The 49487-nt window shown below is 67.4% G+C and carries 48 protein-coding genes; 18 read left to right on the forward strand and 30 right to left on the reverse strand.

What is annotated here, in order from left to right:
- The 4 genes from R2601_RS14165 to R2601_RS14180 form a co-directional block, all read right to left on the reverse strand.
- Positions 1-954 (reverse strand): type VI secretion system Vgr family protein (locus R2601_RS14165; RefSeq protein WP_007799512.1); only part of this gene is annotated, 954 nt, incomplete at its 3' end.
- Positions 955-1051: 97 nt separating this feature from the next.
- A complete protein-coding gene (locus tag R2601_RS14170) occupies positions 1052-3466 on the reverse strand; it encodes an ImcF-related family protein (protein WP_083793934.1) in 2415 nt (804 codons plus the stop codon).
- Positions 3467-3469: 3 nt separating this feature from the next.
- Positions 3470-4348, reverse strand: coding sequence for a M15 family metallopeptidase (locus R2601_RS14175; protein WP_007799515.1), 879 nt, complete (start codon positions 4346-4348; stop codon positions 3470-3472).
- Positions 4349-4351: 3 nt separating this feature from the next.
- On the reverse strand, positions 4352-5065 hold the full coding sequence (locus R2601_RS14180) for a PP2C family protein-serine/threonine phosphatase (RefSeq protein WP_224886882.1): 714 nt from the start codon (positions 5063-5065) through the stop codon (positions 4352-4354).
- Between the two features lie 189 nt (positions 5066-5254).
- On the opposite strand from R2601_RS14180, the gene R2601_RS27365 reads away from it, so the two are divergent.
- The 3 genes from R2601_RS27365 (at position 5255) to R2601_RS14195 (ending at position 6863) form a co-directional block, all read left to right on the forward strand.
- Positions 5255-6028, forward strand: a complete 774-nt coding sequence (locus tag R2601_RS27365) for an OmpA family protein (protein ID WP_224886883.1) — start codon at positions 5255-5257, stop codon at positions 6026-6028.
- 71 nt (positions 6029-6099) lie between these two features.
- Entirely contained in the window at positions 6100-6522 is a 423-nt protein-coding gene (locus tag R2601_RS14190) for a DUF6484 domain-containing protein (protein WP_007799521.1), read from the forward strand.
- Positions 6522-6863: a hypothetical protein gene (locus R2601_RS14195; RefSeq protein ID WP_007799523.1), complete on the forward strand. Its 342-nt coding sequence runs from the start codon at positions 6522-6524 to the stop codon at positions 6861-6863. The genes R2601_RS14190 and R2601_RS14195 overlap by 1 nt, the downstream gene beginning before the upstream one ends.
- A 13-nt stretch (positions 6864-6876) precedes the next feature.
- On the opposite strand, the gene R2601_RS14200 is transcribed toward R2601_RS14195, so the two are convergent.
- The 5 genes from R2601_RS14200 to R2601_RS14220 form a co-directional block, all read right to left on the reverse strand.
- Entirely contained in the window at positions 6877-7836 is a 960-nt protein-coding gene (locus R2601_RS14200) for a hypothetical protein (protein ID WP_007799525.1), read from the reverse strand.
- A gap of 30 nt (positions 7837-7866) precedes the next feature.
- The gene (locus R2601_RS25530) at positions 7867-8934 is read right to left on the reverse strand and encodes a DUF4150 domain-containing protein (protein WP_007799527.1); all 1068 of its coding nucleotides are present in this window, start codon (positions 8932-8934) and stop codon (positions 7867-7869) included.
- Positions 8931-9962, reverse strand: coding sequence for a 3-oxoacyl-ACP synthase (locus R2601_RS14210; RefSeq protein WP_007799529.1), 1032 nt, complete (start codon positions 9960-9962; stop codon positions 8931-8933). The genes R2601_RS25530 and R2601_RS14210 overlap by 4 nt, the downstream gene beginning before the upstream one ends.
- Entirely contained in the window at positions 9959-11017 is a 1059-nt protein-coding gene (locus tag R2601_RS14215; RefSeq protein WP_007799531.1) for a DUF2169 family type VI secretion system accessory protein, read from the reverse strand. The genes R2601_RS14210 and R2601_RS14215 overlap by 4 nt, the downstream gene beginning before the upstream one ends.
- A 206-nt stretch (positions 11018-11223) precedes the next feature.
- The gene (locus tag R2601_RS14220; RefSeq protein ID WP_007799532.1) at positions 11224-12306 is read right to left on the reverse strand and encodes an OmpA family protein; all 1083 of its coding nucleotides are present in this window, start codon (positions 12304-12306) and stop codon (positions 11224-11226) included.
- A gap of 209 nt (positions 12307-12515) precedes the next feature.
- Between R2601_RS14220 and R2601_RS14225 the strand changes: the two genes are divergently transcribed.
- On the forward strand, positions 12516-13991 hold the full coding sequence (locus R2601_RS14225; RefSeq protein WP_007799534.1) for a caspase family protein: 1476 nt from the start codon (positions 12516-12518) through the stop codon (positions 13989-13991).
- A gap of 10 nt (positions 13992-14001) precedes the next feature.
- On the opposite strand, the gene R2601_RS14230 is transcribed toward R2601_RS14225, so the two are convergent.
- The 8 genes from R2601_RS14230 to R2601_RS14265 form a co-directional block, all read right to left on the reverse strand.
- Entirely contained in the window at positions 14002-14748 is a 747-nt protein-coding gene (locus R2601_RS14230; protein WP_007799537.1) for a siderophore-interacting protein, read from the reverse strand.
- Between the two features lie 35 nt (positions 14749-14783).
- Complete coding sequence (locus R2601_RS14235; protein ID WP_007799539.1) at positions 14784-15326, reverse strand: PadR family transcriptional regulator; 543 nt, start codon at positions 15324-15326, stop codon at positions 14784-14786.
- 236 nt (positions 15327-15562) lie between these two features.
- Entirely contained in the window at positions 15563-15862 is a 300-nt protein-coding gene (locus R2601_RS14240; RefSeq protein ID WP_007799540.1) for a hypothetical protein, read from the reverse strand.
- A 157-nt stretch (positions 15863-16019) separates the two neighbouring features.
- Positions 16020-17291 (reverse strand): TRAP transporter large permease, encoded by a 1272-nt coding sequence (locus R2601_RS14245; protein WP_007799542.1) that lies wholly within the window; start codon positions 17289-17291, stop codon positions 16020-16022.
- Positions 17292-17301: 10 nt separating this feature from the next.
- Positions 17302-17793 carry a TRAP transporter small permease gene (locus R2601_RS14250; protein WP_007799544.1) on the reverse strand — a complete coding sequence of 164 codons (492 nt, stop codon included), beginning with the start codon at positions 17791-17793 and terminating at the stop codon, positions 17302-17304.
- Between the two features lie 59 nt (positions 17794-17852).
- Positions 17853-18827 carry a C4-dicarboxylate TRAP transporter substrate-binding protein gene (locus R2601_RS14255; protein WP_007799546.1) on the reverse strand — a complete coding sequence of 325 codons (975 nt, stop codon included), beginning with the start codon at positions 18825-18827 and terminating at the stop codon, positions 17853-17855.
- Between the two features lie 14 nt (positions 18828-18841).
- Entirely contained in the window at positions 18842-19582 is a 741-nt protein-coding gene (locus tag R2601_RS14260; RefSeq protein ID WP_040544747.1) for a FadR/GntR family transcriptional regulator, read from the reverse strand.
- 100 nt (positions 19583-19682) lie between these two features.
- Positions 19683-20570 carry a GntR family transcriptional regulator gene (locus R2601_RS14265; RefSeq protein WP_007799550.1) on the reverse strand — a complete coding sequence of 296 codons (888 nt, stop codon included), beginning with the start codon at positions 20568-20570 and terminating at the stop codon, positions 19683-19685.
- A gap of 126 nt (positions 20571-20696) precedes the next feature.
- On the opposite strand from R2601_RS14265, the gene R2601_RS14270 reads away from it, so the two are divergent.
- From R2601_RS14270 to R2601_RS14280, 3 genes are read left to right on the forward strand one after another with little or no spacing between them, the layout of a single operon-like run.
- Complete coding sequence (locus R2601_RS14270) at positions 20697-21701, forward strand: zinc-binding alcohol dehydrogenase family protein (protein ID WP_007799553.1); 1005 nt, start codon at positions 20697-20699, stop codon at positions 21699-21701.
- The gene (locus R2601_RS14275; RefSeq protein WP_007799555.1) at positions 21698-22804 is read left to right on the forward strand and encodes a mannitol dehydrogenase family protein; all 1107 of its coding nucleotides are present in this window, start codon (positions 21698-21700) and stop codon (positions 22802-22804) included. The genes R2601_RS14270 and R2601_RS14275 overlap by 4 nt, the downstream gene beginning before the upstream one ends.
- A gap of 1 nt (position 22805) precedes the next feature.
- Entirely contained in the window at positions 22806-24302 is a 1497-nt protein-coding gene (locus tag R2601_RS14280) for a UxaA family hydrolase (RefSeq protein ID WP_007799556.1), read from the forward strand.
- 375 nt (positions 24303-24677) lie between these two features.
- On the opposite strand, the gene R2601_RS14285 is transcribed toward R2601_RS14280, so the two are convergent.
- Complete coding sequence (locus R2601_RS14285; protein ID WP_007799557.1) at positions 24678-25856, reverse strand: phosphoglycerate kinase; 1179 nt, start codon at positions 25854-25856, stop codon at positions 24678-24680.
- 136 nt (positions 25857-25992) lie between these two features.
- Here R2601_RS14285 and R2601_RS14290 point away from each other — a divergent pair, with 136 nt between their 5' ends.
- The gene (locus R2601_RS14290) at positions 25993-26499 is read left to right on the forward strand and encodes a peptidylprolyl isomerase (RefSeq protein WP_007799559.1); all 507 of its coding nucleotides are present in this window, start codon (positions 25993-25995) and stop codon (positions 26497-26499) included.
- Positions 26492-27043 (forward strand): peptidylprolyl isomerase, encoded by a 552-nt coding sequence (locus tag R2601_RS14295; RefSeq protein ID WP_007799560.1) that lies wholly within the window; start codon positions 26492-26494, stop codon positions 27041-27043. The genes R2601_RS14290 and R2601_RS14295 overlap by 8 nt, the downstream gene beginning before the upstream one ends.
- Positions 27044-27201: 158 nt before the next feature.
- Here the strand turns inward: R2601_RS14295 and R2601_RS14300 are convergent, their stop codons facing one another.
- Positions 27202-28074, reverse strand: coding sequence for a GNAT family N-acetyltransferase (locus R2601_RS14300; protein ID WP_007799562.1), 873 nt, complete (start codon positions 28072-28074; stop codon positions 27202-27204).
- A gap of 47 nt (positions 28075-28121) precedes the next feature.
- On the opposite strand from R2601_RS14300, the gene R2601_RS27010 reads away from it, so the two are divergent.
- Positions 28122-28274 carry a hypothetical protein gene (locus tag R2601_RS27010; RefSeq protein WP_007799564.1) on the forward strand — a complete coding sequence of 51 codons (153 nt, stop codon included), beginning with the start codon at positions 28122-28124 and terminating at the stop codon, positions 28272-28274.
- A gap of 76 nt (positions 28275-28350) precedes the next feature.
- Here R2601_RS27010 and tyrS read toward each other — a convergent pair whose 3' ends face one another.
- A complete protein-coding gene (gene tyrS, locus R2601_RS14305) occupies positions 28351-29604 on the reverse strand; it encodes a tyrosine--tRNA ligase (RefSeq protein WP_007799565.1) in 1254 nt (417 codons plus the stop codon).
- A gap of 97 nt (positions 29605-29701) precedes the next feature.
- Between tyrS and R2601_RS14310 the strand changes: the two genes are divergently transcribed.
- Entirely contained in the window at positions 29702-30757 is a 1056-nt protein-coding gene (locus R2601_RS14310) for an anhydro-N-acetylmuramic acid kinase (RefSeq protein WP_050768457.1), read from the forward strand.
- A gap of 254 nt (positions 30758-31011) precedes the next feature.
- Positions 31012-32838 (forward strand): ABC-F family ATP-binding cassette domain-containing protein, encoded by a 1827-nt coding sequence (locus R2601_RS14315; protein WP_007799570.1) that lies wholly within the window; start codon positions 31012-31014, stop codon positions 32836-32838.
- A gap of 22 nt (positions 32839-32860) precedes the next feature.
- Here the strand turns inward: R2601_RS14315 and R2601_RS14320 are convergent, their stop codons facing one another.
- Complete coding sequence (locus R2601_RS14320; protein ID WP_040544749.1) at positions 32861-33940, reverse strand: AbrB family protein; 1080 nt, start codon at positions 33938-33940, stop codon at positions 32861-32863.
- A 90-nt stretch (positions 33941-34030) separates the two neighbouring features.
- On the opposite strand from R2601_RS14320, the gene R2601_RS14325 reads away from it, so the two are divergent.
- Positions 34031-35137, forward strand: a complete 1107-nt coding sequence (locus R2601_RS14325) for an acetoin utilization protein AcuC (RefSeq protein WP_007799574.1) — start codon at positions 34031-34033, stop codon at positions 35135-35137.
- A gap of 3 nt (positions 35138-35140) precedes the next feature.
- Here R2601_RS14325 and R2601_RS14330 read toward each other — a convergent pair whose 3' ends face one another.
- From R2601_RS14330 to glmU, 3 genes are all read right to left on the reverse strand, one after another.
- Positions 35141-35815, reverse strand: coding sequence for a DNA alkylation repair protein (locus R2601_RS14330; protein ID WP_007799576.1), 675 nt, complete (start codon positions 35813-35815; stop codon positions 35141-35143).
- Positions 35816-35979: 164 nt separating this feature from the next.
- Positions 35980-37797 (reverse strand): glutamine--fructose-6-phosphate transaminase (isomerizing), encoded by a 1818-nt coding sequence (gene glmS, locus R2601_RS14335; protein WP_007799578.1) that lies wholly within the window; start codon positions 37795-37797, stop codon positions 35980-35982.
- 5 nt (positions 37798-37802) lie between these two features.
- Positions 37803-39152, reverse strand: coding sequence for a bifunctional UDP-N-acetylglucosamine diphosphorylase/glucosamine-1-phosphate N-acetyltransferase GlmU (gene glmU / locus R2601_RS14340; RefSeq protein ID WP_007799580.1), 1350 nt, complete (start codon positions 39150-39152; stop codon positions 37803-37805).
- A gap of 111 nt (positions 39153-39263) precedes the next feature.
- Here glmU and R2601_RS14345 point away from each other — a divergent pair, with 111 nt between their 5' ends.
- The 4 genes from R2601_RS14345 (at position 39264) to R2601_RS14360 (ending at position 43312) form a co-directional block, all read left to right on the forward strand.
- Complete coding sequence (locus tag R2601_RS14345; protein ID WP_007799582.1) at positions 39264-39926, forward strand: HAD-IA family hydrolase; 663 nt, start codon at positions 39264-39266, stop codon at positions 39924-39926.
- Positions 39927-40073: 147 nt separating this feature from the next.
- Positions 40074-41267 carry a DegT/DnrJ/EryC1/StrS family aminotransferase gene (locus R2601_RS14350; protein WP_040545391.1) on the forward strand — a complete coding sequence of 398 codons (1194 nt, stop codon included), beginning with the start codon at positions 40074-40076 and terminating at the stop codon, positions 41265-41267.
- An 81-nt stretch (positions 41268-41348) separates the two neighbouring features.
- Positions 41349-42326, forward strand: a complete 978-nt coding sequence (locus tag R2601_RS14355) for an XdhC family protein (RefSeq protein WP_007799586.1) — start codon at positions 41349-41351, stop codon at positions 42324-42326.
- Positions 42323-43312, forward strand: a complete 990-nt coding sequence (locus R2601_RS14360; protein WP_007799589.1) for a molybdopterin-binding protein — start codon at positions 42323-42325, stop codon at positions 43310-43312. Before R2601_RS14355 ends, R2601_RS14360 begins: the two co-directional genes overlap by 4 nt.
- 180 nt (positions 43313-43492) lie before the next feature.
- On the opposite strand, the gene infC is transcribed toward R2601_RS14360, so the two are convergent.
- Positions 43493-44104 (reverse strand): translation initiation factor IF-3, encoded by a 612-nt coding sequence (gene infC / locus R2601_RS14365; protein WP_311135713.1) that lies wholly within the window; start codon positions 44102-44104, stop codon positions 43493-43495.
- 378 nt (positions 44105-44482) lie between these two features.
- Here infC and R2601_RS14370 point away from each other — a divergent pair, with 378 nt between their 5' ends.
- Complete coding sequence (locus R2601_RS14370) at positions 44483-45049, forward strand: hypothetical protein (protein ID WP_144266911.1); 567 nt, start codon at positions 44483-44485, stop codon at positions 45047-45049.
- Positions 45050-45202: 153 nt separating this feature from the next.
- On the opposite strand, the gene R2601_RS14375 is transcribed toward R2601_RS14370, so the two are convergent.
- The 5 genes from R2601_RS14375 to R2601_RS14395 all read right to left on the reverse strand — a co-directional run bounded on the left by R2601_RS14375 (position 45203) and on the right by R2601_RS14395 (position 49397).
- Positions 45203-46072 (reverse strand): ferredoxin--NADP reductase, encoded by an 870-nt coding sequence (locus R2601_RS14375; protein WP_040545394.1) that lies wholly within the window; start codon positions 46070-46072, stop codon positions 45203-45205.
- 107 nt (positions 46073-46179) lie between these two features.
- Positions 46180-46563: a DUF934 domain-containing protein gene (locus R2601_RS14380; RefSeq protein ID WP_007799597.1), complete on the reverse strand. Its 384-nt coding sequence runs from the start codon at positions 46561-46563 to the stop codon at positions 46180-46182.
- Positions 46560-47351 (reverse strand): phosphoadenylyl-sulfate reductase, encoded by a 792-nt coding sequence (locus R2601_RS14385; RefSeq protein ID WP_007799598.1) that lies wholly within the window; start codon positions 47349-47351, stop codon positions 46560-46562. Before R2601_RS14385 ends, R2601_RS14380 begins: the two co-directional genes overlap by 4 nt.
- Positions 47352-47355: 4 nt before the next feature.
- Positions 47356-49029 carry a nitrite/sulfite reductase gene (locus R2601_RS14390; protein ID WP_007799600.1) on the reverse strand — a complete coding sequence of 558 codons (1674 nt, stop codon included), beginning with the start codon at positions 49027-49029 and terminating at the stop codon, positions 47356-47358.
- Positions 49030-49097: 68 nt separating this feature from the next.
- Complete coding sequence (locus R2601_RS14395; RefSeq protein ID WP_007799602.1) at positions 49098-49397, reverse strand: DUF2849 domain-containing protein; 300 nt, start codon at positions 49395-49397, stop codon at positions 49098-49100.
- Positions 49398-49487: the final 90 nt, after the last annotated feature.

Raw genomic sequence — 49487 nt, forward strand, 5'->3', positions numbered from 1 at the left:
CCGCGGGAAGTCGATGAAATCGAAGCTGTTGCCGGACCAGAGCAGGCTCGCCGTGCTGTCGGCGTCCATCTCGAAATGGCTGCCCTGATCGGCCTCGAGGCGGATATCGGTGAGCCGCTGACCGCCGCCGATCTCTGTGTAGACGCCGGGATAATCGTAGCGCTCCATCTCGCTTTCACTGTGCTTCTTGGGATCCGAGAGCTTGGTGCTGAGATCGGCGGAGGGCTTTTCGAAATCGTAATCGGTCTGGGTATGGGTGCCGGTCACCACGGTGGCCTGCCGCCGCCAGCTGGTGATCACGCCGGGGCCGCGCTGCGCGTCGGTTGTGTCGGGCTCGAAGCGCAACACCGGCAGATCGGCCTGCGGCATGAGATCGTCGAGCCTGTCGGCGATGATCAGCGTGTGCCGCAACTCGTCGAATTCGTGAAAGTAGAAGATCCCCTCATGCTCCATCAGGCGCTGCAGGAAATCCAGCGTGCTCTCGCCGTATTGTACGCAGTATATCCGGGGATCGTAGCTGCCGCTCAGTCGCAGCTCGTAATCCGAGAAACCGTTCTCGTCGAGGATCTGGCTGATGATCTCGGGCACCGTCATCTCCTGGAAGATGCGGTTGTCGCTGGCTTTCGAGAGCAGCCAGAGCGCTGGGCGCAGCACCAGTCGGTAGCCGTAGACGACGTCGAAGGCATCGCTCTCCGTGCCGAGAAAGGCGAACTGGTCGACGATGCCGCTGAAGTGGCGGATCTGGGTGTCGTCGAGCGTGTTCGTGTGGGCCGCGACGTTGCAGACCTGACCGAGCAGCTCGCTGGCCGGGATGTCGGGATCCTCGCTGATCGCAATCACCTCGTAGCGGAAGCAGCTGCTGATCGCATCGTGCCCGCTCATCCGCGAGAAGGTCAGGTCGCCGGCGCCGCCGATATTGATCGGGGTCGTCAGTTCGGCAATTCGGTCGGTCATATCGCGCGTCCCCTCTATCGGGAATGGTCGGATCAAAATAACAAGCTGTAATCACTGTTGACTATACAGGGATTCCCGACCTCGTGGGTTGTAAACTTCACAAGCTCGCGGGGCAGTCGAAGGCTCGCAGGACCGGTCGGATCGACACCGGGTTGAGCGGCGCCGGAAATCCGAGCTCCAGAAACACCCGCCCCTCGCTGTTGCGCAGGTCGAGAAGGGCGCGCGCGCCGTCATCGCGCAGCCGCAGCCTTGTGCCGTCGATCAGGCGGTAGAGCCCCCAAGGGCCGGTCTCGATCAGACGCGCCGCGTCGGTGCTTTCGCGAAACGCCACCTCGACCCCGGCCTCGGGGCGGGGGCCCGGCCAGTCGAGCGTCGCGGGCGCGCCGCTGGCGCGCACCGGGGCGGCGCTGCCTCCGATCGCCACGAGGGTCTGGCCGCGCTCGGCCAGTGCCGCAAGCGTCAGGCTGTGCGAGAGCCGGCCGTCGGCGGTGAACAGCGCCTGCGAGATCTGTGCCGCGCGCTCGAGGAACTCGGCGCTTTCCGGCTGCATCCCGGCAAAGCGCGCCTCGGGCTTCCAGCGCCACGGGCTTTCGCCGGTCTCGAGCATCGGCTGGGCATAGGTCGCGAGGAAGGTGGTCAGCGTGCCCTGCGGGCCAAGCAGGGAGGCGAGCTCGGCAAGGCTCGCATCGGCCCCATTCTGGAACGGGTAGCGCCCGCTCACGGTGTTGCGACAGAGCGGGAAGACCTGCTGCTGCCATTGCCGCGCAATGGGATATTGCGCCGCGTCCTCGGCAGCGGGGCGGGCGGATTGCGCCAGCACGTCCTCGGCGATCTGCACTACGATGCGTGGCGCGCTTTTCAGCGCCGCGATGGAGCGCGAGCGGTCCTGAAAGGTCATCAGCCGCCGGCTGGCGCGGCGGGCGTCGATATCGACCGCGCCGAGTGCCACGTTGAGGGTCGAAAAGAGCCGCGCGATTTCGGCCATGCGGCCCTGTTCGACATACTGGATCATCGGCCCGAACTCTCGCGCGAGCAGGAGTTGCTGCTCGTGGCTGCGGCTGCGGTCATTGCCGCCGCTCTGCTCCCAGACATCGCGCAGCAGGCGGGTGAGGGGGTTCTCTGCCTGCGCCAGCTGTCCAGAGACCATGATGGCGGTTTCGCGGTCGGCGAAGGGCTGCACACGCAGATCTGCCAGCCAGTCCTTCCACGCCGCCGCCGTCTCGCGGTGCAGCCGATCGAGCAGCAGGTCGGGCGAGCTGTTCTCGGGCGGCAGCGCCACGCCGGTGATGTCGGGCGCCACGGCGCGGGCCTTCTGCACCGCGAGGCCCACGCCGGTGCTGCGCGCCGCCTGCCAGCCCTGGGTCGTGAAAAGGCCGGGGATGCCCTGCGAGATTGGCGCACCGGAGCGGCGCAGCAGCACTGTCTCGACCCCGGGCACCGCCTTGGGGGCGACCCAGTCGGGCAGGGCGCGCATCTCGTCCGAGCGCAGAAGCTCGAGCCAGGCGCGCGCGGGTTCCGGCACCTCGGCGGCAAACTCGCGCGCCTGGTCCATGATCTGGGTGTCCTGCGGTTGCAGCGCCAACGGCCCCTCGAGCGGCGCCACATGCCGCGCCAGACCGTCGAGCCCGACCGAAGCGCCGTGATCCTCGAGCCAGCCGGCAAGGTAGCCGGGCTGCCAGCCCTGATCGCCGGTCAGCACCGACCAGGCGCGCAGCGTGTCGTAAAGCGCCAGCCCGTCGCCCTCGGTGGCAAGGAACTGCTCTAACCCGCGCGCCAGCTCCGGCGGCACCTGACGGCGCGCAGCCTCGGCATAGGCGGCCTCGGCGCGGGTCTCGCTGTCGACAACGGGCAGCCTTACCACGCGGCGCAGCGGCGCGCGCTGCTCGACCTGCACGACCCGGTCGGCGGCGGCGCGCAGCGCGTCGAGACGGCGCACCAGTTCAGCCCCCTCCTGCGGGCGGTCGAGCCCGATATTGAGCGCCTCGGCCTCGAAATCCGCGCCGATCTGGCGCTGGAAATGGTACTCGAGTACCCCGGCATAAGCGGCCAGACCGCCGACCAGCAGCAACGCGAAGGCCGCTGCCTTCCAGCCCCAGCCGCCGCCGTGGCGGCGCTGCGGCCCGGCGCGCAGGGTCTCGGCCCGCTCCAGCATCTCGCCAAGAAACGCCTCGAGATCGTCCATGTCGTTGCGCCGGGCGGTGTCGCGAAATTCGCGGATCCGGGCCATCGGGATGTCTCGCCCCTCGAAGAGCGTACGCCGGGCCAGCACCGACCAGGTGCCCAAGGTGATGCCCTTGAGCTGGCGTGCGCGCTGGTCGATCAGCATCGCCAGCGCATAGCGGGCGGGCTTGATCGCAACCGGCGCGACGCGGGCCCGTTGCGCGGCTGTTTCGAACCCGTCGAGGAGCGGCGCGGCCTCGTCGATGATGCGGCGCTCGCCATGTCTGGCGTCGAGCCCCTCGATGAAGCGGAGCACCGGCCCGGCGGTCTGTCTGAGCGGGGACGGTGCCATCTGTCAGAGCAGGCCCTCGGCCTGCCATTTGCGCAGGGTCTCGACCCCGACCTCGAAATGCATCGAGTCCTCGCGCCGGTACCCCGCGCCCCAGTACCAGCCTTCCTCGTTGAAGAGCTCGGCCAGCAGCAGCAGGCCGAACTGGGTGCCGCCATCGGCAAAGCCGTCGAGCTGGCCCTGCAGCTTGAGGTCGATCGCGGTGCCCCAGCTGTGGTTCGAGACCGAGCTTCGTGAGCCGCGGATCAGCCGGGCGCAGATCGCGCCCGCGGTGCCGAGCGCGGCGTAGATGTCGGGCTCCTGCGCCTCGAGCTTGTCGACGATGCGCTGCAGACTGTCGAGCGCCGGGCGGATCATGGTGACCCGGATCGGACCGACCTGCCGGGTCTCCATCAGTGCCTTGAGCTTGGGCTGGGTCACCGCCTGGCAGGTGGTCGAATAGGTGCTGCGCGGGTGACCGAGGATCTCCAGCATCACGCGGTTGCCGGGCTGGGTGATGCCCATGTTGAAGCGCGACTTGGCGGTGCGCATCTCCTCGGTCATCTCCTCGGTCCCGGGCAGATCCTCGGCGGCGCCGATGACCTCTGCCGCGCCGGGCACGACCTCGGGCACGGCAAGTGCGGGGCTCGCGGCGGGGGCGCGGCTGGCGGCGAGGGCGATCTCCTCCTCGAGCCGCTCGGTCTCGGCCTCGGCGTCGCGCAGCTCCGAGCGCAGCGTGTCGAGCCCGCTGCGCAGCTGCGAGATCTCGGCCTCGGCGCGCTCGAGCCGCAACTCGGTGCGGCCGTCGGCGGTCTGCAGAAGGGCGCCGACCACGGCAAAGCAGATCGCCGCAACGATCAACCCGATGGCAATGATGATGGGGCCGATGAAGGCGCCGTCCCGCATCGCTCAGCCCTCCGAGGCGAAGACGCAGATCACCGAGACATTGTCCGGTGCGCCGGCCTCGATGCAGGCGCGCACCAGCTCGGCGCAGATCTCGCGCGGGGGGGCGTCAAGATGCATGAGGTTGGCGATGGTCTGGTCGGCGAGCCCGGCGGTAAGCCCGTCGCTGCAGAGCAGGATCCGGTCGCCGGGCACCAGCGGCACGGCGGTGTCGTCGACCTCGAGATCGGGCTCTGCGCCCACGGCGCGGGTGACCACGTGGCGTTGCGGGTGGCGGTTGCGGTCGCCGTCCTTCAGAAGGCCCTGATCGACCATCTCTTGCACCACGGTGTGATCGCGGGTCAGAAGCCGCAGCTGCCCGGCACGCATCAGGTAGGCGCGGCAATCGCCGGCCCAGGCAATATGGGCGGTGGAGTTCTGGATCAGCATGACCACGGCGGTGGCGCCCATCTGGCCGATCCCGGGGCTCTGGGCCTTTGCGTGGATGGCGCGGTTGGCCTGCTGCAGGCGGGCGCGGATGGTCGGGACGGGCGGGGCGAAATCGCTCACCAGCGTGACCTGGTCGATCACCATGTCCGAGGCCATCGCGCCGTGGCCGTAGCCGCCCATGCCATCGGCCACCGCCCAGAGAAGGCCCGCGGGATCGGTGAGGATGCTGTCCTCGTTCTCTTCGCGGACACAGCCCGTATGGGTGAGGCCAGCCCCTTGGAAGCTGGGCACCGGCAAAGGTCTCAGGACAGGATTTCGGGTCTGGGGCGTGGACATGCGCGCCTCGATCAATGCCGGTGGGGCTCGGCGTCAATGCGGGTTTACCTGCCCCGCCTTTCCCCCGAAAATAGCTGTATTCAAACAATCGCCATGCTACTCTTTTTTCAGCATTCGAAAAACCTTTTTCCAAGGGAGGTGAATATGCTTTTGAGAACGACTTTGTTTTCCATGTCCTGTCTCTGCACGCTGGCGATGCCGGCGCTCGCGCAGGATGAGCTTTCCGTCGACGAACTGACCGAGATCTTCCAGCGCCAGAAGCAGGTCTTCGAAGAGGCCGAGACCAGCGGCCTCGGCCAGACCCGCGGTCTCAAGCTGATCACCGTGCAGGATGTCACCGCCGAGAGTGCGGCGCCCGAAGTGGCCGCGACGGAGCCGGCGGCTCCTTCTGCGCCCGAGCTGCAGCAGACCGCGCCGCAGGTGGCGACCACCGCGCCGGAGCTTGCCGCACCGTCGGGCAGCGGGCAGGGCGTGTCGATCTCCGCCTCGAGCGACAGCGCCCCGCAGCGCCCCGCCGATCCCAACAGGCCGCTTCTGGCGGCGGCCAGCGACGCGCCGATGGTGTTCGGCCAGCTCGCGCCCGAGCTGCAGGTCAACCTGCATATCGAGTTCGGCTTCGACAGCGCCGCGATCTCGGACGACCAGAAGCCCAAGCTGCAGACGGTCTGCATGGCGCTGATGGCGGCCGATGTCGGCAAGATTCGCATCGTCGGCCACACAGATTCCGCCGGTTCCGATGCCTATAACGAGACGCTCTCGGTGCTTCGCGCCAAGGAAGTCGCGCGCAACCTGATCGAGGAATGCGGCCTGCCGCCGTCGCGGCTCGAGACCGTGGGCATGGGCGAGCGCTTCCCGTTCAACGAGGCCAACCCGCGCGCCGACGAGAACCGCCGCGTCGAGTTCCAGGCGCTGAGCTGAGGATTTCGCGCGGGCGGGGCATCGACCGCCGCCCGCGTCACCACACCGGAGCCGACAGGGAGGTCGGACAGATGCAGGTATCGGAGCGCATTCAGGGCGTGATCATCGGGCTGCTGCTCGGCTTCGAGGACGGCCTGCCGCTGGTGGTCTTCGCCGGCAATCCCGAAGACCGGGCGGTGCCGGCGCGCAGCCTTGCCCATCTTGGACCCGACGATGTCGGATCCGAGGTGGCGCTGCTCTACGAGGATGGCGACAGCGCGCGTCCACTGATCGTCGGCAAGATCGTCGAGCCGCGCCTGCGCGAGGACGCGCCCGAAGTTGTACGGGACGGCGAGCGGGTGAAGATCACCGCCAACGAGCGCATCGAACTGCGCTGCGGCAAATCCTCCATCGTGATGGAGAAGGACGGCCACATCACCATCCGGGGCACCTATCTTGTCAGCCATGCTTCGGCCTCGAACCGCATCCGCGGCGGATCGGTGAACCTGAACTGATGCCCGCACCGGTCCTGCCCGAAATGCTGCGTCAGCACGCCGAGCAGGCCGCGTTCCTGTGGGCGGTCTACGATCACGCGCTGCTCAACCCCGACGACAATCCCGACATGGATGCCGAGCGCATCGAGCGGCTGCTCGAACGGCTCGAGGCGCATATCGACGGGCTGAGGGTGGCGGGCTCCGAAGGGCTGAAGGTCGCCGAGGAGCGCTATATCGAGTACCCGGAGGCGGGCGAGCTCTTCGTGGTGCGGATGCTGCAGCCAAGCGCCGCCGGCCTGACCGTGGCGGCGCTTGATCTCGACAAGGTGCGCGCCTTCCTGCTGGGCTCGCTGCCGGCGTGAGGCCGGTCTGTGATCAGGCGAGATCGGCGATCTCGGTCAGCCGCCAGCGCCCATCCTTGAGCCGGAAGATGCCCTCCAGATCCGTGGCCCAGAGCACCGAGCCCGTGACCTTGAGATGGGTGAGATGCTCGGGCTCGCGCTCACAGCCGGTCTCAACCGGCGCAAGCTCGCCATCCTCCAGAGTGAACAGGCAAGGGCCCTCGTGGTCGGGATCGAGCCCGGCGCCGATATAGCGCGTACCGCCATGCCGCGCGGTCAGGTGCAGCGCCGGGTTGTCGTCCTGAAACAGCTGCTCGAAGCCCTCGTCGATGGTGCCGCGATAGATCCCGGCGACGGGATCGTCGCCGCACAGCACCGCCGCGCCGTCCTCGTCGAAGCCATGTACCAGCCGCGCGCCGGTCTCGAGCCACTGCTCGTCGGTGGCGCCGTCCTTCAGGCGGATGACCCGCCCCAGCGCGCCGCAGAAATAGCTCTCCTGTCCGACCGGGAATGCGCGGTACATGTCCGGAAATCGCCGGGCGTGGTCGTACATCCGAGGGCTGGTGCGGCGGGTATAGCTCTCGGCGGTCTCGCCGCCCTGCCGTGGCGGCAGCTCGGGGCGCGGCTCGGGCACCAACAGCGGCACCCACTCCTCGCGTGGGACATCGTAGTACCAGATGTTGGAGGCATTGCCGCAGACATAGTAGCGATCGCCGATCAGCGTCACGTCGAAGGGCACCATGCCCTCGACCGGCAGCGGCAGCGGCACCGCGATCTCCATCTCGCGCGAGGAGGCATAGAGCTGCCCGGCGGCGACGATCCACGCCGCATGGCTCTTGGGGTTCACCGTCATCGCCAGCACCTGCCCGCCATGCGGCGTGCGATAGCTGTGATGAGCCGTCGGGTCGAACTCCACGAAATGAAAGACCCAGTCCTCGTCCTCGGAATCATCGATGGCGAGAACCAGCGTGTCGGTGACGGGCAGGGCGTACATGGGCGGTCTCCATCCGGGCGGGTGCCCGGCTCAGGTCAGCGAGGAATGGCGGGTCGGCATCAGGTTCTGGTTCAGCTTGCCATCGCGGCTCAGCCGTTCCTTGGCGTTGTCGAAGCGTTCGTTCGATTTGCGGGTGTTGGCCTTGCAGGTGGGCTGCGGATCCTTGGCGCAGGCATTCTCGAACTGCTTCTCGACGCATTCCTTCCCAGCCTCGGCGCATTCCGTGTCGACCACCGCCGACTGGTAGGCGGCGCAGTTGGTCAGCGCCTGCTTTGCGATATCGACGGCGTCGCCGATCGGGCGGGCGTTGTTGCCGAAACTGGCGTCAAAGAAATAGTGCATGTAGCCGTGGCCGCGCCCGGTGCTGAGCGACTTGACCTTCTTGTCGGCGGCGTATTCGTCGGCCTTCTTGGCGATCTTCTTTCCGGTGTCGCTCTGTCGCTCGGCCTGCGACTTGCCGCTCGACTTGCCGCCGACGCAGATCGCGCAGGCATCGTCGATGGGCGGGAAGCTCTCGTGGGCGGGCTTCGACTCGTCGCGGGTGCCGTCCCGGAGATATTCGTCCGGAATGATGTGGTGGGCCTCGCCGCCGCGCTCGTTGCACTTGTCCTTGATCTCGCCGTAGCTGCCCACCAGGCAATTGTCGGTGTCGCGAAAGCCCGGCATCCCCGGCTTGCCGACGATCAGCCAGGGCGCATCGTTGCCGGTGTTGCTCTGGTGGTTGGTGGTGGCGAGGTCGGTGAAGCGCACCACGCCCTTGCCCTCGGCCTTGACGTCCATCGACCACTTCTGGGCATAGGCCTTGCCCATGTTCTTCGAGGTGATGATGCCCTTCTTCGGCGCGCAGCCGGCCTCGTCGCCCGAGATCTTGGAGTATTTCGAGCTGTTTTCCTGGCTGATCTCCTTGCCGCCGATCTTCACCGTGCCGGTGCCGGAGGTGAGGTCGCTGTCCATGCCGAAATTGGGGTAGGGGATCGGAACGCCCGGCGGTGTGGCCGGGGTCTGCGGCGGCGTGAAGCAGGTGTCGGGGAAGGCGGCGATGATCTTGCAGCCCTGCGCCTTGGCCGAGATTTCCAGGCAGTTCGCGAAGACCGTCATGCCGCTGCCCTCGCCACAAGTGCGCCACAGGCACCGTCATCTCCAGAGGCCTCGATCAGCACCGGGCCCTGCGGTCCGTAGCGCTTTTCGGCCGCTGCCAGCGCCCAGCCCAGCATCAGGGGCACCACTGCCGCGCCGATATTGCCGAGGCTCGCACCCACCGCCCAGATTGGCTGCACCGCGCTGCGCGCGCGCTGGGTGCGCATCATCGCCAGCGCGGTCTGGCGGAACCAGAAGCTTTCGCCCGGCAGGTCGCCGATCTTGAGCACGATGTCGGAATGCGCGAGCCCCGCCTCGGCGAAGGCGTCGGTATAGGCGCGCACCATGCCGTCGCCGCGCAGCGGCAGGTCGAACCCGTCGCTGTCCTTGCCATTGTAGATCGGCGCCGGCTCGCGCGAGAGGCCGAGCCCGGTGATCGCCAGTCCGCCCGGATGGCGGGCCGAACACAGCACCGCCGCCGCCGCCTCGCCGGGGATGAAGCCGTCGGGGGTGGTGGGGGTGAGCAGCCGCGACTGCGAGCGGTACTGGCCGACCGCGGGCGCGCTGAGGTAGCTGTCGACGCCGAGGATCATCACGTAGTCCGAGCCGTCCGACAGCATCCGCCGCGCGGTCTGCAGAGCCACGAAGCCCGAGGGACGGCCATGCGGAACCAGCCGCACGCGCTGGCGGTCGGACAGGCGCACGATCTCCGCGATCATCCGCACGAAGGCGGCACCGTCGTTGACCAGTCGGCCCTGCCGGCTGTCCTCGGCGAGGCAGAGGATCAGGTCGGTCGTGTCCGCGGCCTCTGGCACGCGCTCGAAGACCTCGCAGATCGCCGCCGCGCACATGTGGGCCAGCCGCTTGGTGCCCATCCAGTTGCGCGGCATCGGCACAGGCGCGCCGACCAGCCACTCGCCGCCACCACGCGGGAATCGGGTCTCCTGGAAGCCGTCGAGCCGGGCACGCAGCGCGGCGCAGGAGGAGGGCGCGTCGAGCCCGACCGCCGTCACCATGCCCGAGGTCAGGATCTGCAGCGCGCCGCTCATTCGGAGGCCTCCGCGCCATCGCCGGAGCCCACGGCGCGGATATAGCGACGGCCCTCGCGCTTGGCGCGCGCCATGGCCTCGGTGGGCGGGCCGACCCAGGCCTCGGAAAACTCGAGGAAACCGCGCCGCATCGGCAGATCGACGCGCCAGACCAGCGCGAACTTGCGCGCATCGGTGTCGAACAGCACGGTGTCGGGCAGCACCTCGCGGTCGAGCGCTGGCCGGGCGCCACGAAAGATCGTGAGCGGCAGCTCGCAGTCGATGAGCCGGAAGGACTCGCGCCCGCGATCGGTGAGGTTGAGCAGGATGACCTCGGTGCCCGAGCGCGGCGGAGGAACCTGCTGGTCGGGCGGCGCGCTCTGGTAGTAGCGCTCGTCGAAATCCTTGGGCAGGAATGGGAAGACGTTGTCCTGCCATGCCTGATCGTAGGTGCCGGCGTAGCGCCGACGCTGAGGCCAGCCGCGGCCATAGGGGCCAAGCGCCATGGGGGTGTAGCTGCCGAAGGGCGAGGTGATGTCCTCGTCGGAGGCCTGCGTATGGGGCAGCCTCATGCCGTTGATCCGCAGGTGGTTGCGCCGCGCCGCCCAGCCGGTGCCCACGGGGTTGTCGTCATAGGCGCCGGGCTCGGGATCCTCGGGGTCGAGCCTGTCGGTGCCGCCGAAGGCGTGGTCATAGCTGATCGGGTGGCGGCGGAACGGCGCCGGATCGGTGGCGACGAAGGCAGGCCCCACCGCCATCCAGTGCCGCTCCCCGAAGACATCGAAGGATTTCGACCACTGTCCCAGCCGGATGCCGACGCGCAGCTTGGTCGCGACCTCGCCGCGCGGGGCATGGGCGGCGCCGTTCACGATGACGTCGCAGCGGGTCTTGCGGAAGGCGAAATCGGTCTCCCAGCGGCAGGCAGAAAGCCCCGGCTCGCCGTGATACTGGTCGGCATGGACCAGCGGTGCCTGCGTCTTGCTGGGCACCGGGGCGCCGCCCGCGGTGTCGGGGAAATCGAAGGTCCGCTTCACCACGAGCGACAGGTGGTCCCGGCCCGCCGGGTCCTGTCCCATGGTGAAGTCCGCTTCGCAGGGGAGTTGTCGGTAAATCTCCAAGTCGCCCTCAGGCTCCGTTGTCAGAACATGCAAAAATCAGTCGGTCTTCAATCGTCTTCTGCCCTCGGGGGCTCCGAGGAGGCGGTTGGGCGCGCATCGGGCGGTGTGAGGGGCCGCCGCGCCCGGAGGTGTCTTGCGCGGCCCGCATGACCGGGCCGCGACGCTCAGTTCAGCGCGCTGAACTCGATGCGCCGGTTGCGCGCCTTGTTGGCGGCGCTGGTGTTTTCAAGCAGCGGCTGCGCCTCGCCGTAGCCCACCACCAGCATGCGGCTCTCGGGAATGCCCTTGCCCTGCAGGTACTCCTTCACAGATGCCGCGCGCAGCTCGCTCAGCCGCAGGTTGGCGGCATCGCTGCCGTCGCTGTCGGTGTGGCCGGCAATCTCGATCTTCAGGTCGGGGCAACGGCTGACCACGTCGTAAAGGTTCTCGAGCAGGGGAACGCTCTCGGCGCTGAGCCGGGCGCTGCCGGCGCCGAAATAGATGTTGCCCGCCCGGCTCAGGATTTCGAAGCGTCCGATGCAGGCCTCGCGGTCGAACGCGCCCTTGGTCTCGAGCGCCGCAGAGGCGCCGCCGCCGGCAGCAACCCGCGTGACCTCCGCCGTCGCCACCCGGGTGCCGGGGCTCGAGCGGTTGAAGACGAAGTCGAAGCTGACCATGCCCACCGGCACGATGGTGACCTCGGCGGCTTCCTGCAGCTTCTGCCGGCCCTCTTCGAGGTTGAAATCCGCGAGCTTCAGCGCGATCGGCTTGGTGGTCGAGACATTGACCCGGTCGTTGTCGATCAGGGCGACGGCGACCTCGGCGCTGCGCTCCACGGTGACGCCGTGCAGATCGAGAGTGAACGGCACCTCGACCATCTTGCGCCGGGTCTGGTGCAGATCCTGCAGGGTCGCGGGATCGAGCTGGGCGGTGATCAATGCCTCGGGGTACTTGAAGGATTCGAAGAACAGGAAGCGCATGCGCACGTTGCGCAGGTCGACATGGGTGTCGACCGAGTCCATCAGCACCCGGATCTGTGCCTTTCCATCCTCGGTGATCAGGCCCGACAGGGTGGCAAAGCGGCTGTCCTCGGCCACGTCGCCCTTCTTGATCGACATGAAATTCAGCTCGGAGCCTTCGGCATCGAGGGTCCAGCCGTTCTCGAACGGGTCGATGGTCTGGGGCGTGGCGAGGGTCGCAAGAAAAAGCAGAGCGGCCACGTAAACAAGAAAATCGAGGCGAAACAAACGGGTTTTGGTACGAAACATAGTAATGACCTTCCCTGCGTGACGATATGAATGCTAGTATAGGGTCGGTTAGCGAATAAGATTATTATCCTGAATATTGGTCGCTCAGGCAACAACGGTTATCGGAAGCCCTTCACTTTCGCATCTCGCGAGCTTTCGGACCTCTCAAATCACACCGCGCGGGGCAGGTGCGATCATGCGTGAGCGGCACCAGACACAGAGATGACTGCATGGTCCTACGCACGCTCGTTTTCCCGATTGTCACGCTGCTCATCACGATGACCGGGGCGCTCCACGCCGAGAGCCGCATCGCGCTGGTTGTTGGCAATTCCGAGTATCAATCGGTGTCATCACTCGACAACGCCTCGAACGACGCGGCGCTGATCGCCTCGACCCTGAGCGGGCTCGGCTTCGACGTCCACGACCTGATCGATGCCGACCGCGAAGAGCTCACCCGTGGCATCGCGCAGTTCGGGCGGGCGCTGCGACAGGCCGGGCCCGAGGCCACGGGGCTGTTCTACTACGCCGGGCACGGGGTGCAGTCGTTTGGGTTAAACTACCTCCTGCCGGTCAGCGCCGAGCTCAGCGATGCCGCCGATCTCAGCCTCGTGGCGGTCGAGGTGCAGTCGGTTCTGCGGCAGATGTTCTCGGCCGGCAACCGCACCAACATCATGATCCTCGACGCCTGCCGCAACAATCCGTTCAGCAACATCCCGGAATTCAACGACAATGGCCTTGCCGAGATGAAGGCGCCCACCGGCACTTTCCTGGCCTATGCCACGGCACCCGGCGCGGTGGCGATGGATGGCGGCGGCGAAAACAGCCCATTCACCCGCGCCATGGCGGACCTGATGCCGACCCCGGGCCTGCCCATCGAGCAGATGTTCAAGCAGGTCCGTGTCGAGGTGCTGCGCGAGACCGGCGGCCTGCAGACGCCGTGGGACAGCTCGTCCCTGGTCGGAGATTTTTCCTTTGCCGAGGGCGAGAAACTGACCGCGCGCGACCTCGAGGCGCAGCAGTTCTGGGAGTCGATCAAGGACAGCCGTGACCCGGTGCAGATCATGCTGTTCCTGCGCGGCTACGGCGACACCGCCTTTGCCGGCGAGGCGCGCGGACTGCTGACCACGGTCATGGAAGAGGAGCTCGCGGGCGTCACCTCGGCCCAGCCCGAGGCCGCCCCCGAGGAACCGCCAGCCGACGAGCAGGCCCTGTTCGAGGCGGCGCAGGCGGCGGGCACGGTCGCGGCCTACGAGCGCTACCTCGCGGCGTTTCCGAACGGTACTTTCGCCGAGTTCGCCACTGGCGAGATTGCGGCCCTGCGCGACGCCTCGGGGCTCGATCCGGATGGCGATGGGCCGGTTCAGCCCGAGCCGGTGAGCGAAGCGCCACCCGTGGCGGCGGGGGTGCCCGAGAACGAGACCATCACCTTTACCAGCGCCCTGATTTCCGACGACCCTGCACTCAACGGCCGCTCGATTGCCAATCTCATCGAGGCGACGCCGTTGTTTCCGCCAATCGAGGATCTGCCCGAGGAGTTCTGGAAGGGGCAAAGCTGCGGCAATTGCCACAACTGGACGCAGGAACGCATCTGCACTCAGGCGCAGACCTATGTCGGCGCGGGAGAGGAGGCGCTTCAAAAGAAGCACCCCCTCGGCGGCGCGTTCAAGCGCAAGCTGCAGACCTGGGCGGCCGCTGGCTGCGAGTGAGGCCTGAACCTCAGTCGAGCGCCTTGTCGCTGCCGCCGGCGTCACCACGGACCCAGTAACCGGCGGCCTTGAGATGCTGCGCCGGATGACCGCGCTCCTTTAGGAAGTGCTGCTTGAGCGTCCGCGCAACCTGAGCCTCGGCGGCGATCCAGACAAAGCCCTTGCCCTCGGGCAGGTCGAGCGCCCGGACGGCGTCGAGCAGGGTGGCGGCCTCATGGGCCTCGGCGATCGGGCGGTGCACCCAGTGGCTCTGCAGCGCGGCGCCGGTCTCGAAGCGCTGCTCGTCCTCGGCGTCGGGGACGGCGGCAAGCGTGATGATCCGGGGCCCGGCGGGCGTTTCCTCGACGCGGCGTCCGATGGCGGGCAGGGCGGTCTCATCTCCGATCAGCAGCCACCAGTCGAAGACCGGGGCGATCACCGCCGAGCCGCGCGGCCCACCGATGTTGAGCGTGTCGCCGGGCGCGGCCTTGATCGCCCAGTCCGTCGCCGGACCGGCATCGTGCACGGCAAAATCGAGCACCAGCTCGCAGCGCTCGGTGTCGAAGCGGCGCGGGGTGTATTCGCGCATCTCGGGTTTCTCGTCGGTGCCGGGGAAGATCAGCTTGATGTGGTCGTCCGCCCCGAGGCTGGTGAAATCGGAAAGCTCCTCGCTGTGCAGCACCATGCGGATCATGTGCGGCGTGAGGTAGCCTGTCTCGCGCACCGTGAGGGTGCGGCGTTTGAGCTCGTGGCGGTGCCTCGTGATGATTTGGTCCATGGGAATTCCTGTGTCTGAATGGGGGCTTGCGGCGTCTAGTTCGCGCCGCTGGCAATCTCCTGCGCGGTCTTGCGCAGCGTCTCGGTCAGGGCCTCGATCACCGAGGCGTCGTTGCCGCAGGCCGCGAGGCGCTGGCGCAGCGCCAGCTTGATGTCGTCCATCGCGGCCACGATCTCCTCGGGTGCGTTGGCGCGGTGATTGGGCGGAATGGTCCGAGTCAGCAGCTCGTCGGCGGCGGTGCGGTTGGCCTCGATGAAGGCCGCGCCCTCGGCAGTGATGCGCGACAGCTTGCGGGCGTTCTCGTCGGGTTCCACGGCGATGTAGCCCATCTCCTCGAGCCACGACAGGCTCGGGTAGATCACGCCGGGGCTGGGGCAGTAGCCGCCGTTGAAACGCTCTTCGATGGCCTTGATGATCTCGTAGCCGTGGCGCGGGCTCTGGGCGATCATCGCGAGGATCAGCAACCGCAGCTCGCCATATTCGAACAGCCGCCTCGGGCCGCGTTTCGCTGGTCCCTTGTGGCGCTCGGATGAGGGCTTGGCATGAGGGCGGGCAGGCCCGGAGGGTTTGCGTTTCATCGCATGGGGTCCATGGCAGACTGAATTCGATATATCGTGACTTTAGATGTATCGAGATGTGTGGTTCACACAAGACCCGGGCCCGCGGTCAGCAAACTCAGGCGAACGGAGCTAAGTGACTGTTTTGATGTGTGAACGATGTGCGCTTCGACCCCGTGTCAGGGCGCACGTTTGCGTGAGCCGCGGCGCGGCGCCGGTCGGCTGTCTTGCGGCCAGTCAGCGGGCCGCCTGTCGGGTCAGGCCGTGATCAGGTAGAGCTGCACCGGTGCGGGTCGCTGGCGTTCGGCCAGCCGCTGCTTGGCGGTGGCGAACTTAACCCGCGCGGCCTCGAGCCGGACAAGCGCGCGGGCCCGGGTCTCGTAGAGTTCGCGCATCCGCGATCCGGGATCGCCGATCGCTGCGCGGTAGGGCCGCGCCCCGGTCGGGAACCATCGCTTCATGTCCGAAAGGGCAAGCGCCCAGGCGCGGTCTGCCTCGAGATAGCGCTCATATGTGAGGCGCAGGACCCGGCGTCGGGTCATCAGTTCTGACTGCATCGTCTCCTCCCTGAGTTCGGATCCAGTACGGAGGGAGTATAGCAGGGCGTCGGCCTCGCGCAAAATCGCATCTCGTCGCAGATGGGCTCCGGACATGAAAACGCCCGCATCCCGAGGAGGGGGATGCGGGCGTCGGCGGCCGGTCTCGGGGAGGAGATCAGACCAGCGCGAGGGAGAGCGCGGGGATGAACGTGACCATCATCAGCGCGACCAGCAGGGCCAGCAGGAACGGCCAGCCGCGTTTGACGAACTCGGCAAACGGTGTCTCGGTCAGGTTGCAGACCAGCAGCATCACCGTGCCGACCGGCGGGGTCAGCGTGCCGAGCGCGAGGTTGAGGATCATCACGATGCCGAAATGCACCGGGTCGATCCCGAGCTGCATCACCACCGGCTTCAGCAGCGGCACGAGGATGATGAGCAGCGCGTTGCCCTCGATGAACATGCCCAGCATCAGCAGGATCACGTTGACGATGAGCAGGAACAGCCACGGGTTCTGGGTCAGCGACATGATCCACTCGGCCAGCGCCACGCCGGCCTGCTCGAGCGAGAAGATCCAGCCCAGCGCCGAGGACATCATGATCACCAGCAGCACCGCTGCGGTCTGCCGCGCGGTCTGGCTGAAGGCGTCGGTCAGGTCGCGGAGCTTCATCTCGCGATAGACGAAGAGACCGATCACGATGGTCACCACGGTGGCGATGGCGCCGGCCTCGGTCGGGGTGAAGATCGCCATCCGGATGCCGCCGATGATCACCAGGATCAGCAGGAAGGCGGGCCAGGCACTGGCCAGCGTGCTGGTCGTCTCCTTGGCGGTGGGCCAGCTGGTGCGCGAGGGCTTGTAGCCCTCTTTCTTGGCGACCCAGTAGGTCGCAGCGATCAGCAGCGCGGCACAGAGCAGGCCGGGCAGGATGCCGGCGACGAACATCGAGCCGATCGAGACATCCGCCACCAGCCCGTAGATGATCAGCGCGATGCCCGGCGGCAGGATCGGGGTGATCAGCGCCGAGGCCGCGGTGATGGCGGCGGCGGTGCCGCGGTTGTAGCCGGCCTTGAGCATGTCCGGCACCAGCATCCGGCACATCATCGCGGCATCCGCGAGGTTCGAGGCCGAGAGCCCGCCCATCAGGGTCGAGAGCATGATGTTGGTGTGGCCGAGCCCGCCGGTGAGCTTGCCGACCAGCAGGTCGGCGACCTTCAGCAGCCGCGAGGCGATGCCGGTGGTGCCCAGAAGCGTGCCCAGCAGGATGAAGAACGGGATCGCCAGCAGCGACGGGTTCTGCGTCGGCGCGATCAGCCGCTGCACCGCGATCTGGATCGGGATCTGCTGGAAGAACAGGAAATAGCCGAGGATCGCCGCGAACATCGCGAGGTAGATCCGCATGTTCAGGGCAAACAGCAAGAACATGATGGGGATGATGATGAACCAGTCCATGTCGCGCGCCTCAGCCCAGATCTTCGGAAGTGTCGTCGACGGGCGTGACGGGGCGATTCAGGATCAGCATCCCGACCTTCCACAGCATCACGAGCGCGATGCCGATGGCGCCCACGGTCACGGCGATGTCGATCCAGTACCACGACATGCGCAGGATCTGCGTCTTCTTCAGCGCGGCACTGTCGGCCAGCCGGTAGCCGAGCCATGCCATGTAGCCAAGCAGGCCCACCGAGGCGAGCCCGACGACGATGCCGAGCCAGCGGTTGAGCGTCTCGGGCAGCATCATGGTAACGACGTCGATCTTGAGGTGATGGTCCTCGATCTCGCAGGCGATGGCGCCGAGGAACACGATCCAGATCAGCAGGAACGCGGACATCTCCTCGGTCCACTGGATCGGATTGCCAAGCAGGTAGCGGGCGATCACGGCGGCGGCGGTGATCGCGATCAGCGCGAAGACCAGCAGGCCGGCCAGCGCCGAGACGAGTTTGTAGGAAAGCTTCACGAGGGACCTTCGGAATAGGGGCGGCCCGCGCGACAGAAATCGCGCGGGCCGGGATTGGATTACTGGCCGAGTTGCTCCTGGATCTCTTCATAGAGACCCTCGGACCACTCGGGGAACTGGTCGTAGACCGCCATGGCCTTTTCCTTGAACGGTGCCGTGTCGGGGTAGGTCACGGTCACGCCGGCGGCTTCCATGTCGGCGAGGATCTGCTCGTCGGCTTCCGCGGCGAGTTCCTGGCTGTAGAGGCCTGCCTCGTAGCCGGTCTCGTGCAGCATCTCGACGACTTCCGGGTCGAGCGTGTCGAAATAGGCCTGACCGCCGAGCCACAGCGACGTGTTCTGCAGGTAGGAGATCATCGACAGCTCCTTGGCCTGCTCGTGCAGCTTCTGGCCGAACAGCACCGGGAGCGGGTTCTCGACACCGTCGATCACGCCCTGGGTCAGCGCCGGGTAGACATCGCCGAGCGGCATCGGGGTCGGCGTGCCGCCCATCGCCTCGATGGCGCGGATCTGCATGATGTTGTTGGGCGTGCGGATCTTCATGCCCTCGAGGTCCGCCGGCGTCTCGACCTTCTTGGTCGAGAGCAGCTGGCGCGTGCCATAGAGGTAGTTCTTGATCACGATGTGGATGCCCTGCTCCTGCAGTGCGGCCTCTTTTTCCTTGAACCAGTCGGATTCGTAGATGTCGAACAGGCTCTGCGCGTCCTCGGTGAGGTACGGTCCGAAGAGGATGCCGAGATCGGGGTCATAGTCGGTCAGGAAGCCCACGTCGGCGATGGTGATGACGTTGACGCCGAGCATGCCCTGTTCGATCACGTCCTTCTTGGCGCCGAGCTGCGAGGAGGGGTAGAGCTCGAGCACCACTTCGCCGTCGGAAGCCTCGGCCACGAGCTCTTTCCAGCGGTTCATCACGAGGTCCGCGGGCTCGCCCGGGTTGTTCTCGTAGGCGATGCGCACGGTGGTTTCCGCCAGCGCCGGCATTGCCAGCATCATCGCGGTGGTGGCGCCAAGCAGGGCCTTGGTGAGAGTTTTCATGGGTCTCCTCCGTATCACGGTTGTTGGGTCGGATGGGGGGTGCGCTGAACCGGCCAGATGGTGATCGGTTCGGAACGCTGCTCGCGGGAGGTCAGCCAACTGGCCAGAACCTCGCCGGAATGCTGGAAATGGTCGGAAAGTGCTGCGCTGAGTGCCGCGGTGTCATGGGCTTCGAGCGCCGCGATGATGCGGTCGTGCTGAGCCTTGGCGGTCGCGGTGTTGAGCTCCTGCGACTTGCCGACCTCGAGGTAGTATTTCAGCGGCACCGAGAGCACGTCGTACATGCGGCTCAGCACCGTGTTGCCGGCGGCCTTTACCAGTCCGTAATGGAAATCGTAATCCGCCTGCGCGGCTTCGGCGGCGGTCAGCGCGCCGACCATCCGGTCGTTGGCGGCGCGGATCGCGGCGAGCTGGTCTGGCGTGACATGGCAGATCATCAGCGGCGCCGCGCCGGTCTCGTTGATGCGGCGGAAGTTCAGCACGTCGGTGAAGCTGCGCGCCGAGGTGTCAAAATAATCGGTCAGTTCCTGGAACATGATGCCGAAATCCGGCGTCCGCACCTTGGCGCCGCGCTTGGTCTTTTCGATCAGGGAAAGGGCTTCGAGGTGGATCATGGTCTCGCGGATGGTGTTGCGCGACACGTCGAACCGCTCCGCGAGCTCGCGCTCGTTGGGCATGAGATCGCCGGGCCGATAGCCTTCGGCAATCTCGCGGCGCAGAACGTCGCGTATCTCCTCCACTGTCGATTTGGCCACCTGCTCCTCCCACAGATCGTGACTTTGGTTGGACCATAGGGCCACAGAAAAAGCGTCGTCAAGCGGTCATAATCTTGTTTGCGCAAACATCACGGGGAGGTCAGGACCAGTTGACCGAGGCAAGCAGGGTCTCTCGTGCGGTCTGCAGATGCTGGTCGAACGCCTCGCGCGCCTCGTCGCTGCGGCCCTGCAAAACCGCTTGAATGACAGCGAGATGCTCGCGGATCGCCTCGCGGTTCCGCACCGTCTCGTCGCGCTTGTTCCACTGGTAATGGTAGTGGACGATGATCGAGATCCGGTGCGCGAACTCATCGTAGAAGCGGTTGCGCGCGGCGGCGCAGACCAGCCGGTGAAACCGCGCGTCGAGCGCGGGAAACTCGGTCATCGCCGAATCGTCGCGGGCGAGAAGATTGATGTGCAGCCGCTCCATCTCGATCATGCGGGGCAGGGCGGGATGGTCGGGGTCGGCACAGAGCCGGCGCATCGCCTCGCGCTCGATCAGCTCGCGCATGTCGCACATCTCGAGCGCGTAGTCGCGGGTGAACCGCGAAACGTCCAGTGTTTGTTGGGGTTCTCTCGACAGCCCGCTGACGCGGAAGTTCTGCAGCAGGTCGCGCACCAGCGCCACCGAGATGCCAAGCTGTCGCGCCAGCTCGCTTTCGTGGATCTGCGCATTGGGCGGCAGATCGGTGCGCAGGATCCATTCGTGGAACTGATGCTCGGCGCGCTCGGCCGGCAGCGCCACGTCTTCGGGCGGGAAACGGTCGGCCACGGTGGGTGCCCTCAGAAGCACCTTGCGGCGCCCCTCCCATTCGAGAATCCCGAGGCCTGCCAGATGCGACAGCACGTTGCGCGCGGTGGTGCGCGAGATCGCGAGCTGCTCGCAGAGCTCGGCCTCGGTGCCAAGCTCGCTGCCCGGCTCAAGCCCGGAAAACAGGTCCATCGCCTGGTTGGTGGCGGCCTTGAAGGTCTGGTTTTGTCGCGACATCTTGCGCGCCTTCCCGGATGATCCGTATTTCAACTTGAGCTGAATGTATTTTATTTATAAAAAACCGTAAAGGGGCGCGCGACTCCCTGATCGCTTCCGCGCGCCTTCAGCCGACGGAGGATTCCCATGACCGCGACCGAAATGAAGGCTCTGCTCTGCGACGAGCCGGGCAAACTGACCTGCGTGACCCGCCCGCGTCCCGAGGACAAGCCGGGCCATCTGCGCATCCGCATCGAGGCCATCGGCATCTGCGGCACCGATTACCACATCTACGGCGGCAACCAGCCCTTCCTGCAATACCCGCGCGTCATGGGTCACGAGCTCTCGGCCCGCGCCATGGCCGACAGCGCCGATGGCCGCATCAAGGAAGGCGACCTCGTGGTCGTGAACCCCTATCTCACCTGCGGCAAGTGCCGCGCCTGCACCATCGGCAAGCCCAATTGCTGCGAGAACATCGCGGTGCTCGGCGTGCACACCGATGGCGGCATGTGCGAGGAGATCGTGGTGCCCGAAGGCAACCTCTACCCGGCCGGCGACCTGAGCCCGCAGGCGGCGGCCATGGTCGAGTTCCTCGCCATCGGCGCGCACGGCGTGCGCCGCTCGGGGCTGGGTGAGGGCGTGACCGCGCTGATCGTCGGGGCTGGCCCGATCGGCGTGGGGGCAGGGCTCTTCGCCCACATCGCCGGCGCCGAGGTCACCCTGCGCGACACCTCGCCGGACCGGCTGGCGCTGGCCAAGGAGATCATCCCGGCCGCCAAGACCGAGCTGGTCTCGGAGATGGCCGACGCGCTCTATGACAACGTCTTCGACGCCACCGGCAATATCGGCGCGATGAATGCCGGGCTGACCTATCTCGCCCATGGCGGCAACTACGTGCTGCTCTCGGTGGTGAAGGGCGACCTGAGCTTTGCCGACCCGGAATTCCACAAGCGCGAGACCACGCTCTTCGCCAGCCGCAACGCGCTAAAGGTCGATTTCGAGCATGTCATGGACTGCATGGCCAAGGGGCTGGTCCCGGTTGACAAGATCGGCACCCACCGCACCACCATCGAGGGCGCGGTCGAGGACCTGCCGAAATGGGCCGAGGACCGGGGCAGCGTGGTCAAGGCGCTGATCGAGGTGACTGCATGAGCGACGTGAAAACCCCCATCGTGCAGTTCGGCACGTCGCGCTTCCTGCAGGCGCACGCCGATCTGTTTTTCTCCGAAGGCACGCCCGCGCGCGCCATCACCGTGGTGCAGAGCTCGGGCGATCCCGCCCGCGCCGCGCGGCTCGGAGCGCTGGCCGCCGAGGGCGGTTTCCCGGTGCGTGTGCGCGGCCAGCAGGACGGCAAGGTCGTCGACGAAGAGCGCCGCGTGACCTCGGTCAGGCGCACGCTCTCGACAGCCTCCGACTGGGCCGAGCTGTCGCGCGTTGTCACCGAGGAGGCCGAGGCCATCCTGTCGAACACCGGCGACTCGGGCTATGAGCCCAAGCCCGCCGATGATCAGGCGCGGCCGGACCAGGCGATGTCCTACCCGGCCAAGCTGTTCCACCTGCTGGCGGCGCGCCACGCGGGCGGGGGCAAGCCGCTCACGGTCTTCCCGATGGAGCTGATCCCCAACAACGGCAAGGTCCTGAAGGCGCGCGTGCTCGAGATCGCCGCCGGCCAGAAAGCCGACCCGCTGCTGATCGAATGGCTGAACGCCTGTCTGTGGGTGAACAGCCTCGTGGACCGCATCGTCTCCGAACCCATCGATCCGGTGGGCGCGGTGGCCGAGCCGTATGCGCTCTGGGCCATCGAGGCGCAGGACGGGCTCGAGCTGCCAGTGGTACACCCCTCGGTGCAGCTGGTCGAGGATCTCGAGGAGATCGAGCGGCTGAAGCTGCATATCCTCAACCTCGGCCACACCGCGATGGCCGCGTTCTGGATGGCCGGGGAGGCCGATCCCGACGCCATCGTGCGCGATCTGCTTGCGGGCGAGGTCGGCGAGCAGGTGAAAGACGTGATGAAGACGGAAGTGCTGCCGGGCTTTGCCCTGCGCGGACTGGGCGACAAGGCCGAGGGCTATCTGGCGGTGACGCTGGAGCGCTTCGCCAACCCGTTCCTCGACCATCGCATCGCCGACATCGCGCAGAACCACGGCCAGAAACTCGAGCGCCGCATCGGCGCGTTCCTCGCATGGGTGCGCGAGGTGCAGCCTGACTATGCCGCGCCCACGCTCGATGCGCTTTGTGCGCGCGAGGAGGCCTGACATGGCGGCTCCCACGATCATGGTGCTCGACCCCACGGATACCGTGGCCGTCGTGCTTTCCGACATGGAGGCCGGTGAGACCCGCGATGGCCTCACCGCGCAGGAGCCGATCCCGCGCGGCCACAAGATCGCCCGCAAGGCGATGGCCGCCGGTGAGCCGGTTCTGAAATACGGGCAGGTGATGGCGGTGGCGAGCCGCGACATCGCCGTGGGCGACCATGTGCACGTGCAGAACTGCGCGCTGCCCGAGGGAAGTCACGGCGTCAGCGCCGTGCAGGCGCGGCTGCCGGAAGCACCGGCGCGCACCACCTTCCAGGGCTTCGCCCGCCCCGACGGGCGGGTGGGCACGCGCAACTATATCGGGGTGATCGCCTCGGTGAACTGCTCGACCACGGTCTGCGACGCCATCGCCGCCGAGGCCAACCGCACGTTGCTGCCGAAATTCCCCAACGTCGATGGCTTCGCGCCCATCGTGCACGATCAGGGCTGCGGCATGGCCAACCAGGGCGAGGGGTTCGACGCGCTTGTCCGCACCCTCAAGGGGTATCGCGACCATCCGAATTTCGGCGGCGTGCTGATCATCGGCCTTGGCTGCGAGGTCAACCAGCTGACGCTCTACAAGCCGACCGAGTGGACCAAGGAGCGCTTCAAGACCTTCAACATCCAGGAGGTCGGTGGGTCGCGCTCGGCGGTGAAGCGGGCGCTGGAACTGCTCGAGCCGATTGCCGCGATGGCCAACGAGGATACGCGCAGCGAGCAGCCGGTTTCGGCCCTGACGCTCGGGATGCAATGCGGGGGCTCTGACGGGTTCTCGGGGATCACCGCCAACCCGGCGCTCGGCGTGGCCTCGGACATGCTCGTCGCCGCGGGGGGCACCTCGATCCTGTCGGAGACGCCGGAGATCTACGGTGCCGAGCATCTGCTGATCGCACGTGCCGAGGACGAGACCGGCCGGAAGATCGAGGGCATGATCGCGTGGTGGCGCGACTACGCCACCAAGAACGGCGCCTCGCTCGACAACAACCCCAGCCCCGGCAACAAGAAGGGCGGTCTGACGACCATTCTCGAGAAATCGCTGGGCGCCGTGGCCAAGGGCGGTCTCGCGCCTTTGGCCGGGGCTTATGCCTATTCCGAGAAAATCGACCGGCACGGCTTTGTCTACATGGACAGCCCCGGCTACGATCCGGTGGCGGCGACCGGGCAGGTGGCCTCGGGGGCGAACCTCATCGCCTTCACCACAGGGCGCGGCTCGTGCTTCGGCGCCAAGCCCGCGCCGTCGATCAAGCTGGCTTCGAACTCGGATCTGGCGCGCTCGATGCCCGAGGATATCGACATCGATTGCGGCGGCGTGGTCGAGCTGGGCGTGTCGCTGACCGAGATGGGCCAGCGGATCTACGACCTGCTGCTCGACACCGCCTCGGGCAAGAAGACCATGTCGGAAGAGTTCGGCTACGGCGACAACGAGTTCGTGCCGTGGAAGATCGGCGCGGTGCTTTAGGGCGCGACCAGACGGATGCTTTCGAGAGGCGCGGTGCGCGGAGCGCTGCGCCTCTTGCTTGTCGGTTTGCTTGAAGATTGGCAGATGCTGTTGCTGGGGCTGAGCCCGTCGGGTGCGGACCCAAGCCGCAGGCCGATAAGTGCGAACAAGCGTGACTGCGGACTATCGTGACGACGGTGACGCCCGACGCGCCATCGCCAGCCCGGGGGGAGGGGCGGGTCATGCCAGAGGCATGCTTTCAGCATGACGATGGCGCGGCGGCCTGCGGCCTTGATTCCGCGCGGTCACGCGCAGCAGACCGGGCAGATACGACCGTTGCGATAGAAAAAGGGCCGCCCCGAGGGGCGGCCCTTTCCACATCCTGTTCGCTCGGGCTCAGCCGAGCGCCGCGACGCCCGGCAGGACCTTGCCTTCCATCCATTCGAGGAAGGCGCCGCCGGCGGTGGAGATGTAGGTGAAATCGTCCGACGCGCCGGCCTTGTTCAGCGCGGCCACGGTGTCGCCGCCACCGGCGACCGAGACCAGCTTGCCCGAGGCCGTCGCCTTCGCCGCGTGGGCGGCGGCGGCGTTGGTCGCGGTATCGAAGGGGGCGATCTCGAAAGCGCCGAGCGGGCCGTTCCAGATGAGAGTCTCGGCCCGGTCGATGGCCTGCTCCACATGCGCCACGCTGTCGGGGCCCGCGTCGAGGATCATCGCGTCCGCCGGGCACTCCTCGGCCTTCACGACCTCGGACGGCGCGTTCTCGCGGAACTCGCGGGCGACGACCACGTCGCGCGGCAGCAGGATCTCGCAGCCGGTCGAGGCGGCCTTCTCGGCGATCTCCTTGGCGGTGCCGGTCATGTCATGCTCGCAAAGCGATTTGCCCACGTCGAGGCCCTGTGCCGCGAGGAAGGTGTTGGCCATGCCGCCGCCGATCACGAGAATATCGACCTTTTCGACGAGGTTGCCGAGCAGTTCGAGCTTGGTCGAGACCTTGGCGCCGCCGACCACCGCCAGCACCGGGCGCTTGGGCGTGCCGAGCGCCGCTTCCAGCGCCTCGAGCTCGGCCTGCATCAGCCGGCCGGCACAGGCCGGCAGCAGGTGCGCCAGGGCTTCGGTCGAAGCATGCGCCCGGTGCGCCGCCGAGAAGGCGTCGTTGCAATAGACATCGCCGAGCTTGGCATAGGTCTTGGCAAGCTCAGGGTCGTTCTTTTCTTCGCCCGGCTCGAAGCGGGTGTTCTCGAGCAGGACCACGTGGCCCTTGTCGCAGGCCTCGATCACGCCCTCGGCCTCGTCAAGCGTGGCGAAATGCACCTTGGTGCCGAAGGCCGCCTCGAGCGCCGGCAGCAGCATCTTCAGCGACATCTCGGGCACCACCTTGCCCTTGGGGCGGCCGAAATGCGCCAGCAGCACCGGGGTGCCTCCGCGCGCGAGAATGTCCTGCACCGTGGCGCAGACGCGCTCGATGCGGGTGGCATCGGTGACCTCGCCGTTTTCCACCGGCACGTTGATGTCGACACGGGTCAGCACGCGCTTGCCGTCCAGTTCCATGTCGTCGAGGGTCTTCCAGGCCATCTTGTCCTCCTGTCAAAGCGTTGCCCAAGGTCTGCCCCGAAGCGTCGGCGGGGTCAATGTGCGCGCGTCCCTTGGCATTCGCGCAGGCGCGGATTAAGTCTCGGGGCGTGATATGATGCGCAGGGAGTGATGCGACATGGCCGAGATCAAGGACCCCGAAAACACCATCCTCATGGAGCTGAAAGACGGCACCGTGACCATCGAACTGCTGCCCGACGTGGCACCCAAGCACGTGGAGCGGATGAAGGAACTGGCGCGGTCGGGCGCCTATGATGGCGTGGTGTTCCACCGCGTGATTGAGGGCTTCATGGCCCAGACCGGCGACGTGCAGCACGGCAACAAGGACAATGGCTTCAACATGGGCCGTGCCGGCACCGGCGGCTCCGATCTGCCCGACCTGCCGGCGGAATTCTCCAAGCTGCCGCATGACCGCGGCACGCTGGGCGCGGCCCGGTCGCAGAACCCGAACTCGGCCAACTCGCAGTTCTTCATCAATTTCAAGGACAACCATTTCCTCAACGGCCAGTACACCGTCTATGGCCGTGTCATCGACGGCATGGCGCATGTGGATGCCATCACCCGCGGCGAGCCGCCCGCGGATCCCGACAAGATGGTCAGCGTCAAGGTGGCTGCCGATGCGTAACCTGATCGCAGCGGCGCTTTGCACCCTCGCGGCACCGCTCTCGGCGGCGGGGCTCGACGTGACCGTGTCGGGCGAGGGCGCCAACGGCACCTTCCATATCGACCTGTTCGAGGACGTGGCGCCGAACCATGTGGCCCAGATCACCGCTCTGGCGGAAGAGGGCGCCTATGACGGCGTCGCCTTCCACCGGGTGATCGACGGCTTCATGGCCCAGACCGGCGACGTGCAGCACGGCAAGATGGGCTCGGACATGCGCATGGCGGGCATGGGCGGCTCGGACCGGCCGGATCTCGCGGCGGAATTCTCGGATCGCGACTTCGGTCGCGGCGTGGTCGGCATGGCCCGATCGCAGAATCCGAACTCGGCCAACTCGCAGTTCTTCATCATGTTCGCGCCGGCGCCGCATCTCAATGGCCAGTACACGGTGGTGGGCGAGGTGACCTCGGGCATGGACGTGGTCGAGGCGATCAAGCGTGGCACCGGGCGCAATGGCGCCGTTGTGGGCCAGCCGGACCAGATGGCGACGGTCACCGTGACCGAGTGATCTCTTGCGGTGCGCGCCCCCTGGGGCGCGCGCTGGCTGAAGCCGGCCCGCGCCTCTGGCGCAGGCCGGCGGTTCAGGAGGGCGCTGCCCTCCTCTTGCCCCGGCAGGCCGGGGCAATTCACCTCCCGGGATATTTCTGGCCAGAAGAAGCGGCGGGCTCAGCGTGATAGCCGGTCCGGCAAGCGGCGTGCCAGCGGCGCGAGCATCGGGTGGTGCAGCCAGGTGCCGCCGAGCCGGTGCGGCTTTGCGCCGGTGCCGAGCTTGAAGCGGGTGAGGCCGGGGGCGGCGTCGCAATTCAGCATGCCGAGATCGAGCGTGGTGTGACCCTTGCGGGCGAGCCAGCGCATGGCGGCCCAGAGCAGGGCATTCATGGCGCTGCAAGCGCGGCCTTGGGCGTGTGAGACGCCGATCTGCCAGGTCGCGGTGGGGCCATGGCGCAGGATCGCGATGGCGGCGGCGGGCTGGCCCTCGTGGCGGGCTTCCCAGATCTGCGCGGCGCCGGGATTGGCCTTTGCGAAGGCGGCGACGAGGGCCGGGGGCAGGGCGCGGTAGCGTTTGCGGCGTGCCTGCTGCGCTTCGGCCGACAGCAGCCAATGGCTGGCGCTGAACGGCAGGCGGCGGATCTGCAGCCCGTGCGCGGCGCTGCGGTTCAGGCGGTTGCGCCATTTCCCGAGCATCGCGGCGCGCATCTCTGTCTCTGTCGAGAGCGGAAGCATCGCCAGCGTGGCCGGGGTGAGCAGCGGCCAGAAGCCTTCGGCGCGCAGCCTGTCGGGCGGTAGCCCATCTGCGTTGAGCAGAAGCGGGCCGCGGCTCCCCTCGCGGCAGAGGGCGAGCCAGTCAGGCGGCAGCGCGGCGGCGCCGAGGATCGGGCCGCGGGAGATCAGCGAGACCGTGCCCACGAGCGGCAGGCGGCGGGTTTGCAGGAGCCAACGCATTCCGTGCCCCTCGCCACAGCGCAGCCCAAGGCCGAGCGCGCGCAGGGTGCGGGCATATTCCGGCGACTGCTGCAGCGGCAGGACGGGGGCGATCATGATCTGGATTAAGGACTTGGAAAGTGAATCCGTGGTTAACTCGGGCCATGGCACAGAGATTTCCCCCGCGTCGCGAGGCGCCCCGTTCGATCGCCGTGGTGGCTTCGGCACCGCGGCCCACGCTCGCCGCGGCCCTGCTGCTCGCCACCGGCCTGTCGTTGCCTTTCGCGGCGCTGGCGCTGTTGCAGGCGGTTTTCTGACGCGTCGGGCGGGCAACGAAAAAGGGCCGGCGCGATGCCGGCTCTCCAAAGGTCGTGACGCTGCGCGGCGGCGCGCTTAGCCGAGCTTGACCAGGGCGTGGCGCTTCTTGCCCGCCGACAGCTTCACCGGGCTCGCCAGCGCTGCCGCATCGAGCATGAGCCCGGCATCGGTCAGCGGCGCGTCGTCGATGCGGGCGCCGTTCTCGGCGATCAGGCGCTTGGCCTCCTTGCCGGATTTCGCCAGGCCGGCGCGCACGATCAGCTGCACGATGGAGATGCCCTCGCCGCCCAGCTCCTCGGCAGAGAGCTCCAGCGTCGGCAGGTCGTCGCCCACGCCGCCCTTCTCGAAGACCTCGCGCGCGGTGGCCTCGGCGGCGGTCGCGGCCTCGGCCCCGTGGCAGAGCGTGGTGACCTCGTTGGCTAGGATGATCTTGGCAGCGTTGATCTCGGAGCCCGAGAGCGCGCCGAGACGGTCGCATTCCTCGACCGGCAGCTCGGTGTAGAGCTTGAGGAAGCGGCCGACATCGGCGTCGGTGCTGTTGCGCCAGAACTGCCAGAACTCGTAGGGCGAGAGCATGTCGGCGTTGAGCCACATGGCACCGCCCTGGCTCTTGCCCATCTTGCGCCCATCCGAGGTTGTCAGCAGCGGCGAGGTCAGACCGTAGATCTCGTTGTCGAGCACCCGGCGTGTCAGGTCGATGCCGTTGACGATGTTGCCCCACTGGTCCGAGCCGCCCATCTGCAGCAGGCAGCCGTAGCGCCGGTTGAGCTCGAGGAAGTCATAGGCCTGCAGGATCATGTAGTTGAACTCGAGGAAGCTCAGCGACTGCTCCCGGTCGAGGCGGGATTTCACCGACTCGAAGCTTAGCATCCGGTTGACCGAGAAATGCCGGCCGATGTCGCGCAGGAACTCGAGATAGTTGAGCCCGTCGAGCCATTCGGCATTGTTGAGCATCAGCGCCGGCGTCTCGGCGCGGTCGTAGTCGAGATACTTGGCGAAGACCTGCTTCATGCCCTCGATATTGTCGTCGATCTGACCGGGCGTCAGCAGCGGGCGCTCGTCGGCGCGGAAGGAGGGATCGCCCACCTTGGTGGTGCCGCCGCCCATCAGGGTGATCGGCTGGTGGCCGGTCTTCTGCAGCCAGCGCAGCATCATGATGTTGAGCAGGTGGCCCACGTGCAGCGACTTCGCCGTGGCGTCATAGCCGATATAGGCGGTGACCACCCCCTTGCTCAGCGCCTCGTCGAGGCCCTGGTAATCGGTGCAGTCGGCCAGATAGCCGCGCTCGATCATGACGCGCATGAAGTCCGATTTGGGATGGTAGGTCATGGGGCTTCCCTCTTATAGTCCGCACGTTCCTATAAGGGCGGGGCGAGCAGAGTTGAAGGACAAGTTGAAGGCGGCGCCGGTGTGGGCGCTTGGGGCGATGTCGGGGACATCGCTCGACGGGGTCGACGCGGCGCTGGTGCAGACGGATGGACGGCAGATCCTGGCATTCGGAGAAAGCGGCTACCGCGCCTATACGGGCGAGGAGCGTGCCGTGCTGCGCGCAGCGCTGGGACGCTGGCCGGGGGACGATCTGGCAGCGGCGGGCGAGGTGGTTCAGCGTGCCCACGCGGAGCTTCTGGCGGGGTTTCCGCAGGCGGAACTGGTGGGGTTCCACGGCCAGACGCTGGCGCACGAGCCACGCGGGCGGGGCACGCACCAGCTCGGCGATGGCGACGCGCTGGCCGCGGCGCTGGGGCGCGACGTGGTGTGGGATTTCCGCTCGGCCGACGTGGCGCTGGGGGGCGAGGGGGCGCCGCTGGCGCCGTTTTTCCACTTCGCCTGCGCGCAGTGGACGGGGGCGACCGCGCCGGTGGCCTTCCTGAACCTCGGCGGGGTCGGCAATCTGACATGGGTCGATCCCACGCGCGCGACACCTGAAGCACCGGGCGCGCTGCTGGCCTTCGACACGGGGCCGGCCAACGCGCCTCTCAACGATCTCGTGGCCGAGCGGCGCGGCTGGGACTGCGACCGCGACGGTGCTCTGGCGGCGCAGGGCGAGGTCGTGGATGGCGCACTCGAGCTCTTCCTCGACGAGGCATACTTCCGAAAGATGCCGCCCAAGTCCTTGGACCGGGACGACTTCTCGCTGATGTTGGACCTCGTGCGCGAGCTGGACGATGCCGATGCCGCGGCGACGATGACGGCGATGGCAGCCACCGCGGTTATGCTCGGGCTTGAACACTGCCCACAGGCGCCCGAGCGTCTGCTGGTCACGGGAGGCGGGCGCCACAACCCGGTGATGATGGCGATGCTGGCCGCCGGGATCGACTGCCCGGTCGAGCCGGTCGAGGCGGTCGGGCTCGATGGCGACATGCTCGAGGCGCAGGCCTTCGCCTATCTCGCGGTGCGCGTGGCGCGTGGCCTGCCGACCTCCGCGCCGGGCACGACGGGGGTCGCTGCGCCGGTGAGCGGAGGGCGCATCAGCCGGGTGTGACCGGCGGCCCGGACCTTGGGACACAGCGCCCGCGTCACCGTCCGGCCTGCCTCCGGCGGGAGTATTTTTGACGAAGAGAAGCCAGGGGCGCGGCGCTCCTGGCTTCTTTGGTTTCTAAATACCTCGGGGGTGAATTGGCGCACAGCGCCAAGAGGGGGCAGCGCCCCTTACCCCCCTCCGCAAGCGCCTCGGTCACGCCGAGGACAAGCGCGTGCCCCCTTGACGCCGTACGCGCCGCCACATAGCGCGGGGGCATGGCACAGGCACCGCTTCTCCAGCTCTCCGACATCTCGCTGACCTTCGGGGGCGAGCCCGTCTTCGCAAATCTCTCGCTCATCGTTCAGCCCGGCGACCGGGTGGCGCTCGTGGGGCGCAACGGTTCGGGCAAGTCCACGCTCATGAAGGTCATGGCAGGCATGGTCGAGCCCGACACGGGCACCCGCGTGGTGCCGGCGGGCACCTCCGTGGGATACATGGAGCAGGAGCCCGATCTGAGCGGCTTCGAGACACTGGGCGAGTATGCCGCCCAAGGGCTCGGACCGGCGGAGATGTATCTCGTGGAAGCCGCGGGCGAAGGGCTGGGCTTCGATCCCGAGCGTCCGGTCGCCACCGCCTCGGGCGGGGAGCGGCGCCGCGCCGCGCTGGCGCGCCTGATGGCGCAGGATCCCGACGTGATGCTGCTCGACGAGCCCACCAACCACCTCGACATCGCCGCGATTCAGTGGCTCGAGGCCGAGCTCAAGCGCACCCGCAAGGCCTTTGTCCTGATCAGCCACGACCGCCGCTTCCTCGAGGAGCTGACCCGCGCCACCCTGTGGATCGATCGCGGCGCGGTGCGACGGCAGGAGCAGGGCTTCAAAGGGTTCGAGGACTGGCGCGACAAGATCTGGGCCGAGGAGGATGAGGCCCGGCACAAGCTCGACCGCAAGATCAAGGCCGAGGCGAAATGGGCGGTCGAGGGCATCTCGGCCCGGCGCACGCGCAACCAGGGCCGGGTGCGGGCGCTCAAGGCGCTGCGGCAGGAACGCTCGAACATGATCCGCCGGCAGGGCACCGCGGCGATGGAGCTGGCCTCGGCGCCGGTCTCGGGCAAGAAGGTGATCGAGGCCGAGGGCCTGACCAAGATCTTCGGCGACAAGACCATCGTGAAGAATTTCTCGCTGACCGTGCAGCGCGGCGACCGGGTGGCCTTTGTCGGCCCCAACGGCACCGGCAAGACGACGCTGATCCGCATGCTGACCGGCGAGATCGAACCCGATGAGGGCCGGGTCAAGCTCGGCACCAATCTCGAGATCGCGCTGTTCGATCAGACCCGGTCGCAGCTCGACCCCGAGATGAGCCTCTGGGAAAGCCTCACCGGCGACAAGGACATGCGGGTCTCGGGCAAGGCCGACCAGGTGCTGGTGCGCGGCCAGCCCAAGCACGTGGTGGGCTATCTCAAGGAGTTCCTGTTCGACGAGCGCCAGGCGCGGGCCAAGGTCGCCTCGCTCTCCGGCGGCGAGAAGGCGCGGCTGCTGCTGGCCAAGTTGATGGCGAAGGAATCGAACCTGCTGGTGATGGACGAGCCGACCAACGATCTCGATGTCGAGACGCTCGACCTGCTGCAGGACCTGCTGGGCGAGTATGACGGCACCGTGCTGATCGTCAGCCACGACCGCGATTTCCTTGATCGCATTGCCACCACCACCGTGGCGATGGAGGGCAACGGCCAGGCGGTTGTCTATGCCGGTGGCTGGAGCGATTACCGCGCCCAGCGGGCCGAGACCGCCGCCGCCACGGCGCCCGCCGAAAAGACGGCGAAGCCCGCCAAGGAGACGCGCGAGGCGTCCAAGCCCAAGCCGCAGCAGGCGGGGCTGAGCTTCACCGAGAAGCACCGGCTCGAAGAGCTTCCCGAGGTCATCGCGCGGCTTGAGGCCGAGATTGGCAAGCTCGAGCAGCTGCTCGCGGATCCCGAGCTCTTCACCAGTGAGCCGGTGAAGTTCCGCAAGGCCACCGAGGCCCTGACCGAGCGGCAGGACAAGCTCTCGGCGGCCGAGGAAGAGTGGCTCGAGCTCGAGGAAAAGGCCGAGGCCGCCGGCTGACCGACGCGGCCGCGTGGCGGGGTCAGTCGCGGCTCAGGTCGAGACGGCGTTCCGCGAGGCCCATGAAGACCACGGTGAACAGGATGCGCACCACGTGGTGCAGGCTGACCAGCGCCGGGTTGGCGGCAAGGCTCAGCGCGATCACCGACATCTCGGTCACCCCGCCGGGCGAGTAGGAGATCATCAGCTGCAGGAAGGGCAGACCGGTGGCGAGGCTGAGCCCGGCGGCAAAGCCCGCGCCGAGGATCAGCATCCACAACACCGAGATCACGCTCAGCCCGGCGCAGCGCCGCAGCATGGCGCCGGTCATGCCGGAAAAGCGCAGCCCCAGCGAGCAGCCCACCACCACCTGCGCCACCGCGATCAGCCAGAACGGCAGATGCAGGTCGACCGCTCCGGTCAGCGTCACCGCGCCGGCAAGCAGCAGCGGCCCGGTGATCTGACCGGCTGGCAGGCGGATCACCTTCGCGATGCCAAGACCTCCAGCGGCGGCGAGCCCGATCAGCAGCAGCGCCAGCGGGGTCACCGGCTCCGGCGCGCTTGGCGTCAGGCCAGCGGCGCTGCCCACCGGGTGGCCGAGCCAGAGCGACAGGCCCAGCGGAACGAAGGTGATGACGATGATGATGCGCAGGAATTGCTGCGCGGTGAGCAGCGGCAGCTCGGCCCCGGCGCGCTCGCCCATCACCAGGCTCTCCATCAGCCCGCCCGGCATGCCCGCGAAATAGGCGGTCGCTTTCTTGTAGCCGCCGAGACGGCGGAAGATCATGTAGTTGCCGAAATGCGCCAGCACCACGAACACCGCCAGCGCCGAGAGCGTCAGGATCAGGTCGCCGGCCTCGCGCAGCAGCTCCGGTTCCACCTGCGTGCCGATCATCACTCCGATCAGCCCGATGAAGCCGGTGCGGAAGCGCATCGGGAAGCGGTAGTCGCGCAGCGCGCCATGCTGGAACAACGCCACCGCCAGCGCCGCACTGGCGAGACTGCCCAGCATGAAGGGCATCGGCAGACGCAGGAACTGCGCCAAGAGGCCGCCAAGCCCGCCAAGCGCCAGCAACGCCGCTGTGAGAACGATCATCCGGAGGGTGAGGGTGGTGCCTTGCATGGCGCGACCTAACCCCAGAGGCAGGGAAAGTGCAACGTGGGGCGCGGCTTGCGCTTTCCGAGGCGGCGCCTCTGCCCTAGATCTCGGCCCATGCAGCGCGCACTCTTCATCGGCTCAGAGATCTATCGCGGATCGAAATACGGCACCCGGCATCCGCTCTCGATCGAACGGGTGCCCGCTGCCACCGATCTCGCCGCCTCGCTGGGGCTGTTGCCGCGCAGCCTCTACCGCACCAGTCCGCGTGCCAAGCTCGAGGCGCTGGCGGCGTTCCACACGGCCGATTACATCGCCGCGTTGCAGGCGGCGGAGGCCGAGGGTGCGGTCAGCGACGAGACCCGGGCGCGCTACGGCCTTGGCACGCTGTCGAACCCGGTCTTTCCCGAGATGTATCGCCGCCCGGCGACGGCGGTGGGCGGCGGGCTCCTGGCAGCCGAGATGGTGATGTCGGGTGCGGTGCGGGCGGTGCACAATGCCGGGGGTGGCACCCATCACGCGCTGGCCGGGCAGGCGGCGGGGTTCTGCTTTCTCAACGAGCCCGTGCTGACCATCCTGCACCTGCAGCGGCTGGGGGCGCGGCGGGTGGTCTATGTCGATATCGACGCGCATCATGGCGACGGCGTGGAGCTCGCCTTTCATGGCGCCGAGGACGTCCGGGTGATTTCGGTGCACGAGGACCGGCGCTGGCCCTTCACCGGGGCGCTGGAGGACGAAGGCGGCGGGGCGGCCTTCAACCTGCCGGTGCCGCGCGGCTTCAACGATACAGAGTTCGCCTGCGTCCTGGACGAGATGATCCTGCCCGCAGTCGCGGCGTTCCGGCCTGACGCGGTGTTCCTGCAATGCGGCGCGGATGCGCTGACCGAGGATCCGCTGTCGCGGCTCGAGCTGTCGAACAACAGTCATCTCCGCGCGGTTCGGGCGCTGTTTGATCTGGCGCCACGGCTCGTGACTTCGGGCGGCGGCGGGTACAATCCGTGGAGCGTGGCGCGCTGCTGGGCCGGGGTCTGGGCAATGCTGTCGGGGCAGGAGCTTCCCGACGAGCTGACGCAAGAGGCGCGTGCGCTGCTGGCGGGTCTGACATGGTCGCGCAAGGGGCGGCCGGGCCCCGAGCTGCTCACCACCTTGCGGGATGCGCCGCGCGAGGGGCCGATCCGCGACGAGATCCGCGCGGGTGTGGCCCATCTGAAACGCAGGCTCTGACGCTCAGAGGTATTTTCCGGCTTCGCGCCGGGCGAAGGGCTTGAGCCGAGCGCCATGCGCCTCGAGGAAGCTCTCGGCGCGGGCGCGGTCATGCTTCGAGAGATCGCGGATCCACCAGCCGACCGCCTTCTGGATGAACCAGTCGCGATCCTCGGCATAGCTTGCAGCCCAGCCAAGCACCCGGTCGCGGATCGCCAGATCCTGCTCGGAGGGAAAGTTCATCTTGGCCCAGGGCAGGGTGATGACCAGCGCCGCGCGGCGGGTCCACATATGCGGGCTCTCGGTCCAGTGCGCCACGGTCTCGAGGCGCGACGGATCGGCGGTGAGCCGACGCTGCCCGGCCATGCAGGCGTGATCGGCGATGGCCCAGCTGTCGAACTGGGGCACCCAGTCGCAGATCAGCCGCCACGCCGCGTCATCGGGGCGGATGCGGGCCTGTGTCAGCAGCTTGGCCGCCGCCAGCCGTGCCTCGAACACGTCCGTCAGCCACAGATCGCGCGCCAGCGCCACGCGGTCCTCGACCGGGAGGGTCTGACGCCAGCCGCGGGTGATGTCGTTCAGTGCAGGGTTCGGCACGCCAAGATAGGGGCGGTCGATCTTGTGATAGGCGCGCATGCCTTCCGCGCGACCGGGCTCGGCGTGGCGCGCGATCTCGGCAAGGGCCTCGTCGGCGGTCATCTGTCGTGGTCCTTTGTGCCGGTGGGGCGGCGGTTGCGTGGCGCCGGGCGGAGGCCGCCGCAGCGCGCATCGAATCGGTTTGCCATGAGAAAGCCCTCCGAACGGCTCGGGTGCAGGGTACGCTCCGGGCAGCGTGGAGCCAGCAAAACCGGCAATGGCGGCGGTTACTCCACCGTTACCGATTTCGCGAGGTTGCGCGGCTGGTCCACGTCGGTGCCCTTGGCGACCGCCGCGTGATAGGCCAGCAGCTGCGCCGGCAGGGCGTAAAGCAGCGGCGCGAGGCGGTCGTCGACCTCCGGCAGGGTGATGACCTGCCAGACGCCTTCTCCTGCCTCGGCGGCGCCGCGCGCATCGGTGACGAGGCAGATCTTGCCACCGCGCGCCATCACCTCCTGCATGTTCGACACGGTCTTGTCGAAGAGCCCGTCATGCGGCGCCATGACGATCACCGGAACGGTCTTGTCGATCAGCGCGATGGGGCCGTGCTTGAGTTCTCCCGATGCATAAGCTTCAGCGTGTATGTAGCTGATTTCCTTTAGTTTAAGAGCGCCCTCATAGGCGATTGGATACATCAGGCCGCGGCCAAGGAAGAGCACGTCGCGGGCCTCGGCGATCTTCTGCGCCGCGGCCTCCATGGTGCCGTCGCGGTCGAGCGTGGCGTTGAACAGCCCCGGCAGCGCGCGCAGCTGAGTTAGCAGCGCGGCCTTGTCGGCGGCATCCATGTGGCCGCGCTCTGAGGCCGCCTTGATGGCCAGAAGCAGCAGTACGTTGAGCTGACAGGTGAAGGCCTTGGTCGAGGCCACACCGATCTCGACACCGGCATGGATCGGCAGCGCGAGGTCGCTCTCGCGGGCGATCGAGCTGGTCTCGACATTGACCACCGAGACGATGCTGTCGGCCTTGTCACGGCAGTAGCGCAGCGCGGCGAGCGTGTCGGCGGTCTCGCCCGACTGGCTGACGAAGAGCGCCACGGTGCCCGGCAGAACCGGCGGTTCGCGGTAGCGGAACTCGGAGGCGACATCGACCTCGACGGGCAGGCGGGCGAGCTTTTCAAACCAGTATTTCGCCGTCAGGCAGGCGTAATAGGCGGTGCCGCAGGCCACCAGCACCAGCCGGTCGACCTTGGTGAAATCCAGCGCCGTCGCGGGGATCTCGATGCGGTCACCGTCGAGATAGGCGCTGAGCGCGTCGGCCAGAACGGTGGGCTGCTCGGCGATCTCCTTGGCCATGAAGTGCTTGTAGCCGGCCTTGTCGACGCGGGCGGCATCCATGCGGATCTTGCGCGCCTCGCGGTTCACGCGCCGATTCTCCATGTCGAAGATCTCGGCACCCTTGCGGGTGATCACCGCCCAGTCGCCTTCCTCGAGATAGGTCAGCGTGTCGGTCATCGGCGCCAGCGCGATGGCATCCGAGCCGATGAACATCTCGTTCTCGCCATGCCCGATGGCCAGCGGCGAGCCCTTGCGGGCGGCGATCATCAGGTCTTCCTCGCCGTCGAACAGGAAGGCAAGCGCAAAGGCGCCCTCGAGCTGCGCGATGGTGGCCTGCGCCGCCTCGACGGGGCTCTTGCCGGCGTCGAGATGCATCTGCGTCAGCATCGCCACGGTCTCGGTGTCGGTGTCGGTCTCGGGCTGGTAACCGGCCTGGGCGAGGATGGCGCGCAGCTCGCGGAAGTTCTCGATAATGCCGTTATGGACCACTGCCACCGGTCCCGCCTTGTGCGGATGGGCGTTCTTCTCGTTGGGTTCGCCATGGGTGGCCCAGCGGGTGTGGCCGATGCCGGCCTTTCCGGGCAGCGGTTCGTGCACCAGCCGGTCGCTGAGATTGACCAGCTTGCCCACCGCGCGGCGACGGTCGAGCTTGCCCTCGTTCACCGTGGCGATGCCGGCGCTGTCATAGCCGCGATATTCGAGCCGTCGCAGCGCCTCGACCAGGATCGGCGAGGCCTCGTGACTGCCCAGCACTCCGACGATTCCACACATGCCCGTTACCCTTTGTTCTGTTTTGCTTTCTTGGCCTTCAGCATGTCGAAGAGCCGGGTTGCGAAGCCGGCTTTCTCGACCTGCTTGGCACGCCCCAGCGCCAGCGCGCCCGGGGCGACATCGTCGGTGATCACCGAGCCCGAACCGGTCATCGCCCCGTCGCCGATGGTGACCGGGGCGACCAGCATGGTGTCGGAGCCGATGAAGGCGTTGCGCCCGATGGTGGTGCGGTGCTTGAACACGCCGTCATAGTTGCAGGTTATGGTGCCGGCGCCGATATTGCTGCCCTCGCCGATATCGGCATCGCCGAGATAGGTCAGGTGGTTGGCCTTGGCGCCCTCGCCGAGGTAGGCGTTCTTGATCTCGACGAAATTGCCCACATGGGTGTGCTCGGCCAGCTCGGCGCCGGGGCGCAGACGTGCGAAGGGGCCGACGATGGCGCCGCGGCTCACGTGGCAGCCCTCGAGATGGCTGAAGGCACGGATGCGGGCGCCGCTCTCGATGGTGGCACCGGGGCCGAAGATCACGTTGGGCTCGATCTCGGCATCGCGGCCAATCACTGTGTCCCACGCGAACCAACAGGTCTCGGGGGCCTGCAAGGTGACGCCGTCGGCCATCAGCCGGGCGCGGATCGCCTGCTGGAAAGACGCCTCGGCACCGGCGAGCTCGGCGCGGGAGTTCACCCCCAGCGTCTCTGCCTCGGCGCAATGCACCACGCCCGCCGAGAGACCACGGGCGCGGGCAATCTCGACGATGTCGGGCAGGTAGTATTCGCCCGCCGCGTTGTCGTTCTTCACCTCCGCGAGCAGGCTTTGCAGGGTCGCGGCGTCGGCGGCAACAACGCCGGAATTGCAAAGGCTTATGGCGCGCTCTTCATCCGTCGCATCCTTGTATTCGACGATGCGGATCAGCGCGTCACCTTCGGTCACGAGGCGACCGTAACGGCCCGGGTCCGCGGCCTCGAAGCCCAGCACCACCACGTCGTGCTCGGCCCGGGCGCGGGCCATGTCTTCGAGCGTGTCCTGGCTGATGAAGGGGGTGTCGCCGTAGAGCACGATGGCGTCGCCATCAAAGCCCTCCAGCTCGGGACCAGCCTGCAGAGCAGCATGCGCGGTACCGAGCTGTTCGGACTGGATCACCACCCGCGCCTCGGGGTCGAACGCCTGCGCCGAGGCGGCAACATGCTCGGCCTCGTGGCCGGCGACAACGATGCTGCGCGCAGGCTCGAGGCTCTGTCCGGCGCGCATGGCGTGCCACAGCATCGGCGCGTGGGCGATGCGGTGCAGCACCTTGGGCAGGTCGGACTCCATGCGGGTGCCCTTGCCCGCAGCAAGGATGATCAGGGCGATGCTCATGCCGGTTTCCCGTTTGTGTTCTGTCTTCGCCCGTTCTATCGGCTCAGGGGGCAGGAGCAAGATCGCATCCATCACGTTGAATGTCGTGATGTGTCAGCCGGAGGATTCCCCATGCGCACGGTCATCTTCGATCTCGACGGCACGCTGGCAGATACCAGCGGCGACCTGATCGCCGCCGCCAACTGGTGTTTTTCGGAAATGGGATCGGAGGCGCGCCTCGACCCGGTGGACGATGCGTCGACCGCCTTCCGCGGCGCGCGGGCGATGTTGAAACTGGGGCTTGAGCGGGCGGGCGCCTATGAGGCTGGGACGGTCGAGCGCTGGTATCCACAGCTGCTCGCCGCCTATGGCGAGGCGATCGACGTACACACGCAGCTCTACCCGGGCGCGGTCGAGGCGGTCGCGGCGCTGCGCAATGACGGCTGGCGCGTCGGCATTTGCACCAACAAGCCCGAGGGGCTGGCCGAGACCCTGCTGCAGCGGTTGGGTGTGCGGGATCTTTTTGGCGCACTGATCGGTGCTGATACGCTGCCGGTGCGCAAGCCCGACCCGCTGCCCTATACCGAGGTGGTGGCGCGGCTCGGCGGCGACGTGGGCCGGAGCTGTCTCATCGGCGACACCGACACCGATCGCAAGACCGCCGCCGCGGCCAAGGTGCCCTGTATCCTCGTGACCTTCGGACCGGATGGCGAGGCGGTGCGCGATCTCGGTCCCGAGGGCCTTATCGGCCATTTCGACGAGCTGCATGGCGAGGTGGCCCGGCTGGTCTCCTGAGCGCGCTCGGCACGTGGGAAATCTCCGGAGAAAATCTTTCATGCGAAAGATTTTCGGGATCGGGTCCGGAGGCGAAGATTTTTCGAACGAAAAATCTTGAACCGTGGGGTGATTGACGTGGCGGCCGGCGGGGCGCAGAAACGGCGCATGACAGAGCGCTTTACCGGAAGTTTCACCCAGCAGGAGCCGATCCCCGAGGACGGCATCGAAGCCGCGCTCGCGGTTCTGCGCCATGGCCGCCTGCATCGCTACAACACCGCTCCCGATGAGCTGTCGGAGACCGCGCTGCTCGAGCAGGAGGTCGCCGCCATGACGGGCGCGCGCTATGCGCTCGCGGTGGCCTCCGGCGGCTACGCGCTTGGCTGTGCCCTGCGCGCCGTGGGCGTGCAGCCGGGCGACACGGTGCTGACCAACGCCTTCACCCTCGCGCCGGTCCCCGGGGCCATCGCGTCGGTCGGCGCGACGCCGGTCTTTGTCGGCGTCACCGAGGATCTGGTGATCGATCTCGACGATCTGGCCACCAAGCTGGCTCAGGCCCGCGTGCTGATGCTCAGCCACATGCGCGGGCACCTGTGCGACATGGACCGGCTGATGGCGCTCTGCGATGCCGCCGGCGTCACGGTGATCGAGGATTGCGCTCATACCATGGGGGCGGCCTGGAACGGCGTGCCGTCCGGCCGGCACGGCGCGGTGGGCTGCTACTCGACCCAGACCTACAAGCACGTCAACTCGGGCGAGGGCGGTTTCCTCGTCACCGATGACGAAGAGATCGCCGCCCGCGCGGTGATCCTGTCGGGCTCCTACATGCTCTACGAGCGCCACCTTGCGGCCCCGGGCCCGGAGGTGTTCGAGCGCGTCAAATACCACACGCCCAACGTCTCTGGTCGCATGGACAACCTGCGCGCGGCCATTCTGCGCCCGCAGCTGCGTGATCTGGACACGCAGGTCGAACGCTGGAATGACCGTTACCGCGCGGTCGAAGACGGTCTCCGCGACGTGCCCGGCCTGACGGTGATCGACCGCCCCGCGCCCGAGCGCTATGTCGGCTCCTCGATCCAGCTTCTGCTGCTCGACTGGGCGGCGGAGGCGGTGCAGGAGGTGCTGCGCCGCTGCGCCGCCCGTGGGGTCGAGCTGAAGTGGTTCGGCGGGGCCGAGCCGGTGGCGTTCACCTCGCGCTACGACAGCTGGCGCTACGCCGAGAGCGTGCCGCTGCCGCGCACCGACCGGGTGCTGGCGGGTCTCTTGGACATGCGCCTTCCGCTGACCTTCAGCGTTGATGACTGCGCCCAGATCGCCCGTATCATCCGCGCCGAGGTTTCGGCAGTGCATCAGCGGGGCTGAGCCGCGGCATCACACCTTTGGAGGAGGGCGGCCCGCGCCGCCCCGTGCCAGACTGGACAGACGACACCGGGGGAGAGACAGATGACCGGCAGTGATCTTAGCGACAGCATTCCCGAAACCGCGCTTGGCTGGCACCGCGAGGGCAAGGGCGCCGTGCTTGCCACGGTGATCGAGACCTGGGGCTCGGCGCCGCGGCGCGTCGGCGCGCAGCTGGCGATCTCGGGGGCAGGCGAGATCGAGGGCTCGGTCTCGGGTGGTTGCGTCGAGGGCGCGGTGATCGTCGAGGCGCTTGAGGCGCTCGAGGAGGGGGCCGCGCGCGAGCTTGAATTCGGTGTCTCCGACGGCGACGCCTTCGCCGTGGGGCTGGCCTGCGGCGGCACCATCCGGGTGCTGGTCGAGCCGGTGGGCAGCGTGCTGCCCGAAGCGCTGCTGGCCGATCTCTGCGCCGCCCGCGCTGCGCGGGCGCCCGTGGCCTACGTGGTCGATCTCGACACCGGTGCGCGCCGCCTCGAGCGTGATGGCTTTGAGACCCGCTTCCGCATGGACCGCTCGGGCTTCGAGGAAGACAGCCGGACCTTCGTGGCCATCCACAACCCGCCGCTGCGGCTCATCGTGGTGGGCGCGGTGCATATCGCCCAGGCGCTGGTGCCGATGGCGCGCATTGCCGGCTACGACCCGGCGATCGTCGACCCGCGCGAGACCTTCGGCGCGCAGGCGCGTTTTCCCGGAGAGACGCTGCTCAACGACTGGCCCGACGAGGCGGTGGAACAGCTCGGCCTCGACAGCCGCACCGCGCTGGTGCTGCTGACCCACGATCCCAAGCTCGACGATCCGGCGCTGACGCTGGCGCTGCGCTCGGGCTGCTTCTACATCGGCGCACTCGGGTCCACCCGGACCCATGCCAAGCGCGTGGCGCGGATGCAGGAGGCGGGCTTCTCCGAGGCCGAGATCGCCCGCATCCACGGCCCAGTCGGGCTCGACATCGGCGCCGCCGGCCCGTCCGAGATCGCGGTCTCGATCCTGGCCGAGATGACAGGCGTGCTGAGGAAAGGCGCGTGAAGTTCGGCCCCGTCCCGGTGGCCGAGGCGGCGGGCCACATCCTGGCCCATTCCGAGGCGCTGCCCTCGGGCCGCCTGCGCAAGGGCACGGTGCTGAGCCCGGCCAATCTCGCCTCCCTCGAGGCGGCGGGCCTGCCCGAGGTGGTGGTGGCTCGGCTGGAACCCGGCGACGTGGCCGAGGACGACGCGGCGGCGCGGCTGGCGCACGCGATGCTGCCCGAGCCGGAGGCCTCGGGGCTGCGCATCGGCAAGGCAGCCACCGGCCGGGTCAATTTGCACGCCACGCATATTGGCCTGGTCGAGGTCGATGCCGCGCGCATCGACGCCATCAATGCGGTGCACCCGATGATCACCGTGGCCACCGTGCGCCCGTGGCAGAGTCTGCCCGAGCGCGGCATGGCGGCGACGATCAAGATCATCTCCTACGCTGTGCCCGGCGACGCACTGGAGGCGGCCTGCGCCGCAGCGCCTGGCGCGCTGATCCTTCGCCCGGTGACCCGCAGGAGTGCCCAGCTCATCGAGACGGTGATCGGGGATGGCGCGCCGCAGAAAGGCCGCCGCGCCGTCGCTGGCCGGCTGCAGCGCATGGGCGTCCCGATGCTGCCTGACGTCGCGGTTCCGCACGACATCGCGCCGCTCGCGACCGCCATTTCCCAAAGCGAGGCCGAGGTCATCCTGATCCTCACCGGCTCGGCCACCTCCGACCTCTACGACACCGCTCCCGAAGCGCTGCGTGCCGCCGGTGGCGAGGTCACCCATTTCGGAATGCCGGTCGATCCCGGCAACCTGCTGTTCTTCGGCAAGCTCGGGGAGCGTCCGGTCATCGGCCTGCCGGGCTGCGCCCGCTCGCCTGCGCTCAACGGTGCCGACTGGGTGCTTGAACGCATGCTCTGCGGCATCGAGGTCAGCCCTCGGGAAATCAGCGCCATGGGTGTCGGCGGTCTGCTCAAGGAGCCGCCCTCCCGGCCGCGCCCGCGCGAATCCTGACGCGCGGCGCCCGCATCTTCTTCTGGCCGAAAATATCCAGGGGGAGGCCGCGCCTCGCGCGGACGGGGGCAGCGCCCCCTGCCAGCCCCCGACCGGCAGCGAGATGCCGCACGGCCCAGCTCCGGGCAAAGAAAAACCCGCCGGAACGCGGCGGGTTGCTCTGTCGCTCTGTCGGGCGCCTTACTTGGCGACCGGTCCGATCATCATGATCATCTGGCGGCCTTCCATCTTCGGCATGTTCTCGACCTTGCCGAGTTCCTTGACGTCTTCGGCCACCCGCTCGAGCAGCTCGCGGCCAAGGTTCTGGTGCGCCATTTCGCGGCCGCGGAAGCGCAGGGTGATCTTCACCTTGTCGCCCTTCTCGAGGAACTTCAGCACATTGCGCATCTTGACGTCGTAGTCGTGGATGTCGGTCCCGGGACGGAACTTCACCTCTTTGACTTCGATGATCTTCTGCTTCTTGCGAGCTTCGGATTCGCGCTTCTGCTGTTCGTACTTGAACTTGCCGAAGTCCATGATCTTGCAGACCGGCGGATTGGCATTGGGCGAGATCTCGACGAGATCGAGCCCGGCCTGCTCGGCCAGCTCCATCGCGCGTCGGGGGGGCTGGACGCCCAGGTTCTCGCCTTCGGCGCCGATCAGACGGATTTCAGGGGCCCGGATGCGATCGTTGACGCGGGGGCCGGTGTCGCGCGTTGGGGGCGCGTTGTGAGGTCTGCGAGCTATGGTATCGGTCCTTTTACCGTGAATACTTTGGTGGCGCAAAATAGTCCTGCGCCAGCGTTGTTTCAAGCGCTTAATCCGGCCCGTTGCGGCAATCCCGCGACCGGCCGCGCCGCGATCCGGGCAGGGGCCGGGCCGAGTGGCGCAGCGGGCCTCGTTGTTGGCGGTAACGGATTGAGGGGCGAGCCCGACCGGCGCGCTCGGCGCCAGAGCCGATTCTCCGCATTGGCCGCGCAAGCCTCGGGGCAGTCCGCCTCTGGTTGCGACGCCATGGGCTGCGCTGCCGAAAATGTCGGGTCGACGGCGCGGAGGCGCAACGGCGCGATTGCGTGAATCGCGAGGCTGGGCTAATTCTGTAAGACCGTTTCGGATTCTTTCAGAACAGGTTTCTTGGCGATGCAAAGCGGCCGACTCTCTCAGATCTTGGTGTCGCTCGGGGCACTTTGGATGTGTGTCATCCTGGTGGGCTGGCTCACGGGCTCCGAAGAACTTTCGCGCATCGCTGCGCATCGCGCCAGCACGGTTCCCAGCACCGCGATCGGCATCGCCTTCCTGTTTGTCGCTATGATGGAGTTCGAGGACGGCAACCAGCGATCGGTGCTGGTCAGCCGCAGGCTGACTTCGGTTGCGCTGGCCATTGCCGCCGCCAATCTGCTGCTCTCGCTCGCCGGGCGGGTGGATATCGATCACTGGCTGTTCGACGCGGTCATCCGGCCCGAAGACCGCATGTCGCCGGGCACGGCGCTTGGCATCATCGTCGCCTGCGCCACGATCTGGCTGGCAGGCGCGCACCGGACACGCCGCCTCAGCGGGGCGGTCGCCATCGTCGGCCTCTCGGGGCTGAGTGCCATCATCCTTGGCAACTCCTTCGTGCCCGGGGCCGTTTTCGGAAAGGCGCTGCTGTCGGGCATGTCGATCTTCACCGCTCTGGCGCTGGCCTTGTTCTTCGTGGCCCATCTTCTGAAGCTCGACTCGCTTGAGCCCGCCGCGCCCGCCGTTTCCGATTGCGACTGAGCGTGCCCGCCTTGCCTTGAGGCCGGCGCACGGCCCCGAGGATGGCAGGCCCCGGCTCATCAGAAGATCACCCCATGACAAGATCAAAGCAAAAGACCCCCGCCGCGAGGCAGGGGTCCTGAAACTGTCTGTGTCGGCACGTCTGACCAGAGGTCAGTCGAGGAACGCCTTCTCGACCACGTAGTGCTTGGGATCGGAGTTCGCGCCTTCCTCGAGCCCGTATTCCTCGAACATCTCCTTGAGCTCGAGGTTGAAGGCGAGGTTGCCGCAGATCATCGCACGGTCGGTCTCGGGGTTGAGCGGCTCGACGCCGAGATCGGCAAAGGCCTCGCCCGAGCGCATCAGGTCGGTGATGCGGCCCATCTTCGGGCTCTCTTCGCGTGTGGTGGTCGGGTAATACTTGATCTTCTTCCAGAAGCCCTCGCCGATCACCTCGTTGAGCAGCTCGTCGGTCTTCAGGCTCTCGATCAGGTCGGCGCCATATTTCAGCTCACCGGCCTCGCGGCAGGTGTGGGTGATGATGACCTCGTCGTAATCCGCGTAGGTCTGCGGCTCGCGCAGCAGCGAGGCGAAGGGCGCAAAGCCGGTGCCGGTGGCGAAGAACCAGATGCGCTTGCCGGGCAGCAGCGCGTCATGCACCAGCGTGCCCACGGGCTTGGGCCGCAGGATGATCTCGTCGCCGGGCTGGATGTGCTGAAGCTTCGAGGTCAGCGGGCCGTCCTGCACCTTGATCGAGTAGAACTCGAGCTCCTCGTCCCAGGACGGCGAGGCGATCGAGTAGGCGCGCAGAAGCGGTTTCTGCTTGCCGGTCTCGGGGTGCGGATCGCCCATCAGGCCGATCATCACGAACTCGCCAGAGCGGAAGCGGAGGCTCGCCGGGCGCGACACCCGGAACGAGAACAGGCGGTCCGTCCAGTGCTTGACCTCGGTCACGGTCTGGGCGTCGGGCAGCACCATCTTCTTCGGCGCGTCGTCTGCGGCTTTGGTCGCGTTGGTGTCGGTCACGGGGCTCATCTCGGTCATGGTGTTCACATCAAGGTCCGTTGCGACTGCATAGCGCAAAAATCGTTTGTAGGCAAACGAACCTCGAGTCCCTTTCTAGAGCGTTGTCGTATGGATTGGAAGATGACTCAACCGCGCATGCGGCTCTGGTAGTCGTGCTGCTGCCAATTTGAGCGGAACAGCCACTCGGCCTCGGGCTGGCGCGCGGCAAGCTCGTCCGAGATCTCGACCTCGTCGAAGCCGGAGCGCCGCGCCATGGCGTACTGGTCCGAGATCACGTGGCCCTTGGCGCGCAGACGGCCCTTGTAGCCGCGCAGGCGCAGCAGGCGGGCCAGCGTGAAGCCGCGCCCGTCGGCAAAGCTCGGGAAGTCGACGCGGATCATCTGCGTATCCGCATCGAATTCGAGCGCCTCGGGATCGGTGTCGGAGGGCAGGTCGAGCGCGGTCTCGGTCTCGAAGCCGGCGCTCCAGTCATCGGGCGCGAAGCCCGCGTCGGTGACGATGATGCTCATGTGCTCGGTCCTTGTCTCACCATGCGGCCATTGGCGAAATGAATGCCGCATTCCACTTTCTCTTCGCCGCGCCAGCGCCCGGAGCGCGGGTCCTCGCCCTCGGCCACCGGCGAGGTGCAGGGGGCGCAGCCGATCGACGGGTAGCCCTGTGCCACCAGCGGATGCCGGGGCAGGCGATTCTCGTCCATGTAGGCGCGCACGTCCTCCGGCGCCCAATGCGCCAGCGGGTTGACCTTGATGCGCCCGGTGGCGTCCTCGAGCTCGAAGAACTCGAGCGTCTGACGCGTGGCCGACTGGAAGCGCTTGCGGCCGGTGATCCAGCCATCGAAGCCCGACAGCGCCTGCTCGAGCGGCACCGTCTTGCGCAGGGCGCAGCAGGCGTCGGTGCTGTGATTGCGCAGGTCGTCGTCAGGATCGCGCTGCGCCAGCAGGGCCTCGTCGGTGCGGATCACCCGCACGTCCTCGAGATGCAGCCGCTCGGCCACGTCCTGCTGGTAGACCAGCGTCTCGGCAAAGAGCAGCCGCGTGTCGATGAACAGCACCGGCGTCTTGCGGTCGATCATCGCCACGAGATGAAGCAGCGCGATCGACTCGGCCCCGAAGGACGACACCATCGCGATGTCGCCGGCCTCGGGGTCGCGCAGAGCGCCCTCGAGCACCGCGACGGCACCGTGATGGCGGTAGCGCGCGTTCAGCGCCGCGACCCGCTGGCGCAGATCCGCCAGCGCATCGGCACCAAGCGCGGGCGCGCCGGACGCCTGCGTGTCAGGGAGAGATTGAAAGCTCATGCGATCACGCAGCCCGGGACCGCTTGCCCGTGTCCTCGCCGTAGAGCGCCAGCTTGAAGGGCGCCATGCCGAGACGGCGATAGGTCTGCAGGAAGCTTTCCTCGGGTCCTTCTCGATGGTCCATGTAGGCCCCCACGATGCGTTCGATCGCGGGCACCACCTCTTCGGCCGGGAAGCCCGGCCCGGTGCGTTCGCCAAGGCTCGCGGTCTCGGTGGCATCGCCGCCGAGGGTGATCTGGTAGTTCTCGACGCCGGCACGATCAAGGCCGAGGATGCCGATATGACCCACGTGGTGATGGCCGCAGGCGTTGATGCAACCGGAGATCTTGATCTTCAGCTCGCCGATCTCGTTCTCGATCTTCAGCTCGTCGAAGCGGGTGGCGATCTCCTGAGCGATCGGGATCGAGCGGGCGGTGGCCAGCGCGCAGTAATCCATGCCGGGGCAGGCGATGATATCCGAGATCATGCCGATATTGGCGGTCGCCAGACCGTGCGCCTTCAGGATCTTGTGGATCTGGGGCAGGTCGGACTTGTGGACATGCGGCAGAACCACGTTCTGCTCGTGGGTGATGCGCAGCTCGTCATGACCGAAGCGGCGGGCGAGGTCGGCCATCACGCGCATCTGCTCGGCGGTGGCATCGCCCGGCGTCTCGCCATGGGCCTTGAGGCTGATCTGCGCGATGGCATAACCGCCGGCCTTGTGCGCGGTGAGGTTGCTGTCGGTCCAGGCGCGGAACACCGGATCGGCCTCGTAGGCGGCATCGAACGCCTCGGTCGGGGCGTTGCGGAAGGCGGGCGGGGCGAACTGAGCCGCGATCTCGTCGAAGAGCGCGAGATCGGCGCCGTTGAACGCCGCCTTGGTCTCGGCGAAGCGCGACGCGACACGCTCGCGGATCTCGTCGATGCCGTGCTCGTGCACGGTGATCTTGATGCGTGCCTTGTACTTGTTGTCGCGGCGGCCGAGCAGGTTCCAGACCGAGACCACGGCCTCGACATACGGCAGCAGGTCTTCCTGCGGCACGAAGGGGGCCAGCTCCTTGCCGATCATCGGGGTGCGGCCAAGCCCGCCTCCAACGAGGACGCGGTAGCCGATCTCGCCACCATGCTCGACGACCTGGATACCGATGTCATGCGCCTTGATCACGGCGCGGTCGTTCTCGGCGCCGGTGACGGCGATCTTGAACTTGCGCGGCAGGAACTGGAATTCCGGATGGTCAGTCGACCACTGGCGCAGCAGCTCGGCCACGGGGCGCGGATCGGCGACCTCGTCGGCGGCGGCGCCGGCGAAGTGGTCCGCGGTCACGTTGCGGATGGTGTTGCCGCTGGTCTGGATGGCGTGCATCCCGACCTCGGCCAGAGCGTCGAGCATGTCTGGCACATCACGCAGCTCGGGCCAGTTGTACTGGATGTTCTGCCGGGTGGTGAAGTGGCCGTAGCCCTTGTCCCACTTCTCGGCCAGCAGCGCGAGCTGGTCCATCTGCGCGCCGTTGAGCGTGCCGTAGGGGATCGCCACGCGCAGCATGTAGGCGTGCAGCTGGAGATAGAGGCCGTTCATAAGGCGCAGCGGCTTGAACTCGTCCTCGGTCAGTGCCCCGGAGATGCGGCGCTCCACCTGCTGACGGAACTGGCGGTTGCGCTCTGCAACGAAGGCTGTGTCGAACTCTGTGTAGCTGTACATCTGTCAGTCTCTCCCGCGGGGGGTACGCGTGGACCCCGCAAATGTCTTCGAGAAGGTGCGGCGCGGCCTCAGCCGGCGGCCTGCTTGCCGTGGTGGTAGTTGGACGGTCCGGTGGCGCGGAACTCCTCGCGGAAATGCTTGGGCTGGGGGCCGTCCTCGGTGGGGGCCATGTCGGCGAGGTAGACGCCGACCGCCTCGGAGGCGCGGGCCTGCGCGTCAAGCAGGCGGAGCTGCGCGATGGCCTCGTCGGTGATGATCTCGGCCTCGTCGAGGCGCCGCACCCAGCGGTCATCGGAGGCGAGGTAGATCACGTCGCCCTCGAGCAGGGCGTTGGCGGTGACGACTTTCGGGGTAAAGGCCTTGGGCATCAGGAAACCTCCTGTCTTGCAAATGCGATGGCGCGTGCGGCGCGCGGGGCGAGCCCCAGAAGAAGAACGGCGGGGCCGTCGAGATCGGCG

The sequence above is a fragment of the Salipiger bermudensis HTCC2601 genome (assembly GCF_000153725.1).
Taxonomy (GTDB): domain Bacteria; phylum Pseudomonadota; class Alphaproteobacteria; order Rhodobacterales; family Rhodobacteraceae; genus Salipiger; species Salipiger bermudensis.

What these genes read in the sequence shown, in the direction of transcription:
- R2601_RS14355 (WP_007799586.1), top strand. Translation starts at nt 41,349, where the DNA reads ATGACCGGCAGTGATCTTAGCGACAGCATTCCCGAAACCGCGCTTGGC.
- R2601_RS14310 (WP_050768457.1), top strand. Translation starts at nt 29,702, where the DNA reads ATGTCGGGGACATCGCTCGACGGGGTCGACGCGGCGCTGGTGCAGACG.
- R2601_RS14285 (WP_007799557.1), bottom strand. Translation starts at nt 25,856, where the DNA reads ATGGCCTGGAAGACCCTCGACGACATGGAACTGGACGGCAAGCGCGTG.
- R2601_RS14245 (WP_007799542.1), bottom strand. Translation starts at nt 17,291, where the DNA reads ATGGACTGGTTCATCATCATCCCCATCATGTTCTTGCTGTTTGCCCTG.
- R2601_RS14265 (WP_007799550.1), bottom strand. Translation starts at nt 20,570, where the DNA reads ATGTCGCGACAAAACCAGACCTTCAAGGCCGCCACCAACCAGGCGATG.
- R2601_RS14300 (WP_007799562.1), bottom strand. Translation starts at nt 28,074, where the DNA reads ATGATCGCCCCCGTCCTGCCGCTGCAGCAGTCGCCGGAATATGCCCGC.
- R2601_RS14190 (WP_007799521.1), top strand. Translation starts at nt 6,100, where the DNA reads ATGCAGGTATCGGAGCGCATTCAGGGCGTGATCATCGGGCTGCTGCTC.
- R2601_RS27010 (WP_007799564.1), top strand. Translation starts at nt 28,122, where the DNA reads ATGGCACAGAGATTTCCCCCGCGTCGCGAGGCGCCCCGTTCGATCGCC.
- R2601_RS14230 (WP_007799537.1), bottom strand. Translation starts at nt 14,748, where the DNA reads ATGGACCAAATCATCACGAGGCACCGCCACGAGCTCAAACGCCGCACC.
- R2601_RS14240 (WP_007799540.1), bottom strand. Translation starts at nt 15,862, where the DNA reads ATGCAGTCAGAACTGATGACCCGACGCCGGGTCCTGCGCCTCACATAT.
- R2601_RS14255 (WP_007799546.1), bottom strand. Translation starts at nt 18,827, where the DNA reads ATGAAAACTCTCACCAAGGCCCTGCTTGGCGCCACCACCGCGATGATG.
- R2601_RS14270 (WP_007799553.1), top strand. Translation starts at nt 20,697, where the DNA reads ATGACCGCGACCGAAATGAAGGCTCTGCTCTGCGACGAGCCGGGCAAA.
- R2601_RS14370 (WP_144266911.1), top strand. Translation starts at nt 44,483, where the DNA reads ATGTGTGTCATCCTGGTGGGCTGGCTCACGGGCTCCGAAGAACTTTCG.
- R2601_RS14195 (WP_007799523.1), top strand. Translation starts at nt 6,522, where the DNA reads ATGCCCGCACCGGTCCTGCCCGAAATGCTGCGTCAGCACGCCGAGCAG.
- R2601_RS14175 (WP_007799515.1), bottom strand. Translation starts at nt 4,348, where the DNA reads ATGCGGGACGGCGCCTTCATCGGCCCCATCATCATTGCCATCGGGTTG.
- R2601_RS14280 (WP_007799556.1), top strand. Translation starts at nt 22,806, where the DNA reads ATGGCGGCTCCCACGATCATGGTGCTCGACCCCACGGATACCGTGGCC.
- R2601_RS14275 (WP_007799555.1), top strand. Translation starts at nt 21,698, where the DNA reads ATGAGCGACGTGAAAACCCCCATCGTGCAGTTCGGCACGTCGCGCTTC.
- R2601_RS14345 (WP_007799582.1), top strand. Translation starts at nt 39,264, where the DNA reads ATGCGCACGGTCATCTTCGATCTCGACGGCACGCTGGCAGATACCAGC.
- R2601_RS14390 (WP_007799600.1), bottom strand. Translation starts at nt 49,029, where the DNA reads ATGTACAGCTACACAGAGTTCGACACAGCCTTCGTTGCAGAGCGCAAC.
- glmU (WP_007799580.1), bottom strand. Translation starts at nt 39,152, where the DNA reads ATGAGCATCGCCCTGATCATCCTTGCTGCGGGCAAGGGCACCCGCATG.
- R2601_RS14380 (WP_007799597.1), bottom strand. Translation starts at nt 46,563, where the DNA reads ATGAGCATCATCGTCACCGACGCGGGCTTCGCGCCCGATGACTGGAGC.
- R2601_RS27365 (WP_224886883.1), top strand. Translation starts at nt 5,255, where the DNA reads ATGCTTTTGAGAACGACTTTGTTTTCCATGTCCTGTCTCTGCACGCTG.
- R2601_RS25530 (WP_007799527.1), bottom strand. Translation starts at nt 8,934, where the DNA reads ATGACGGTCTTCGCGAACTGCCTGGAAATCTCGGCCAAGGCGCAGGGC.
- R2601_RS14290 (WP_007799559.1), top strand. Translation starts at nt 25,993, where the DNA reads ATGGCCGAGATCAAGGACCCCGAAAACACCATCCTCATGGAGCTGAAA.
- R2601_RS14320 (WP_040544749.1), bottom strand. Translation starts at nt 33,940, where the DNA reads ATGCAAGGCACCACCCTCACCCTCCGGATGATCGTTCTCACAGCGGCG.
- R2601_RS14350 (WP_040545391.1), top strand. Translation starts at nt 40,074, where the DNA reads ATGACAGAGCGCTTTACCGGAAGTTTCACCCAGCAGGAGCCGATCCCC.
- R2601_RS14215 (WP_007799531.1), bottom strand. Translation starts at nt 11,017, where the DNA reads ATGGGACAGGACCCGGCGGGCCGGGACCACCTGTCGCTCGTGGTGAAG.
- R2601_RS14170 (WP_083793934.1), bottom strand. Translation starts at nt 3,466, where the DNA reads ATGGCACCGTCCCCGCTCAGACAGACCGCCGGGCCGGTGCTCCGCTTC.
- R2601_RS14200 (WP_007799525.1), bottom strand. Translation starts at nt 7,836, where the DNA reads ATGTACGCCCTGCCCGTCACCGACACGCTGGTTCTCGCCATCGATGAT.
- R2601_RS14395 (WP_007799602.1), bottom strand. Translation starts at nt 49,397, where the DNA reads ATGCCCAAGGCCTTTACCCCGAAAGTCGTCACCGCCAACGCCCTGCTC.
- R2601_RS14315 (WP_007799570.1), top strand. Translation starts at nt 31,012, where the DNA reads ATGGCACAGGCACCGCTTCTCCAGCTCTCCGACATCTCGCTGACCTTC.
- tyrS (WP_007799565.1), bottom strand. Translation starts at nt 29,604, where the DNA reads ATGACCTACCATCCCAAATCGGACTTCATGCGCGTCATGATCGAGCGC.
- R2601_RS14295 (WP_007799560.1), top strand. Translation starts at nt 26,492, where the DNA reads ATGCGTAACCTGATCGCAGCGGCGCTTTGCACCCTCGCGGCACCGCTC.
- R2601_RS14325 (WP_007799574.1), top strand. Translation starts at nt 34,031, where the DNA reads ATGCAGCGCGCACTCTTCATCGGCTCAGAGATCTATCGCGGATCGAAA.
- glmS (WP_007799578.1), bottom strand. Translation starts at nt 37,797, where the DNA reads ATGTGTGGAATCGTCGGAGTGCTGGGCAGTCACGAGGCCTCGCCGATC.
- R2601_RS14385 (WP_007799598.1), bottom strand. Translation starts at nt 47,351, where the DNA reads ATGAGCTTTCAATCTCTCCCTGACACGCAGGCGTCCGGCGCGCCCGCG.
- R2601_RS14225 (WP_007799534.1), top strand. Translation starts at nt 12,516, where the DNA reads ATGGTCCTACGCACGCTCGTTTTCCCGATTGTCACGCTGCTCATCACG.
- R2601_RS14235 (WP_007799539.1), bottom strand. Translation starts at nt 15,326, where the DNA reads ATGAAACGCAAACCCTCCGGGCCTGCCCGCCCTCATGCCAAGCCCTCA.
- R2601_RS14210 (WP_007799529.1), bottom strand. Translation starts at nt 9,962, where the DNA reads ATGAGCGGCGCGCTGCAGATCCTGACCTCGGGCATGGTGACGGCGGTC.
- R2601_RS14330 (WP_007799576.1), bottom strand. Translation starts at nt 35,815, where the DNA reads ATGACCGCCGACGAGGCCCTTGCCGAGATCGCGCGCCACGCCGAGCCC.
- R2601_RS14220 (WP_007799532.1), bottom strand. Translation starts at nt 12,306, where the DNA reads ATGTTTCGTACCAAAACCCGTTTGTTTCGCCTCGATTTTCTTGTTTAC.
- R2601_RS14375 (WP_040545394.1), bottom strand. Translation starts at nt 46,072, where the DNA reads ATGACCGAGATGAGCCCCGTGACCGACACCAACGCGACCAAAGCCGCA.